At 31.5% G+C, this 57,671-nt stretch carries 55 protein-coding genes (2 of these 55 cut by a window edge); 21 read left to right on the top strand and 34 right to left on the bottom strand.

Annotation, left to right across the window (positions count from 1 at the left end; genetic code table 11):
- The 4 genes from EW093_RS01300 to EW093_RS01310 form a co-directional block, all read right to left on the bottom strand.
- Positions 1-208 carry the 5' portion of an efflux RND transporter periplasmic adaptor subunit gene (locus EW093_RS01300; protein ID WP_187759774.1) on the bottom strand. 1,085 nt of this gene lie to the left of the window's left edge, so 208 of the gene's 1,293 nt are visible here — the first part of the coding sequence; it begins with the start codon at positions 206-208; its stop codon lies beyond the left edge, outside the window.
- 191 nt (positions 209-399) lie between these two features.
- Positions 400-576, bottom strand: a complete 177-nt coding sequence (locus EW093_RS17225) for a hypothetical protein (protein WP_187759775.1) — start codon at positions 574-576, stop codon at positions 400-402.
- The gene (locus EW093_RS01305; protein WP_149566654.1) at positions 548-853 is read right to left on the bottom strand and encodes a hypothetical protein; all 306 of its coding nucleotides are present in this window, start codon (positions 851-853) and stop codon (positions 548-550) included. Before EW093_RS01305 ends, EW093_RS17225 begins: the two co-directional genes overlap by 29 nt.
- A 421-nt stretch (positions 854-1,274) precedes the next feature.
- Positions 1,275-1,592 (bottom strand): AAA family ATPase, encoded by a 318-nt coding sequence (locus EW093_RS01310; RefSeq protein ID WP_149566655.1) that lies wholly within the window; start codon positions 1,590-1,592, stop codon positions 1,275-1,277.
- A gap of 277 nt (positions 1,593-1,869) precedes the next feature.
- On the opposite strand from EW093_RS01310, the gene EW093_RS01315 reads away from it, so the two are divergent.
- From EW093_RS01315 to EW093_RS01335, 5 genes are all read left to right on the top strand, one after another.
- A complete protein-coding gene (locus EW093_RS01315) occupies positions 1,870-2,148 on the top strand; it encodes a helix-turn-helix domain-containing protein (RefSeq protein WP_149566656.1) in 279 nt (92 codons plus the stop codon).
- On the top strand, positions 2,135-3,250 hold the full coding sequence (locus tag EW093_RS01320; RefSeq protein WP_149566657.1) for a type II toxin-antitoxin system HipA family toxin: 1,116 nt from the start codon (positions 2,135-2,137) through the stop codon (positions 3,248-3,250). The genes EW093_RS01315 and EW093_RS01320 overlap by 14 nt, the downstream gene beginning before the upstream one ends.
- 148 nt (positions 3,251-3,398) lie before the next feature.
- Positions 3,399-3,710, top strand: a complete 312-nt coding sequence (locus EW093_RS01325; RefSeq protein ID WP_149566658.1) for a WYL domain-containing protein — start codon at positions 3,399-3,401, stop codon at positions 3,708-3,710.
- A gap of 6 nt (positions 3,711-3,716) precedes the next feature.
- A complete protein-coding gene (locus EW093_RS18005; protein ID WP_149569552.1) occupies positions 3,717-3,950 on the top strand; it encodes a WYL domain-containing protein in 234 nt (77 codons plus the stop codon).
- A gap of 469 nt (positions 3,951-4,419) precedes the next feature.
- Complete coding sequence (locus tag EW093_RS01335; protein ID WP_149566659.1) at positions 4,420-4,683, top strand: type II toxin-antitoxin system Phd/YefM family antitoxin; 264 nt, start codon at positions 4,420-4,422, stop codon at positions 4,681-4,683.
- 19 nt (positions 4,684-4,702) lie between these two features.
- Here the strand turns inward: EW093_RS01335 and EW093_RS18010 are convergent, their stop codons facing one another.
- From EW093_RS18010 to EW093_RS01350, 3 genes are all read right to left on the bottom strand, one after another.
- Positions 4,703-4,798 (bottom strand): nucleotidyltransferase domain-containing protein, encoded by a 96-nt coding sequence (locus EW093_RS18010; RefSeq protein ID WP_149569553.1) that lies wholly within the window; start codon positions 4,796-4,798, stop codon positions 4,703-4,705.
- 425 nt (positions 4,799-5,223) lie between these two features.
- Positions 5,224-5,868 carry a response regulator gene (locus EW093_RS01345; protein WP_149566660.1) on the bottom strand — a complete coding sequence of 215 codons (645 nt, stop codon included), beginning with the start codon at positions 5,866-5,868 and terminating at the stop codon, positions 5,224-5,226.
- Positions 5,865-7,685, bottom strand: coding sequence for a sensor histidine kinase (locus EW093_RS01350; protein ID WP_149566661.1), 1,821 nt, complete (start codon positions 7,683-7,685; stop codon positions 5,865-5,867). Before EW093_RS01350 ends, EW093_RS01345 begins: the two co-directional genes overlap by 4 nt.
- Before the next feature lie 216 nt (positions 7,686-7,901).
- On the opposite strand from EW093_RS01350, the gene EW093_RS01355 reads away from it, so the two are divergent.
- Together EW093_RS01355 and EW093_RS01360 are read left to right on the top strand one after the other, a co-directional pair.
- Positions 7,902-8,441, top strand: a complete 540-nt coding sequence (locus tag EW093_RS01355) for a hypothetical protein (protein WP_149566662.1) — start codon at positions 7,902-7,904, stop codon at positions 8,439-8,441.
- A gap of 9 nt (positions 8,442-8,450) precedes the next feature.
- A complete protein-coding gene (locus EW093_RS01360; protein WP_149566663.1) occupies positions 8,451-10,976 on the top strand; it encodes a fibronectin type III domain-containing protein in 2,526 nt (841 codons plus the stop codon).
- Positions 10,977-11,202: 226 nt separating this feature from the next.
- On the opposite strand, the gene EW093_RS01365 is transcribed toward EW093_RS01360, so the two are convergent.
- The 4 genes from EW093_RS01365 to EW093_RS01380 all read right to left on the bottom strand — a co-directional run bounded on the left by EW093_RS01365 (position 11,203) and on the right by EW093_RS01380 (position 17,993).
- Entirely contained in the window at positions 11,203-14,280 is a 3,078-nt protein-coding gene (locus EW093_RS01365; protein ID WP_149566664.1) for a UvrD-helicase domain-containing protein, read from the bottom strand.
- Positions 14,273-16,612: a PD-(D/E)XK nuclease family protein gene (locus EW093_RS01370; protein WP_149566665.1), complete on the bottom strand. Its 2,340-nt coding sequence runs from the start codon at positions 16,610-16,612 to the stop codon at positions 14,273-14,275. The genes EW093_RS01365 and EW093_RS01370 overlap by 8 nt, the downstream gene beginning before the upstream one ends.
- A gap of 158 nt (positions 16,613-16,770) precedes the next feature.
- Positions 16,771-17,295: an SGNH/GDSL hydrolase family protein gene (locus tag EW093_RS01375; protein ID WP_149566666.1), complete on the bottom strand. Its 525-nt coding sequence runs from the start codon at positions 17,293-17,295 to the stop codon at positions 16,771-16,773.
- Entirely contained in the window at positions 17,295-17,993 is a 699-nt protein-coding gene (locus tag EW093_RS01380; protein ID WP_149566667.1) for a hypothetical protein, read from the bottom strand. The genes EW093_RS01375 and EW093_RS01380 overlap by 1 nt, the downstream gene beginning before the upstream one ends.
- Before the next feature lie 124 nt (positions 17,994-18,117).
- On the opposite strand from EW093_RS01380, the gene EW093_RS01385 reads away from it, so the two are divergent.
- From EW093_RS01385 to EW093_RS01395, 3 genes are all read left to right on the top strand, one after another.
- Positions 18,118-19,101 (top strand): helix-turn-helix transcriptional regulator, encoded by a 984-nt coding sequence (locus EW093_RS01385; protein WP_149566668.1) that lies wholly within the window; start codon positions 18,118-18,120, stop codon positions 19,099-19,101.
- Between the two features lie 470 nt (positions 19,102-19,571).
- Positions 19,572-19,832 carry a type II toxin-antitoxin system Phd/YefM family antitoxin gene (locus EW093_RS01390; RefSeq protein ID WP_149566669.1) on the top strand — a complete coding sequence of 87 codons (261 nt, stop codon included), beginning with the start codon at positions 19,572-19,574 and terminating at the stop codon, positions 19,830-19,832.
- Complete coding sequence (locus EW093_RS01395; protein ID WP_187759776.1) at positions 19,825-20,142, top strand: type II toxin-antitoxin system RelE/ParE family toxin; 318 nt, start codon at positions 19,825-19,827, stop codon at positions 20,140-20,142. The genes EW093_RS01390 and EW093_RS01395 overlap by 8 nt, the downstream gene beginning before the upstream one ends.
- Positions 20,143-20,254: 112 nt before the next feature.
- Here the strand turns inward: EW093_RS01395 and EW093_RS17925 are convergent, their stop codons facing one another.
- Together EW093_RS17925 and EW093_RS01405 are read right to left on the bottom strand one after the other, a co-directional pair.
- On the bottom strand, positions 20,255-20,470 hold the full coding sequence (locus EW093_RS17925; protein ID WP_149569554.1) for a nucleotidyltransferase family protein: 216 nt from the start codon (positions 20,468-20,470) through the stop codon (positions 20,255-20,257).
- A gap of 8 nt (positions 20,471-20,478) precedes the next feature.
- Positions 20,479-20,952, bottom strand: a complete 474-nt coding sequence (locus EW093_RS01405) for an ATP-binding protein (RefSeq protein ID WP_149566671.1) — start codon at positions 20,950-20,952, stop codon at positions 20,479-20,481.
- Between EW093_RS01405 and EW093_RS01410 the strand changes: the two genes are divergently transcribed.
- Positions 20,915-21,259, top strand: a complete 345-nt coding sequence (locus tag EW093_RS01410) for an ATP-binding protein (RefSeq protein ID WP_281283501.1) — start codon at positions 20,915-20,917, stop codon at positions 21,257-21,259. The two genes, EW093_RS01405 and EW093_RS01410, sit on opposite strands and share 38 nt — an antisense overlap.
- 190 nt (positions 21,260-21,449) lie before the next feature.
- Here the strand turns inward: EW093_RS01410 and EW093_RS01415 are convergent, their stop codons facing one another.
- From EW093_RS01415 to EW093_RS01425, 3 genes are read right to left on the bottom strand one after another with little or no spacing between them, the layout of a single operon-like run.
- Complete coding sequence (locus EW093_RS01415; RefSeq protein WP_149566673.1) at positions 21,450-22,424, bottom strand: type II toxin-antitoxin system HipA family toxin; 975 nt, start codon at positions 22,422-22,424, stop codon at positions 21,450-21,452.
- Positions 22,421-22,738 carry a HipA N-terminal domain-containing protein gene (locus tag EW093_RS01420; RefSeq protein WP_223111632.1) on the bottom strand — a complete coding sequence of 106 codons (318 nt, stop codon included), beginning with the start codon at positions 22,736-22,738 and terminating at the stop codon, positions 22,421-22,423. The genes EW093_RS01415 and EW093_RS01420 overlap by 4 nt, the downstream gene beginning before the upstream one ends.
- On the bottom strand, positions 22,726-23,007 hold the full coding sequence (locus EW093_RS01425; protein ID WP_187759778.1) for a helix-turn-helix domain-containing protein: 282 nt from the start codon (positions 23,005-23,007) through the stop codon (positions 22,726-22,728). The genes EW093_RS01420 and EW093_RS01425 overlap by 13 nt, the downstream gene beginning before the upstream one ends.
- A gap of 411 nt (positions 23,008-23,418) precedes the next feature.
- Here EW093_RS01425 and EW093_RS01430 point away from each other — a divergent pair, with 411 nt between their 5' ends.
- Positions 23,419-24,525, top strand: a complete 1,107-nt coding sequence (locus tag EW093_RS01430) for an IS110 family RNA-guided transposase (protein ID WP_149566676.1) — start codon at positions 23,419-23,421, stop codon at positions 24,523-24,525.
- Between the two features lie 363 nt (positions 24,526-24,888).
- Complete coding sequence (locus EW093_RS01435; RefSeq protein ID WP_149566677.1) at positions 24,889-25,599, top strand: class I SAM-dependent methyltransferase; 711 nt, start codon at positions 24,889-24,891, stop codon at positions 25,597-25,599.
- 135 nt (positions 25,600-25,734) lie between these two features.
- On the opposite strand, the gene EW093_RS01440 is transcribed toward EW093_RS01435, so the two are convergent.
- Both EW093_RS01440 and EW093_RS01445 read right to left on the bottom strand, forming a co-directional pair.
- Complete coding sequence (locus EW093_RS01440; RefSeq protein ID WP_149566678.1) at positions 25,735-28,647, bottom strand: DEAD/DEAH box helicase; 2,913 nt, start codon at positions 28,645-28,647, stop codon at positions 25,735-25,737.
- On the bottom strand, positions 28,647-29,039 hold the full coding sequence (locus EW093_RS01445; protein WP_149566679.1) for a (deoxy)nucleoside triphosphate pyrophosphohydrolase: 393 nt from the start codon (positions 29,037-29,039) through the stop codon (positions 28,647-28,649). The genes EW093_RS01440 and EW093_RS01445 overlap by 1 nt, the downstream gene beginning before the upstream one ends.
- 381 nt (positions 29,040-29,420) lie before the next feature.
- Between EW093_RS01445 and EW093_RS01450 the strand changes: the two genes are divergently transcribed.
- From EW093_RS01450 to arsJ, 3 genes are read left to right on the top strand one after another with little or no spacing between them, the layout of a single operon-like run.
- A complete protein-coding gene (locus EW093_RS01450) occupies positions 29,421-30,158 on the top strand; it encodes an arsenate reductase/protein-tyrosine-phosphatase family protein (protein WP_187759779.1) in 738 nt (245 codons plus the stop codon).
- Positions 30,159-30,168: 10 nt separating this feature from the next.
- The gene (locus EW093_RS01455) at positions 30,169-31,170 is read left to right on the top strand and encodes an ArsJ-associated glyceraldehyde-3-phosphate dehydrogenase (RefSeq protein WP_149566681.1); all 1,002 of its coding nucleotides are present in this window, start codon (positions 30,169-30,171) and stop codon (positions 31,168-31,170) included.
- Positions 31,167-32,360, top strand: coding sequence for an organoarsenical effux MFS transporter ArsJ (gene arsJ / locus EW093_RS01460; protein WP_149566682.1), 1,194 nt, complete (start codon positions 31,167-31,169; stop codon positions 32,358-32,360). The genes EW093_RS01455 and arsJ overlap by 4 nt, the downstream gene beginning before the upstream one ends.
- Positions 32,361-32,400: 40 nt before the next feature.
- Here the strand turns inward: arsJ and EW093_RS01465 are convergent, their stop codons facing one another.
- Genes EW093_RS01465 through EW093_RS01475 form a run of 3 tightly spaced genes read right to left on the bottom strand, consistent with a single transcriptional unit; the run spans position 32,401 to position 35,107 of the window.
- On the bottom strand, positions 32,401-33,789 hold the full coding sequence (locus EW093_RS01465) for an HAD-IG family 5'-nucleotidase (RefSeq protein WP_149566683.1): 1,389 nt from the start codon (positions 33,787-33,789) through the stop codon (positions 32,401-32,403).
- Positions 33,790-33,819: 30 nt separating this feature from the next.
- The gene (locus tag EW093_RS01470) at positions 33,820-34,332 is read right to left on the bottom strand and encodes a hypothetical protein (protein WP_149566684.1); all 513 of its coding nucleotides are present in this window, start codon (positions 34,330-34,332) and stop codon (positions 33,820-33,822) included.
- A gap of 37 nt (positions 34,333-34,369) precedes the next feature.
- Positions 34,370-35,107, bottom strand: coding sequence for a hypothetical protein (locus EW093_RS01475; RefSeq protein WP_149566685.1), 738 nt, complete (start codon positions 35,105-35,107; stop codon positions 34,370-34,372).
- 185 nt (positions 35,108-35,292) lie between these two features.
- On the opposite strand from EW093_RS01475, the gene EW093_RS01480 reads away from it, so the two are divergent.
- Entirely contained in the window at positions 35,293-36,522 is a 1,230-nt protein-coding gene (locus EW093_RS01480) for an arginine deiminase (RefSeq protein ID WP_149566686.1), read from the top strand.
- 29 nt (positions 36,523-36,551) lie between these two features.
- Here the strand turns inward: EW093_RS01480 and EW093_RS01485 are convergent, their stop codons facing one another.
- The 8 genes from EW093_RS01485 to EW093_RS01520 all read right to left on the bottom strand — a co-directional run bounded on the left by EW093_RS01485 (position 36,552) and on the right by EW093_RS01520 (position 47,140).
- Positions 36,552-38,138, bottom strand: coding sequence for a hypothetical protein (locus tag EW093_RS01485; protein ID WP_149566687.1), 1,587 nt, complete (start codon positions 38,136-38,138; stop codon positions 36,552-36,554).
- A gap of 136 nt (positions 38,139-38,274) precedes the next feature.
- Positions 38,275-40,800 carry an ATP-dependent helicase HrpB gene (gene hrpB / locus EW093_RS01490; RefSeq protein ID WP_149566688.1) on the bottom strand — a complete coding sequence of 842 codons (2,526 nt, stop codon included), beginning with the start codon at positions 40,798-40,800 and terminating at the stop codon, positions 38,275-38,277.
- Positions 40,781-42,301, bottom strand: a complete 1,521-nt coding sequence (araA, locus tag EW093_RS01495) for an L-arabinose isomerase (RefSeq protein WP_149566689.1) — start codon at positions 42,299-42,301, stop codon at positions 40,781-40,783. The genes hrpB and araA overlap by 20 nt, the downstream gene beginning before the upstream one ends.
- Before the next feature lie 45 nt (positions 42,302-42,346).
- On the bottom strand, positions 42,347-44,725 hold the full coding sequence (locus EW093_RS01500) for a ribulokinase (RefSeq protein WP_149566690.1): 2,379 nt from the start codon (positions 44,723-44,725) through the stop codon (positions 42,347-42,349).
- 86 nt (positions 44,726-44,811) lie between these two features.
- Positions 44,812-45,672 (bottom strand): sugar ABC transporter substrate-binding protein, encoded by an 861-nt coding sequence (locus EW093_RS01505; protein ID WP_149566691.1) that lies wholly within the window; start codon positions 45,670-45,672, stop codon positions 44,812-44,814.
- Positions 45,624-45,815, bottom strand: a complete 192-nt coding sequence (locus tag EW093_RS18015; RefSeq protein WP_149566692.1) for a helix-turn-helix domain-containing protein — start codon at positions 45,813-45,815, stop codon at positions 45,624-45,626. The genes EW093_RS01505 and EW093_RS18015 overlap by 49 nt, the downstream gene beginning before the upstream one ends.
- Positions 45,816-45,915: 100 nt before the next feature.
- On the bottom strand, positions 45,916-46,338 hold the full coding sequence (locus EW093_RS01515; RefSeq protein ID WP_187759781.1) for a DUF3237 family protein: 423 nt from the start codon (positions 46,336-46,338) through the stop codon (positions 45,916-45,918).
- On the bottom strand, positions 46,331-47,140 hold the full coding sequence (locus EW093_RS01520) for an alpha/beta hydrolase (RefSeq protein ID WP_149566694.1): 810 nt from the start codon (positions 47,138-47,140) through the stop codon (positions 46,331-46,333). Before EW093_RS01520 ends, EW093_RS01515 begins: the two co-directional genes overlap by 8 nt.
- 165 nt (positions 47,141-47,305) lie before the next feature.
- Here EW093_RS01520 and EW093_RS01525 point away from each other — a divergent pair, with 165 nt between their 5' ends.
- The 4 genes from EW093_RS01525 to EW093_RS01540 all read left to right on the top strand — a co-directional run bounded on the left by EW093_RS01525 (position 47,306) and on the right by EW093_RS01540 (position 53,073).
- Complete coding sequence (locus EW093_RS01525; RefSeq protein WP_149566695.1) at positions 47,306-48,190, top strand: AraC family transcriptional regulator; 885 nt, start codon at positions 47,306-47,308, stop codon at positions 48,188-48,190.
- A 57-nt stretch (positions 48,191-48,247) separates the two neighbouring features.
- Positions 48,248-49,669 (top strand): family 43 glycosylhydrolase, encoded by a 1,422-nt coding sequence (locus tag EW093_RS01530; RefSeq protein WP_246745060.1) that lies wholly within the window; start codon positions 48,248-48,250, stop codon positions 49,667-49,669.
- 97 nt (positions 49,670-49,766) lie between these two features.
- Positions 49,767-51,482 carry an SGNH/GDSL hydrolase family protein gene (locus EW093_RS01535; protein ID WP_149566696.1) on the top strand — a complete coding sequence of 572 codons (1,716 nt, stop codon included), beginning with the start codon at positions 49,767-49,769 and terminating at the stop codon, positions 51,480-51,482.
- A gap of 25 nt (positions 51,483-51,507) precedes the next feature.
- Positions 51,508-53,073 (top strand): glycoside hydrolase family 43 protein, encoded by a 1,566-nt coding sequence (locus EW093_RS01540; RefSeq protein WP_149566697.1) that lies wholly within the window; start codon positions 51,508-51,510, stop codon positions 53,071-53,073.
- An 8-nt stretch (positions 53,074-53,081) separates the two neighbouring features.
- Here the strand turns inward: EW093_RS01540 and EW093_RS01545 are convergent, their stop codons facing one another.
- The 5 genes from EW093_RS01545 to EW093_RS01565 all read right to left on the bottom strand — a co-directional run.
- Positions 53,082-53,912, bottom strand: a complete 831-nt coding sequence (locus EW093_RS01545) for an AraC family transcriptional regulator (RefSeq protein ID WP_149566698.1) — start codon at positions 53,910-53,912, stop codon at positions 53,082-53,084.
- 101 nt (positions 53,913-54,013) lie between these two features.
- Positions 54,014-55,144 carry a family 8 glycosyl hydrolase gene (locus tag EW093_RS01550; protein WP_149566699.1) on the bottom strand — a complete coding sequence of 377 codons (1,131 nt, stop codon included), beginning with the start codon at positions 55,142-55,144 and terminating at the stop codon, positions 54,014-54,016.
- Between the two features lies 1 nt (position 55,145).
- Positions 55,146-56,036 (bottom strand): carbohydrate ABC transporter permease, encoded by an 891-nt coding sequence (locus EW093_RS01555; RefSeq protein ID WP_149566700.1) that lies wholly within the window; start codon positions 56,034-56,036, stop codon positions 55,146-55,148.
- 13 nt (positions 56,037-56,049) lie between these two features.
- Positions 56,050-57,006: an ABC transporter permease gene (locus tag EW093_RS01560; protein ID WP_149566701.1), complete on the bottom strand. Its 957-nt coding sequence runs from the start codon at positions 57,004-57,006 to the stop codon at positions 56,050-56,052.
- Positions 57,007-57,069: 63 nt separating this feature from the next.
- Positions 57,070-57,671, bottom strand: the 3' portion of a protein-coding gene (locus EW093_RS01565) for a type 2 periplasmic-binding domain-containing protein (protein WP_149566702.1). 1,063 nt of this gene lie beyond the right edge of the window; 602 of the gene's 1,665 nt are visible here — the last part of the coding sequence; its start codon lies beyond the right edge, outside the window — the gene reads right to left on this strand; the stop codon is at positions 57,070-57,072.

Genomic DNA, 57,671 nt, shown 5'->3' on the forward strand with positions numbered 1-57,671 from the left:
TTGAAGTTGTTAATGAACCTTTTGTAACTTTAGTTACTCTGTAGTCTCCAATTGTCTGAATTTTCTGAGTAGTACCTGCCACTATAAAAACAACAATAACTGCCACTATTGCTGCAACTATTCCAAAAGCAATTGCCGCCTGCCTTTTTTTCTTTTTTGAAATTAATGGTGCTGAATCATCAACCTGGATTATTTTTCTTTCAACCATTTCCTTCCTCCATGATGCCACTATAAACCTCTTTGGAAATCCTATGGTTAACACTGTGTAAAAGAATTGTAAACTATGTAAAATAGTATTCAATGTTGAGCAAATCATTTGAAAAGCAATATCACTAGAATTCCTTAGGATAAATAAGGAAAGCAATTCATTTTAAATAGGGATTTTACCTAATAATCTCCCTACTTTCTCACTGCTTCTAAATTACCATTATCATCTAGTTGATATCTAACTAATAAATGCTCCCTTTTTACCCTTGCTAGCTCCCCCATGTAAGCATCTCTTTCTACAAAATAAGGATGATTTACCTTATTTTCCCCAGAAAATTCCTTATCTAGGGGATCTTCGGGGTATACCATTCCCGTATCCCTTAGGGGGGGAACCATTTACAGTAATATTAGACTCAGCTAAATCTAAAAAGGCATTAAAAAGCCTAGATTCTCGGTCTATAAACCTTTTAAAGTTATCAAGATCTTCTAGGGTTGTTACATCATCTAAAAAAATTAAATCTTCAAACCCATAACTACTAGATATTAAATGCCTTCTTTGTCTAAGAAATAAGTACATAAAAATTGTTCTCTCTGTATCTGTTAAACTTTCATCCCTTTCCAAATTACCAATAGTAACCAAATCCATTACCTCATTGAATTCTATAATTCTTGATAATGGCCTATGCTCAACCTCTTTTAGAAAAAATTCCCTTGTTTCCTGGTAAGGGGGCCACCACTAGCCCATTCTACGTATTCACCAGTAGACTTAAACTCCATTACAGGGGTAATTGTTGCTTTTTGGAACCAGGAAAGATTTATTTTTTGTTTATCACCGAATTAGGTAATCTCCAGATTAAAGTCTTTAAAAAATGGCATAACCAAACGAACAGCTTCCAATATTTCGTTATATTCAGCTAAATGATTACTTTTTAAGTAATATAGAAATGGAGCGATATTTGATGCATCTGTCCGTAATTGTTTTTTATCCTGTAATATTTCAAACTGTCTTATTGCTGTCTCCTAGATTCACGCAGCCTGTTGTATCTTGGGAATAGAACATTTCTTCATTAGTTATTTCTAGTAAATTTTTTTAATGTTGGTCGAAAATAGAATTTGTACCCATAATCTCCAAAGTACGTTTCAATAAAAATAGAATTTGTTACTTTAAGACCATTAAAGAGAAGGTCACTAGCCCCTCCATTATTTCTTACATAATCTCCTAGATCATCATTGACTATATTTCTTAGTAACTTAAATAAATTAATAATGTTGCTTTTCCCTGCCCCATTTCCTCCAATAAAAACATTGAGGTTCTTTAGTTTAAAATTTTCCAGATTTCTAATTGATTTAAAACCTTTTATTGTTATTTTATCCAGAGAATTCATTTATCTACCTCCCATCTTTTTGTGGAACTCATATTTAAGTTTGAATTTAGAGATTATATCTAATTCTAAAACTATTGAAGATAGTATAAACTTTTCAAATCATTCTTCAAGCATTACAATAAAATAAAAGAATAGACTCATTACTCAAATTTTGTGGCTTGCAACTACAAAATTGTAATATAGGTACTATTAATTAATTCTAATGTCAAAATTAGGGTTCAAATATTAGTCTTATTTGACTAATAATCAAAAAAAGACTAAAATGTTATTCATGAGCATGATAAATTTATTACAGAAAACTCCTGGTGAGATTAATTCCATTTTAGCCAAAAGAATGGCAAATATAAGAAAAAGAAGGAAAATAACACAAAAACAGCTTAGTTCAAAATCAGGTGTAACTTTAGCATCCCTAAAAAGATTTGAACAAACTGGGGACATATCACTTATATCATTTACCAAAATAGCTATTGCATTAGAACTAGACAAAGAACTTAATACATTATTTACTGCCCCACACTTTAATTCCATACAGGAGATAATTAATGAACAAAACTAGGGTAATAAATGTTTTATATAATAACCAAAATGTTGGAACCATGGCACTTTACAATAAAGCACTTTGTGCATTTGAGTACTCAGATACCTGGTTAGATAATGGTTTCTCTATTAGTCCATTATCCATACCCCTAGAAAAAAAAGTATTTATTCCTAACTACGATCCCTTTAATGGATTATTTGGAGTTTTTTCTGATAGTCTCCCAGATGGATGGGGCCAACTTTTACTTGATAGGTTATTAGTTAAAAAAAAGATAAATCCTAGGGAATTAAATCCCCTAGAGCGACTCTCAATTATTGGATCATCTGGTATGGGAGGCTTAACCTACGTGCCAGAAATAAATATTGAACGCAATACTACAGATTATAATCTTGACCAAATAGCCGAAGAATGTTCAAGAATTCTTAAAAATGAAGATTCAGGGGATCTGGATTCCCTTTTTATACTAGGTGGTTCATCTGGTGGAGCAAGGCCTAAAATGCTAACCACAGTTAATGGGGAGGATTGGATAATAAAATTCCCTAGTTCCCTAGATACAGATAATATAGGAAAAGAAGAATTTGACTACTCTAATTGTGCAATGGAATGTGGAATTGTTGTGGAAGAAACAAAACTATTTCCTTCTAATAAATGCTCTGGTTATTTTGGAACCAAAAGGTTCGATAGAAATACTCATTTCAAACCACATATGATTTCTGTTTCCGGACTATTAGAAGTTACCCACAGGATTCCAAATCTGGACTACAACATACTTATGAAGCTTACCCTACAGTTAACTAAGGACATGTTACAATGTGAACAACTATTTCGTTTAATGTGTTTTAATGTTTTTGCTAATAACCGGGATGATCATTCAAAGAATTTCTCCTTTTTATATAACCATATAACTAAAGCATGGACCTTATCCCCTGCCTACGATTTAACCCATAGTTTTTCCCTAGGGGGAGAACATGCAACAACTATTAACGGTAACGGTAGAGACCCAGGAATAAAGGACATACTAGAGGTTGCAAATATTATAGGGCTAAATAAAACCAAGGCAAAACAAATAGCCCTTGAGATTAAAGATAGTGTCTATACGAACCTAAAAAATTATCTATAGACGACATTAACCCATAATGTCTATTACACAAGACATTTAATAAAACCTGTATATTATTTAAATGCAGTAACAAATAAAGATAAAAATAGTACTGCGAAGCAATACTTCGCACCCCCTTGTTATATTTAATTAAATATAAGGAGCGGTTATGAAACTAAATTACAACGTACCAAAACTATTTGACCTAGACAGAGTTTACACCTACCAGGAACTTGTTAACCAGGTTTTCTACCTAGAAAGTAAATACTGGATACTGAACAAAATTTTTATTGCACCCACCAGGGATGGTGGTTTATATTTCTTCACAACAATTAACGATTACACAGATATAAGAACCTTAGCTGTAGAGCGGATAATTAATCTTAGCATTGGCGACTCTCATTTTGAAACACCTACCGATTTTGATCCTCAAGATTTTCTTGATACAACTTTTAATTTATCTTTTGGAGAACAGGAATAATTTAAAATCCTTTTTGATAAAAGTCAGACTCTTTATATATCAGAAAGGAATTGGGCAAAGGAACAAAAAATAGAAATATTAGATGATGGGAACTTACTTCTTTGGCTACGAACGTCTGGTCGTCATGATATAAAAAGGTGGGTACTAAGTTATGGTGCAGATGCGGAACTCTTAGAGCCAGAGTCCCTAAGAAAAGAAATAGCCGATGAATTAATCACAATGAGTAAAAGATACAATTAACAACTTGATTTCCCATATAGTTCAGTTGCTATAAAATGAAAACAAATATATTTCACCGTAAAATTAAATGTATAATAAAATAGCGTAGTTTAAACTTTTATATTCGTTTTTAGTATGGATTTAAAGTTTAGTTCACATAATAAATGGTGTTAATTTAGCAAATATTGGAAATTTCCCTGGCATTTTTCTTCAGTTCCAAAAAGGTTAATAAAATCAGGCTTGAAAGTCTTGTAGTTTAGTAACATCAGATTTTAAACTTGATATACTTAACTCCTATTCTATTAGAGAAGCTAGAGTATAAGTTTTAGACTCCTTACCAGAACTTTTACTCCAGTAGGTTCTGTTGGGAATTACGAAATAGTTATATTAACTCATTCATTACTACACTACTTTTAAAGAGTTTATGAATGTTGTTATTTTTCTTGTATTGCATCATAATAGTAGCATAATTATGTAATGGAGATGTGAAATGCCACAAATAATACCAATTAAAGATCTTCGGAATACAACAGAAATATCTCGTAAATGTCATGAAACCAATGAACCAATATTTGTAACAAAAAATGGATATGGAGATATGGTTCTAATGAGTATAGCAACATATGAAAGAGATATAGCTAGAACTGAATTATTAAATAAAATTGCTGTAGGTGAAGAAGATCTTAGAAGCGGAAATGTAATAGAAGCTGAATCAGCGTTTAAAGATCTTCAGAAAGTTCCTGCTCAAGAGTGATAAGATCAAATAAATCTAATTATGATGGTCTTGATAAATCAATAAGTATATCAACATCACTATTTATATTTTGTTCTCCTCTTACATAAGATCCAAAGATACCAATTTCACTGATACCTGAATTTAATAATCTTTTTTCTTTTTTTAAGAAGTGTACCTTTTATAATATGTAGTTCAGTCATTAAAACCTTTTACTAATTTTATACTGCTGATAAGTTTATTTAAATAGAAATAATATTAATTTTATACCTCCTAGAATCCGATGCGCAAAAGGCTTTGGAACAAATAAATGAAAAACAGTATGGAATTGAGCTTATTAATCCTGTAAAACTAGGAATTAGTTTCTTTGGAAAAGAAATTGATGTTCTAGTAAAAATATAGTCCTATAGTTTGTTACCTTCAATCCTGAATAATTCTACATATTATTATTTAAAGCCTGTCACAGCCCATAGTCCAATCTTGAATAGCGAATCTTTAACAATTTCCCAGATCCATTTATGCAAATGAAAGTTTTTTTCATGGTATAAAACATTTCTGATCTTATTTATCATATTTTTCTAATATATTATTAGCCCGTGCTACATAAAGAACAGAGATTTTAATTAATTCATTAATACTAGATACTCCTAGCTTCTTTTTAATTTTTTCAATATGAGTTCCTATAGTACTGCTAGAAATAAATAATTCATTACCTATTTCTCTCACAGTCTTTCCTTGACTTAAGTAATGGAATATTTCAGATTCCCTTTTTGACAATTTAGATAGTGGATTATCTTCTACTAACCGTTGCTTTATAGAAGGAGAAACAAAGCTTGTTCCAGAGATTATTGTAGTTAGAGCCGGGATTATTAATTCGCCTACATCATCCTTTAGTAGATATCCCGATGCTCCTAATTCAATACTCTTTCTAAGATAATAAGGATCACAAACCATACTAAGCATTAAGACTTTAGTTTGAATGTTTTTATTAGCTATTAGCTTTAGGATATCTAAACCATCTGGCTGGTTATGGAAAATAAGATCCATTATTATAATATCAGCCTCTGTTGAATCTAATAGTTTTTTTAAATCCCCAGAAGAAGAGGCTTCTCCTACAACAATAAACTGCTTATCCGAGAGTAAAATTGATTTTATTCCCTCTCTTATTAATGGATGATCATCAACTAAAATAATTGAATATGTCATTTAGTCTTGTCCTTCCAAGATAATGAAACCGTATAGCTCTTTATTTTCTTCTCAATTTTAAGGGTTCCATTTAATGTTGTGGCCCTATATTTCATAATCTTCATACCATGTCCTGGAATTATTTTAAAATCATTATCCTCAGTAAAGGAATTAGTAATAGTAACATATAAAAGGTTCTTATCTTTTTTAAGAGAGATTTCAATGTCACCATTATTTGAATGTATTAAAGCGTTTTTCATCGCCTCACTTATTATGTAATAAACGTGAACCTCATCCTCTCTTTTAAGTATAGGGAATTCTGGATCAATAATCAAAACAATACTCTTATTATAAATTGCCTTGAAACGGGTAACAAGCTCTTTTAATGCGCTATTTAGTAAAAAGCCTTCTTTTTCAGGATAATATTCATGAATAAGAAGACGAATTCTTTTGTTAATATCTTTAGATGTCTCATTAATTTTTCTTAATACTTCCAAGTCGCATTTATTTTGCTTTATGTGCCCATTGCTAAGATATTCTAGCCCAAAAGTCAATTGACCTACACCATCATGAAGTTCTCGCCCAATTTCATTACGTTCTTCTTCGCTCAGGGTCAAAATTGTTTTTTGGGCTTCTTTCGCTTCCTTTGAACTTCTCCCAAAATCTGCAGCTAAGAAAAACGTTGCAAATAAACAGTAAATCCAATTAGTATACGGCATTATTTGCCAGTCGTAACGACTTAGAATCATATCTACACAATCCTTAATATTTCCGAACAATAGGAATGATAATCCTATCATGTGTATAATTTCCTGCTTGTCACCTTGGAATAGTTTGTTAATTGAATCAAATATTAGATATAATACAAATAACATCATAATAATATATGGATAAAAGGATAAATAATAAGAGGCAGAAAAAGGTAATATAATAAAAAGAAGTGAGTGAAGAACTAAAAAGGCAGTGAGTATCCAATAAACCAGTATTAAATATTTATTTCGCCCTAAATCTGTCTTCCATATAAAAAAAATACAGGCTAAATAGTAAGCAATAAATTGTAGTTTTTTCACTAGAAGATAGGGTGCACTAGGCCAGATCTCATATATAGAAAAATAACTTCTTACGATATTACCAAATGCCATAAATATTGTGCAAAAACCAAAGAACAGGTATGTCCTCCAGTTTGCAGACTTCATAAAAAAGAGAAGAAACTGAAAAAAACCTAGAAAAATTAGGCTTCCAAACATTAGTAACTCAATGGACCGACTTCTTGATAGATTTGTTTTTATTTTTCCAGTATCACTTATTAAAACTCTTTCCCATAAACCTCCCTTAGGATGAGTACTGTTTTCAACATCATACTCTATAATATTTCTCCCTGGTGTTGGGGCAAACGTAAAAATAGTTTTATGTGCATTTTCTTTGGGGAGAACACCAAAATACTCGTCCCATGAGGCTCCTAAACGTACATTATTAACGGTAAGGATATAGCTTGTTCCTGCACTTGTAGCCATTATCTCGATATATTTAGGGCAGTTTTCTTCTGTAAAAAATAAATTGCAAACATATTTGCCTCTACCTGAACCATCAGAATATATTGAGTTCCATATCCCTGGAACTTTAAGTAAATACTCTTTACCCTTTGAGTCAAAAAATTGCCAATCGCCTTTTAACGATAAGACTTTACCACTATATAATTTATCCCAACTAGATTGCCCCTTATTTACATCAATTGTGTCTATTTTATAAATCTCAGGTATCGACATTAATATTATTAGTAATAAAATTAGTGTAGTATATATTACAGTTTTGTATTTACTATTTTTTAACTCAAGCATGCTTTAAGAATAAATGTTTTATGTTCATGTGTAAATGTAACAAATAAATTTTTAGAACCCATTAAATGGATACCTTATAATACATTGTTTAACTGGGTAAAAATAGAACTCCCTGTAAAAATGGCAAAATCCACTATATATATAGTATTATGCATGCCTTATTATTGCTTATAGTCTGGTTTTTTTGACAACAAAGTAATTTTAGCAGGAGTTTTTATGAAAATAAGTAAGTCTTTTTTAGTATTAGTATACTTTTTATTACTTTCAACCATGGTATTTAGTAATGATTTAGTACAAATAGATTCGGTGGATGTTGCAGCTAGCAACTATTTCCCTTTTGGTACCTATAGTAAATATAAATTAACAGGAGTTGGAGTAGAAGGACAGGTAAACTTTCAAGTAGAGCCAATAAAACCTGTTTGGCTATTTGGAACCTTTGGTTATAGTTATGGAATAACAAAAACAGAGAGAGTAACTAACTTTAACGATATTAAAATACTTATTGGAGGGTCTTACACCTTTAATATCATAGATAAACTAACTATTTCTCCCCAATTAGGTGTAGGTATTATGCTACATATAATAGATCAAATGGGAGTTTACGTCGACCAATTAACTTCTATAGAAGCAAAACTAAATTATGAATTAACAGATAAAATAGGCCTGGTTTTTACCCCATCCTTCCTTTTCTTTCCAGAAAACAATCATTTAGGAATGGAGCTTGGTTACACTATTGGATCTAGGATAAGGTTGTAGGAGATATAAATGAAACTAATAAAAAAAATTGCATTATTAACATTAACAACAGTACTACTTTTAAATTGTAGTAATATGCTTATGGATTTAGAAGAAATTGATGGTACTGCCACTGAAATCTTATCAAGTGGGGATGTTTTAACTTTACCATTAACTAATGGAACAACACCAGAAACCATTGCTGTCAAAGCCTTAGATCAGGATAATGATGGTGGAATAGATGGATTTGATTTAGATAATGATGGAATTATCGATATTTTATTATTTGAACCATCTAGCCAAGGTATTTATCCCGCAGATATAAATGGTGATGGAACAATTGATTGCTATGTTTTATTAGATAATGGTAACGTAGTATTTTCAAGTACATCCACAGGAACAACTAGCGACCTATGGCTATTTAAAAATTCAAGTAATCTAATAACAGGTATAGTTAGTAGCGGAACTTCTTCTACATTAACATCATCATTACCAAGTAAAACAGATTCTGTTTTACTTGGCGGAGAAATTATAACAATTCCAGTAGCTGGTAGTACTACAAATAAAGTTTTTGCCCAAGTGATAGATATAGATGGAGTAGCTCCTATTGATGGTATAGATTTAGATGGAGACACTACGACTATAGAACTAACCCTTGGAACACCAACAGGAGGTTTTTACCCTGCAGATGCAAATGGTGATGGAACCATAGATTTTTATATAACAGTAAATAACGGTGATATTATAATAACAAAAGCAAGTGATGGAACTACTACAGACATAAGTGTATTACTAGATGGTACAACAAAAAAACCTACGAGTTGGGATACAACAGGTAATAGTACAGGGGATATAATAATTCCTAAATCAAATGATGGTGTTTTAACACCAGGTGAAGTTGTTAAGCTACCAACCACTAATGGAGCAACAACTGGAACTACCTATGCTAAAGCTTTAGATTTAGATAAGGATGGAAAAGTTGATGTTTTTGATATTAATGGTGATGGAGCTGGGGATATTCCTTGTGGTTTGCCTACGGGTGGCTATTACCCATCAGACCCTAATTCCGATGAAGTAGTAGATTTTTATGTTTATGTCCCAACTAATGGGGATATTATTTTAACTAAAACAAATACTGGGACAACAAATAATGTAACTGTAGTTGTAGATAATACAGGCGGGCTTGTTGGCTTTGATACTACTGGGGATGGAACTTCTGATATAACAAATCCTACATCGACAGATACAACGGCTCCAGCTAATCCTACTTTAGGTACAATTACAGCAGGTGATACAAGCATAACAATTAACTGGAGTGAGCCTACTGACGCTGACTTTGCTTCAATAGAGTACTCTGGAACTGGAATAACAACAGGAACAGTAGCTAAAGGAACAACTACAAAAGAGATTACTGGTTTAACTAATGGTACAGCATATACAATTACAATTAAATCTGTAGATACAACAGGTAATAAATCAACTGGTGTATCTTATGCATCAACAACACCTGTAGCACCAGTAACCTTTGGGAGTGCTACTCAGGTTATTGGACAAGCTGATTTTACATCAGCAATTAGTGGTACATCAAGTTCTTTAATGCATTACCCTATTGGTTTAGAGGTAATTGATGACAAATTATTTATCGCTGATATGAACAATCATAGAGTGTTAGGCTTCAATAGCATACCTACAACTAATGGTGCTACAGCAGATTTTGTCTTAGGGCAGGCTGATCTTAATAGCCGAGTCAACGGAACAAATGCTACATCATTTTATTCGCCTTATGCTGTAAGCAGTAACAGTTCTAAACTAGCAACTGTGGATTGGGGAAACTGTCGAGTTTTAATATGGGATAGTATTCCAGACACAACACAAAAACCAGCAGATGTTGTTGTTGGACAGTCCAATATGACAAGTTCAGTTTCGGGAACAGCTAGTAATTTAATGAAGTTCCCTAAAGATGTTTATTTAACAAATGATAAGTTACTTGTGGCAGATTCCGGTAATAATAGAGTCTTAATTTGGAACTCTATACCAACAACAGATGGTATAGATGCAGACATCGTCCTTGGGCAACCAGATTTTACTTCGAGTGATCCTTATACAACGTCATCTACTATGAACGATCCAATTTCTGTATGGAGTAACGGAATAAAGGTTATAGTTTCAGATAGAAACAATCATAGATTGTTAATTTGGAACACATTCCCAACTTCTAATGGTCAGGCTGCAGACGTTGTTATTGGTCAAGAAAATTTTGTTACTAATGGCTCAGATACAACCGCATCGACATTTAAATACCCTTTGGGTATTTCTGTCTCAGATTCAGGAAAGCTCTACGTTGCAGATGGTAACAACAATAGAATTTTAATGTTTAATTCTATTCCTACTGTAAATGGGGCTTCAGCAGATGATGTTATTGGTCAAACCGATTTTAGTTCTTCCAATTATGGAACCACAAGTTCAAAATTTTATGATCCTAGAGATGTAGTTGTAAATAATGGTATATGGGTTGCCGATATGCAGAATAACCGAATATTAAGATTCGATGAATAAAAAATAACAATACTTTATATAGCTACGGGAAACCGTAGCTATATAAAATATGCTTTTTTAATATTTTCTAAATCTATTTTTGAACATTCTAAGTTCATATAATTACTCCTAAGTTTTTAATTTTTCTTATCCCAACAGTGGCTTTTTTAAGATGTAGTAACGACTTCTTCCATTTATTCCACCTTTGTTATTTTTTTTAAAAATTAATTTTACTTATTGAATCTCATTATAACCATAATAATTTTCGATCCAATACATTTAAGTTATTTGACTCTAATACATCTAGATAGAAGTCTAACTGTTTATTATATTTCTCTATCTTTTCTGGGGTTGGTTTTCCTGTTTTAAAGTCGATGATTACCCAGCCATTTCCAGTTTCATCATAGTATATAAGGTCTATAAAACCTCTTTTATTATCCTGGTTAAACTCTAATTCAAATCTATGTTCAGCACCTGAATTCAGCTTTGAATATACAAAACTCTCATAAAATTTATTCATACTTGTTATTATTTTATCTCTATCCTCTTGTTTAAAAATAGCTTCTCTTTTGAAAATAGAGTCTTTATTCTCATTAAATTTTTTCCAGTACTTCTCTATAATTTTATGGGTTTTCTCACCTAATAATGCAGCACTAATTTCACTGGTTTGGGTACTGTCAGAAGTTGCAGATATTATGTCTCTAGATGTAAAAGATAAAGTCTTTAGATTATAAGCTATGTACTCTGGAAGAACTCGATTAACTAAATTTCTCTCATCTGAAGATAGATGAATACATACATTTGGGTCTTGTTCGTATAGATCCATTAAATAAATATTCAGTCCCTCTGTTATCATTTCTAAATAACTATTCTTTATAGCTGCTATAGATTCATCTTTTTTAATTTTTAAAGAACCAGAAATAACTACATCATGTTGGGCCCTTGTTAATGCAACGTATAAGAGACGTTTCTTCTCTGCTAAATGCTTTAAAACGTCTACTTGTTTCAAGATTCTATGACTAAGGGGATTGTAATCTCCTATTTTAAAGCCTACTAACTCTCTGTTTTCATTATTTATTGCGTAATTATTGTATTTTAGGCTCTCAGAAGTAACCTGAGTTGTTAAGCCCTTTTCACTATTGCCTAATAAAACTAGAGGATAAGCAAGCCCCTTAGTTGAGTGAATTGTACAAATCTCAATAGATTTAGCGCCATCAGAAATATAAAACTCTTCATCTTCCTTTGAGTTAGAAAAATAGATTGCAGACTCAATGCTATTAAGAAAGTCAGAAAAACTACCGGTTTCTGACTCTTCAAAGTCCATACAGATATTCAGAAACTTGTTAATATTAGAAACCCTTTGACTAATATCATCAAAATGGGCATAAACACTATAAAGATTAGAGTCCTCCACAATATATTTAACCAAAGTAGATAGCGTACTAGTTTTATAGAGATTTATATACTCCTCTAGTACAGGGGGTATAGTTTTAGATTCTATAAACTCTTTAATCTCTCTATCTTTAAATCTCAAAATATTTGACCGTAGAGCTCCAACAATATAATATCGATCTTTTTTAGATAGATATTCTTTTTTCTTTGAGTATATATGTATTGCTTTTAAAACATTAAAAATGTCGTTAATCTCTTTAGTCTGATAAAAATCCTCAGTCGCTGAAACCTTAGAATCTATTCCCAATTTTTTTAAACTCTTTTTAAGCTCTACCATTTTACTACTACTATCAAAAAGGATAGCAATAGCTTGTTTGTTCTCATTAATAAGATTCGAGATATGAGTGTAATCACTGTTTCTGTAATGAACTATGTCATAAATAAAATATGAGATCCTATCAATTTCTGACTCTTCTGAATCTGATGAGATTAAGAATTTAAAACTTCCTCTGTTTTCTCTTTCACTTTTTCCAACATGTAAGTCCTGGGCTGTCGCTTCATAATCTTCTGCCCCCTGAAGGATTTCTCTGAAAATTTTATTTACAGAGTTTAAAACAACACCGTCACTTCTATAGTTATTACTCATATCCTCTATAGATTGAAAAAGACTCTTATCCTGGACAGCTTTATTGAAAACTTCTAGTTGGGCTCCTTGAAAGGAGTAAATTGATTGTTTGCTATCCCCTACTACAAATAGATTAGTATCCCTATTCATTGCTCTTTTTATAATTGAAAACTGTACCTCGTTTGTATCCTGAAACTCATCAACCATAATGTATTTATAATCAGTAGAACACTTATCGATTATCTGGGAGGTTTTTGTAATAATAATATCAAAATCTATTTTACCAAGCTCAATAAGTTTTAAATCATAATCATTTTTTATCTCTGCCAAAATTGATTTAATTAGTTTAATTACATCAAAAAATAGATCCTCTTTAACTTGATCAATTTCACTATAATATTGTAGGTATTTATTATCTAATTTATTTTTAATATCATTCAAAATAGGATATTTTTTTTCACCTAATGTCGGAGCTTTAGCAATATCTACATCACTCCATTTTTTTGCATCAAATCTTTTAAAGTTATCTATATATTGATTAAACCAATTCTCTCTAATCGTATCTTCTTTTATATCATCATATACGTCGTATAATTCAGGTAACGGAAAAAGTTTTTCTATAATTTTCTTAAAATCATTTATTGAATTACCACTATCAAAAGATTTAAAACTATTTCTGAATCCTAGATCAAAAACATATTTTTTTATCAAATTGGAGAAAAAATATAAGGGTAAATAATTTGTAATATTTTCTATCTCGCCAGTGTTAGATTCAAAGACATTAAATATGATAGAATCTAACTCTTTATTTTTTATTTCATCATCAATAATATCAAGTTTAGAATCAATTCTTGCTATATCTGCATTAGATTTTATAATATCTAAACAAAAAGAATGAATTGTAGATATCTTTGCTTTACTAATATCGATTAGAGCCTTATTTAAAATATTTGAAACAAATTCTTTCTCATTTCTATCAATATTATCATTGGCTTCTTTTATGGAATTATAATCACCATCTTCAGAATCTAATTCATTGAAAGTTATTATCTTCTCTATTAGTCCAAAGATCCTGGATTTCATCTCTAGAGCTGCAGCTTCAGTATAGGTGATAGTTACAATTTGACTAACAAAGGCTGCCTTTGTCTTTATAAAGTAACTACTTTGAGTGGAGTAATCTTCTCTAAAATAATCAAAACCTAATAATGCATTTATATACCTTCTACTAAGTGTATATGTTTTTCCACTTCCTGCACCTGCACTAATAGCAAAGCTTTTTTGTATACTAAACTTATTTATACTACTCATCAGATACCTCTAATTCTTTATCTAAAATATTTTGGTGGCATATATTTTTAATATCACACCATTTACACTGTTTCTCATTAGAGTTATTAAATACGAAGTTACCACTATTTATAGAATCCCTCGTTTTAAATATTAGATCTTTGATATTCGATATATATGTTTCATCAAATAAAACTGATGATTTTACTTCATCTGTAGACATTTGGGCAAAGTGATAATATGGATTATTCCCTTTAAAACTAAGAAGTGAAGAGAAGAAGTTTTTATCTTCTGATTCAATCTGTGTGGCATACAAAAGGTATAATCCTAGTTGAATATCTTTAAGCTCTTTAATCTCTTGGGTTTTATCAGTATCAATTTTTGAGTTACATTTTTTAGATTTGTAATCTAATATATTTACTTGCTCTTCCAAAGAGTCATATCTATCAATAAAACCTTTTATAAAATGGTTGTTATCATCAGCATCTGGTGGATTATATGGTTTTAGTTCATGATCTAACTTGAATTCTTTCTCAAATTCACTAGACCGGAAATAGTTTAATTCGACTGCATTTTCTATATAATAATCTACAAACTTTGCCAATAAACCAGGTTCTCTGTCATCATTTAGACCAGCCTGTAAATTAGAAAGAAACAGTTTATGATAAATATTCTCTTCTCCACGATTTTCTGCTACTTTTTGGATATCATACGCTTCAACAGATTTATTTTGCATTAAATCATATAGAAATCCTTGATCTATTGTGTCATTTTCTAAATTCTTTACATCTTTACTAAATAGTTCAAAACAGAGGTGCATTAAACTTCCCTCTTCTAAAACATCAAACCCATCTTTCTCAGCTCTAGGAGCTTCTACTCTTATTTTATTTAAGTATAAGTATTGTAAGGGACAAGTAGTATATCTATTTATTTGAGAGGCAGAAAGATGCCTTGCATCAAATCCTTTGACATTTAAACCATCATATTCTGTGATTTTATCTATCGAGATACTTTGTAGATATTCTGTATAGCTTTCTTGTTTTATAGCTTTACCATCTAATGCCAAATCTGATTTACTTTTTATTCCAGAAACATCAATTTTGTTACTATTACTATTTTCTTTATCTATAACAATTGAAGGTGCTAACTCTTTTTTTCCACTGTAACTTGCTGTTACAAGATATAAATTGTCACATATACTCTTAAGATACATATATAGCTCTTTAGAACTTTGATAATAATCGTTTAAATAGAAAAGATTGATATCCTGGTCATATGTATATAGGAAATTATCTGAAGGTTGTGGTGGAAAACTGTTAATATCAGCACCTATAAAAATAATATGTTTATACATCTTACTTAGCCCAACAAGTTGATTTGCTTCTGTAATCTCTATTCCTACTTTACTATCATGAATCTGAGTCTCTTTTAATATCGCCTCTCTCTTCTGTTCAGTAAACTTAAGACCTAATGTTTTAAATATATTTTCATAATCCCCTATTCTATTTTTAGCTATATTATATGCTGTTCTAACCTCAGTACTATTTTTATTACAAAAGTTGTTTAATGGTGTTCCTATAGATGAAAAACCCTTCATGTTAAAATCTGGCATATAAATTTTGAAAAGTTTTGAATACTTCTTAATATCAGTTGTTACATATATAATTTCATTATCTGAAGCACCTTCTTCCATTAACTTCCTTGCTATTTTAATTGATGTTTTAACTTCATCAGTAGAATCAAAGACCTTTACTTCTGGAAAAATAATCTGAGGATTATTTGGGTTTTCCTCTATCTTCTCAATTCGATTAAAATCTCTATTTAGTTTTTGAAGAATTGACTCTTGTTTTTTTGATTTAATGAAACTTAATTTATTAAGAGTGAATGAATCAATAAATAGATCATCATATTTATTAAAATTTTCCTTGGAGTAATGTGTTTCAAAATAATCTTCAATATCAGAGATATCACCAAGCTTATGCCTATTTTTATATTCTACATACTCCGTATAAATTTTTTCTATAGCTATTAGCTTTTCACCTGATATTATTGATTTAAATTGAACTTCATTTCTACTACATTTTGTAAGAAAATCAAATATAGTGTCTATAGAGTTACTATCATCATTTAAATAATTGAAATATATAATATCGTTATCTTTTATTATTTTATGGATGATGCTGGAACTTGTAACTTTATCGATAATAATTTTATCAGATTCATTATCGTAAAACTCTTTTATTAGGTTATCTAAGGTTATGACTTTATCAAAAACTCCAGTTAGTTCACTTTTTTGTAATTCTCTTTTTCTCTGATTACTATATGTTATATATAAACTGTTTTTTAAATTCATTTAATTCCCTATAGTTAAAAGTCTATTTTTATAAAAAGATCGAAAAGTTTTGCAATGCCTAGAGGAAGGGTTTTAATTCTCCCAGCCTTATCATGATATTTTATCATAAAGGCATTAGAAAGAAGTTCCATAGTTACTCCTTCTTCAAATATATTATCTTATTTGAAATTCCCTGTATATAATTTTAATTCTTTTACATATTTATCTTTACTGATTATACCAGCTATAGCCTGAGCTATTTTATGTCCCCCATACTCAGATGGTTCTATTGGGGATACTGTGGAAAAATCTTTCTCTTCAGTGGTTTTAAATATATCTTCTACAATAAGAACATCTGAATCATCTTCTGGATTGTTACATTTTATAATTTCCCTCAGTTGTAATGCATCATTTCCACCAATACTAATAAAAACATGTTCAGAGTACTCACTAGTAGTTTCCTTTGTACTATTTGTTGGGATTCCTCTAAGTCCGTCCTCGATGTCATCTCTATAAGGGTCTAATAAACTATTAAAATCAATTTGGTTTTCTAAATCTTTGCTTTTAGCTCCATCTTTTGCTATTAGATTTACAACATCTTCTTCGTTTAAATATTTAGCTAATAGATCCTTAACACTCCAGTCCTCAATAACATATCTTCCATTATCAAATATGGAATCTCCTAATAATATTACTTCTTTCATTATTTCTTTTCCTTTTCATATGATTCAATTTTCTTATTAAATCTCTCTTCCATCTCATCAGGAATTATCCCTCGAATAGGCAGTAATTTGTACTGATGAGGATGAGAATGCTCCCAATATTCTTCATCTGGCCATATAACACAGTAAACATTTTCGATACCATAAGTATATGCTTCTTCCATATAACTTTTAAATGATTCTTCAAGTATTTCTTCTGGTAAACATCGGTGTTTACTTCTTAAATAATTTTCATGTTTTAAAAATTGTTCTTTCGACCACGGTGTTCCGGTTACTATAACAGCATACAGAGTATTACAGTAAATAAATTCGACAATATCCCCTGCACTGTATTTAGTTGGTAGATCAATCCCTCTAAAGGGTGTTTTGCTAGGAATCAAACATCCATCATGATAATTACCTAAAGAGTTATATATTCTTGTAGTATCACTACCACGATAAATAACATCTAAAGCTATCTCAGTTATTTCAAAATGAGATATATAGGTCTGTTCTTCTTCATCATCTTCTTCTATCTCATAATAATCTTTATAATCAGAAATATTTCTAAAATTATTAATTATATCCTCAGCTTTTTTTAATGATGTATAATAACCTACTCTTTCTTCCCTAAGCTCCATAGGATAAACTAATTCACCTTCATATGTGTAAAATTTTAATAAAAATATAGCTTGTTCCATAATGTACTCCTGCTTTTAATGAGTTAAGTCTATAAGCTTCGAATGACAAAAAGTGTCATAGTAAATAAAATTGCAAAAAAATTATAAATTAGTTACACTTTCTAAAAAGTTCCATGGAGTTATCTTGAAAAAAATAAGAGATTTTTTTGAAACAATTACAATTCTTTCTAGACCACAAGGGGTTACTTATAGCGAACTAGCCGAATTACTTGGTTGTAGTCACAGAACAGCAGTAAGAGAGATTGAATATATTTATACTATTTTTGACCTTGAAGAGTCATTAAGTAATACTGGAAGAGAAAAGAGATTTTATCTATCTGAAGAAAATGTTAAAAATTTTACAACAGTAAAAATGCCAAACTTAAACCTTTCTGCAGCAGAAACAACAGCACTAATACTACTATGGGGTAAATCTAAATGGCTTCAAGATTCTACCTATCAAGAACATTTACGAAGAGCATTTAATAAAATATTTACAATTGATGATTATAAATTAGATCAATTTAAAAATCTATCTAACATCATGTTACTAGGTGAGTCTCATAATAAAAACTATGCAAATAAAGAATTAATTATTGATGATCTGATTCATGCCATGGTACAAAAAAGAAGATGTGATATAACATATCACTCCTACCATAACGATACTAGAAAAAGTTACTGTATTAATCCCCTACATCTTTTTCAAAGGGATGGTGGTTTATATTTCTTCACAACAATTAACGATTACACAGATATAAGAACCTTAGCCGTAGAGCGGATAATTAATCTTAGCATTGGGGAGTCTCATTTTGAAACACCTACCGATTTTGAACCTCAAGATTTTCTTGATACAACTTTTAATTTATCTTTTGGAAAACAGGAAGAATTTAAGATTCTTTTTGATAAAAGTCAGACTCTTTATATATCAGAAAGGAATTGGGCAAAGGAACAAAAAATCGAAATATTAGATAATGGAAATATTATTCTTTGGTTACGAACCTCTGGCCGGCATGATATAAAAAGGTGGGTACTAAGTTATGGTGCAGATGCGGAACTCTTAGAGCCAGAGTCCCTAAGAAAAGAAATAGCCGATGAACTAATCACAATGAGTAAAAGATACAATTAACAACTTGATTTCCCATATAGTTCAGTTGCTATAAAATGAAAACAAATATATTTCACCGTAAAATTAAATGTATAATAAAATAGCGTAGTTTAAACTTATATATTCGTTTTTAGTATGGATTTAAAGTCTAGTTCACATAAGAAATGGTGTTAATTTAATAAATATTGGAAATTTTCCTGGCATTTTTCTTGTGTTCCAAAAAGGTTTAATAAAATCAGGCTTGAAAGTCTTGTAGTTTAGTAACATCAGATTTTAAACTTGATATACTTAACTCCTATTCTATTAGAGAAGCTAGAGTATAAGTTTTAGACTCCTTACCAGAACTTTTACTCCAGTAGGTTCTGTTGGGAATTACTAAATAGTTATATTAACTCATTCATAACTACACTCCTTTTAAAGAGCTTATGAATGTTGTTATTTTTCTTGTATTGCATCATAATAGTAGCATAATTATGTAATGGAGATGTGAAATGCCACAAATAATACCAATTAAAGATCTTCGGAATACAACAGAAATATCTCGTAAATGTCATGAAACCAATGAACCAATATTTGTAACAAAAAATGGATATGGAGATATGGTTCTAATGAGTATAGCAACATATGAAAGAGATATAGCTAGAACTGAATTATTAAATAAAATTGCTGTAGGTGAAGAAGATCTTAGAAGCGGAAATGTAATAGAAGCTGAATCAGCATTTAAAGATCTTAGGAATGAGTTTTTTGACTAACCTATATAAGATAAACCTAACCCAGAAAGCATATGGAGATCTTAAAGATATTTATAGATATATTAAAGAAGAGCTACATAATAAAAACTCTGCTTTAAAAGTTATAGATGAAATTGAGAATCGAATATTGCTATTAAAGGATTATCCTAAAACAGGAGTGTTTGTTAAAGATGAAGTTCTAGTTAAAAGAGGATATAGAAAGCTTCTTGTTAATAACTATATAGCGCTTTATCTAATAGACGAAGACAGAAAGGTTGTTAATATTATTAGAGTTGTGTATGGAAAAAGAGACTATCTAGAATTAGTGTAGTGCACAATTTTTTATGACTATAACCATAAAAACTCATGTCTCTGATCGTAATTTCATTATTGCACGAGTATGCAACCAAATATCCTGGTCAGACTCTGCCTGAGATCCTTTTTCACAGGTACTGAACCTCAGATATAATAGGTTTTAATGTTGATTTTAGAACAAGGTCTACTTTAGTATCAAAATCTTCAGAAAGTTCCTGCTCAAGAGTGATAAGATCAAATAAATCTAATTGTGATGGTCTTGATAAATCAATAAGTATATCAACATCACTATTTATATTTTGTTCTCCTCTTACATAAGATCCAAAGATACCAATTTCACTGATACCTGAATTTAATAATCTTTTTTTCGTCTTAAAGAGTCACCTTTTAGCTCAATTCTATAAGATCCATATACAATCCTATCCATAATTGCATCAGCTATTGTGGAATCACCAATTAACCCATGCCATGACTTTACAGGTAGTTGAGATAAGAATATTGTTGATTTTAAACCATGTCTGTCTTCAAGAATATCTAACAGAGCTAGACGATTATCATTGCTAAATGTACTTAGCCCAAAGTCCTCTAATATTAATACATCTGCTTTAACTATTTTCATTAACATTTTGTGGTAATGACCTTCACGTTTTGCCTCTTTTAGATCAGCAAATAATCGACTCGTTAATTTGTACATGACTTTATAGCCAAGATCACAAGCTTGGCGGCCCAACGCACTACCTATAAAGCTTTTTCCTTTATGTAAAACTTTACATAAAGGAAAAACCTGTATTTTTAGAATGGCTGTAGACTCTTTAAATCCTGGAATGTTTAAGTCATTCTACATATGCCATACTTCTGTTGGAATTCAAGAATTTTATACACACTTATGTAATATTTTTGGTTTACAACCCGCAGGAAGAAGAGCTGCGATGTTTAAAAGTATCCATGAGTATATCTTAAATATGCATAGGACTACGAATATTCACCCTATTCTAGTTATAGATGAAGCGGATAAACTAAGTACAGAGATATTACAGGAGTTAAGACTAATTGCAAATTTCAATTATGACTCTGTAAACATTGTGGTAAGGATAGTATGTGTAGCAAAACCAAAGGTACTGAACCTCAGATAATATAGATTCATTTATAATAGGTTTTAATGTTGATTTTAGAACAAGGTCTACTTTAGTATCAAGATCTTCAGAAAGTTCCTGCTCAAGAGTGATCATTAGTTGTCATAATAGAAACTCCACCTTAACGATGGCTTACAGGGGAATAGAAGAGTTTTTTTAGCAATACCCTATAAGCTCAACATTTTTATTCTTATGTAATGATACTTATAGCTTTTAATCTATCAATAATTAAGTTTTTTGCTTTAAGTTTCATTTCTTTAGGCATAAAGCTATGATTTATTATCTCTATTATTCCATTTTTATTATTAATGAAGTTTTCTAATATTTTTTTAATAACTGGCTTACGTATCCCAACAAGTTCACCTAATAAATAAAAATCTGAACCAGTATAAAATCCATATTTATTAAACGAATCAGAATATATACCATCATCTTCCGCTTTTGTTAAATCGAGGGCAAGCACTCCAATTGTAGAAGGATTAGGAAATGCATGAACTAAAAGCTGATCATAATTAGGTGTCAATCCATCATAAAAAGCTGTTTTATTGTCTTTATATTTTATTAGGCTAATATTTTTTAAATGCATATCATCATTTCCAATAAGATAAGCAAATACTATTCTATTAAATAACTCTTTAACAACTGAAAGCTTACCTCCACACATTTTACGAACAAGAATTAAGGCTTCTTCGTAGCTTTTATTATATTTATTTTGACTTTTTATATTAAATGCTTGGGCTAAATCTTCTTGATGTATTTTTTCACCATTATTTCTATCATATCTTTTTGTTATATAGACTTCTTCTTCATCCAAAAATTGTATATTTGCAGAAAGAGCAGTATCTATTCCTAAAAATCTACTTAAAGACATTGCACATTGTTCATTTTCTGCAGCATATGGAAAAGATTCTGGAGATGGCTTTAAAATATATTCACCTCCAATAGTAACAATTTCAAATTCATTATCGCTATTTAAAATTAATGATAGTTTTTGCTGTACCCCAGATATAGACATCCCATTAGTAAACTTTATACCTTTAGTAAAAAATTCTTTTCTTGAAAAATTCAATTTATATATAGGTCTAAATTTTCCAAAAAAATCTTTTTCAATTTTTCTAATCTTTGTCTCTTTATCAATATTTTCTAGAGTTAATCTACAGATCATACTTTATCCTTTATAATTGTAATTGCTCCAATTAAATCTTTTCCATTATTTAATAAAATTCCAAATTTATCTTCTTTATCGATGTGTTGCATATTACTTTGTAAATCCAATAACCATCCTTCACTCACTAGATTTTCAAAAAAAGGAAATAGATCAATGCTGTAATATTTTGATTTTGAAAAAGGAAAATTATATCCTATTGGAGCTCCAAATATAATGTAATCGCTATCATAAGTAAAACAGAATCCTTCTTTTGTATTTATTAGAGTACCAGCAAGGTAATTATTAAAATATACATACCCTATTCGATCCATAATTTTAATCCTAATGTATCAAGAAGCTGTGTCAAAATTTTATAGTTTAGATTTATATCTCCTGATTCAATTTTCACTAAACTTGCATAAGAAATCCCTGATAAATCGCTAAGTCCTTGAAGAGTAAGATTTTGATTTTTTCGTTCTTTTCGAACAACGTCTGCGAGTTCAGTTATAGGCTTTATTCTTTTTAAGGAGTTATATTTTAATAATTCCTCTTCCATTTCCTGAAATTTTATTTTTATACTATTTAATTCTTGATCTATCATACAAAATTCCTTCATTATAATATAATCTTAAATTATGCTTTATTCTATACTATTTATTTGAAAATTATTAAATTATCTATTTATTGACATAATTATATGTATTTAACAATATTTAATACTTATTTCAATTACTAAATCTATTTTTTTATATAAAACCTAGAATAAATATAACGATGCTATGATAGAAAGTGTAATCATTTGCGACTGGTGTTATAATGAAGTTAGTACTTCTTAAAAGAGGGACGGCCGATGGCTGTAAATCGACTGGGACCTTTGGATCCCGTTATAACGAATAGCAGTCATCAGTCGCATTAACATTGTGAGGATGATCAATATTTATCATACCCCGTATAGACGCATGATTATTATACTCCTCTTCTTTTAGGAAAGAAAGTTAACAGGAGGGATGATATGGAATTTATGGGAATTGACCTTCATACAAACTGCTTTAACTGTTGCATACTAGACGAAGGGACAAGTAAAAAGGTTGTAAGTTACTCTATTGACGATGAATCTTTGGAGAAATTTTACAAGACATTAACACCTGACACATATGTAATTGTAGAATCAACAACAAATGCTTTTAAGTTTACAGAACTAATTAGGGACAAAGTTAAAGATGTAAATATTTCTAATACTTATGCCATGAAACTGATTAGTTTTACAAATAAGAAAACTGATAAAGTTGATGCAGAAAAGTTAGCTAGAGTCTTAAAAATGCAAATATTAAGCGGAGAGGAGCAGATTAAAAGAGTAGAACTACCACCTCCAATTATCCAAGATTTAAGAGCGTTATTTTCTACTTACAAACTACTTGGAAAGCAAAGGACTCAGCTAAAAAACAGAATACATTCTTTATTAAAACAGAACCTTTACCCTTTTAATAAAGTAATGATCTTTAATAATAAAATGAGAGATAAAATATTAAATATTTCTGATTCCAGAGAATTAAAATTTCAACTAATGATTTTGTTTAAAGAACTGGATAATTTAGATGAAACTATTATTTTACTTAAAAAGGAAATCGAAATAGTTGGAGCTCCATACATGAAAGAAATAGATTTATTAACTTCTATGCAAGGGATCAGTGTATTTACAGCTATAGCTATAATTTCCGATATAATTGATGTTAATAGATTTCCTAATTCCAAGAAATTTTCATCATATTTAAGGTCAGCTCCAAAGGTTGAAAGTTCTAATGATAAAACTCTAATAAAGAGTACGAATAAACAAGGACGTAAATTAACAATTGCCCTACTATACCAATCATTAAATCATTTTATTGATTCTAATAGAGCTGTAGAAAATTGGTATTACAAATTAAGTAAATACAAAAAAGTGGGTAAAGTTAGAATGGGAACTTGCAGAAGATTTATTACAGTCATATATCAAATACTTAAAAAAGAAGAATATTATTGGTTCATGGACTCTAAAAACCATGATAGAAAAATGCATGATTATGAGGTTTTATTAAGAAAAAATAGGATAAATATTAGCAAATGGAAGGAGGTTTCTTGACTTTCATCATAGACGTCGATTTGAATTGCGAAATCGAGCCCGTAGGGCGTAGGAATTGGGACAAAAAGTTCGTCATTTCCAGTGATTTAATACTAAATAAGGACTCCGAGGTTTTCTACTATAATTAATATTAGATAACAAATATAAGGAGGAATCATATGAGATTCTATACCGAACAATATCAGTTATACCACCATTGTAGATGATGACTGGAGATAAAATTAATTAGTGAATTGAGGAAGCCTATAGTCAATATTACACAAATCCTATAAGTTTTCATCAAAAAATAGTAACATATATCACAGACACACCTCTGCAATAAAAAGTATTGTAGAGGTATTCTTTTATTACTAAGGGGATTGTATGTTTTATAAATCAATATCAAAAGTTTATGATGATATTTTTCCACAAAATAAGTCGCAACTAGATTTTATAAATAATCTGAAACCAATTGCAAAAGCTGAAGTTATTCTAGACATTGGATGTGCAACTGGAAATTTAACAGATCTTATTTCAAAATGCACAAATAATGTAATAGGAATGGATCTTGATTCAGACCTACTAAAAGTTGCAAAAAGCAAGTATAACAACCTTAGTTTTATTGAAGGAAACATGATGGATATTGACAAGATATTCACACACGAATATTTTGACAGAATCATTTCTTTTGGTAATACATTAGTACATCTACCCAACAGGAATAATGTTAAGTCTTTCTTCCACAGAGTTTATAATACTTTAAAAAAAGATGGATTATTTATAGTTCAGATAATAAATTATAATAGAATTATTAAAAATGGAATAAATGAACTTCCTATAATTGATAATGACTCAATAACCTTTATTAGAGATTATATAATTCACAATGGTTGGATAGATTTTAATACAAAACTAAAAATTAAGGGAAATGGAGAAATATTAGAGAACTCAATTCCACTACTTCCATTAACGGAAGAAGAAATAAGAAATTTGATAGAAATAACAGGTTTCAGAAATCTTAAGTTTTATGGAAATCTAAAAGGTGCTTCTTTAACAGATAATTCAATACCTTTGTTATTCAGTTGTATTAAGTAACTATTAACTACAGAGAAAAAAGGGATATCTTCACATCCACCAATAGATTGTGGGTGCTGTATAATCCATTTAAATATCGAGTTATATATGAAGATAATATATTACTCACTTATCTTTTAACCAATAACTTCTTAATTATCTATCATGAGTCAGATAATCATATAAAGAGTGTTCTACAGGATGGCTTATCTGAAAGTTCACTTTAACTATTGATACGTTGTTACCTTTATCATCTTTAATTGTAGTCTCTGTAAAAGTGGAATCAATTGGAGTTAAATCTCCCATGTAGTAGAAGTCTTTACCTTCATCGTTACTTTTTTTAATAAATAGAGGGACTCGTAGACCATTTTTATAGTTTTGTAGAGTAGTCATACAAGGACTATTTAGGGTTCGTCTATTTTTTGACATCCATGTAAACTCATGTCTATTTACAAACTCATCAACATATTTTGTACTACTAGATATATCCTCATCCTTATGATAGTTAACAAAGATTGGAAAATTTGATTTATCACTACTAACTATGTACCCACCAACATTCTGGGCAACAGGATTTTGGTCCCAGTTCAGGACTCTAAAGACATCTTTTCTTGAGTATTTTTTGTATAGGATAAAACCATCTTTTATTATTGATTTATTAAAATCTTGGGTAAAGTTATATATAGAGTAATTTATTGAGTCCTTTAGAAACGATTTGAATGTTTCACTTTGTAAAGCCTCTATTAAAGTAGTATCTTTTGAAATTAGCTCATTATCTATTTTCACTATTTTGAAGCCTGTTTTCTCAAATAGTGAGATTCTACTCTTATTAACAGTAGTCATGCTAAACAACATATTAAGATTATGGATAGCAGAGATTATACTATCTTTAGTTGAATTGTAACCAAATTCATATTTAATTACTGATTGTACCTTGTTTATTGTTACCCTATCGTTATCTAATAACAGTTTTAAGATTAAAGTCTCTTCGACCCTTACACTGTTATTAATCTCCACTGAAAAGAACTCTAATAGAGTAATATGGTCTGGATTAAGATTTTCTATTGGTTCCTTAATATCTTTTAAAAAATTGTAGTAAGATTTCGAATAATCTACATAAAGAATAGGATCTCTAGAACCGTGTTCTATAAAATCCATCATTAAAGGTATAAAACCTACTTTATGCTTTAAAAGTTTGTAGTCCTGTATAAGATCTTTCTTTAACTGCATATTTGCTTTATCTATGGATTTAAAAATTCTATCCTTAGATATTTTATCAAAGTTAACTGTAGAGGCCCCTGGTATACCCTCATTCCCCTTTGAGATGAGTCTTCTTATTCTGTCTTTGTTATAAGATGTATCACCAAAAAGTGCTACTGGTACTAGATAATTACTACTATAATTACCAATAAAATCTATAACGGTTAGATAATCTTTACCATCGACCTTTCTTAAACCACGACCTAATTGCTGGACAAAAACTATAGCTGACTGGGTGGGTCGTAACATAATAACTGTATTAAGCTTTGGAATATCTATACCTTCATTAAATATATCTACAGTAAATATCAGGTCTATCTTTTCTAGGTACTCCTCTGACTCTAATTTCTCAATTGCATTCTCTCTCTCTGATTCCGAGTTTTTACCACTTAGAGCGATGGTTTTAAAACCTCTATTATTAAACTCTTCAGATAGGCTTATACACTCATCTATTCTTGAACAGAAAACTAGCCCTCTTAACTCTCCACTATCTGTACCATAAAAGTTGAGTTTATCTATAATTCTAGCAACTCTCTCCTCTGAAACTAAATGTCTAAAATAGTCTGAATCTTTCTCTACTCCATCAATAGTTAAATCTGATACACCAAAGTAGTGAAATGGAGATAACATATCCTCATCTAAAGCTCTATGTAACCTTATCTCCCCTGCTATGTTGTGATCAAATAGGTCGAAGATATCTAATCCATCAGTTCTCTCAGGAGTTGCAGTCATACCTAATAGAAACTTAGGAGTAAAGTAGTTTAAAATATTGCTATAACTATTTGCACCCGCCCTATGTGACTCATCAATAATTATATAATCAAAATACTCTTTACCAAAAATTGACATATAGTTAGGCTTTGACACTGTCTGAACAGTAGAGAATACAAAGTCAACATTACTATCTTTCTCTACTCCCGAAAATATACCCATGGATCTACTACTACCAAAGATCTTTTTAAAGCTTTCCATCGCCTTTTTTGCAATGTTTAATCTATGAACAACAAAGAGTACCCTCTTAGCATTGAACCTTTTAACATCAAATGCTGAAAGGTAAGTTTTACCAGTTCCTGTAGCCGATATAAGTAGAGCTTTAGTTATACTCTTTTTCCGTAAATCCTTAATATTATCTAAAACTTCTAACTGCATAGTATTGGGTTTAAGTTTCTTCTCTGGAACTATGCTTAATTTTTGTTGTTCAAACCTGGTTTTTACAGCACTTTTATAGATATTCTCATAATGTGCTATATAGGCTGGAGAAACTTTATGGGCATTGTCAAACTCTGTTTTAAATTCATTGTAAGTCTTTTTATATATACTACTATTAGGGGTAGCTGATACTTTTAAGTTCCACTCTTTATTGGTACTTAGAGCTGTCTGTGTAAAGTTACTACTACCAATTATTATATTAAAATGGTTATCTCTTTTAAAAAGGTAACCCTTAGAGTGGAAATCCTCATCAATGACAATTCTTAGATCAATATTTTTAAACTTGAGTAAGGTCTTTAATGCTTCTGGTTGGGTAAAGTTAAGGTACTGAGAGACAAGAACCTTCCCCTGAATCCCCCTCTGTTCTAACTCTTCTAATGTATTCATAACAGTAGCAATACCGCTTTTAGTTGCAAATGCTACTGAAAACCAAAACTCCTGACACAGATCTAACTCATGTTTTATTGTTGATAATACTTTTTTACCACTACTTTTATCATTAAATAGGAGTTGTGGTTGATATTCTGCTCTAGATTCATAGAGTTCATCTAGATATCCTGTTGTTAAACTATTTTTAAATTCTTTGTTAAATTCTTCCATTACTTCTCCATTAGTTTTTCAACTATTGGGATATCGGCAGCTGCCCAATCTAGAGTATCTAACTCTTCTTTTTTAAGCCATTTATAATCTATATGTTCTGTTAATTCAAAGTTGTAATCATTCGCATCACAGATAAAACTATACATAGTCATTTTGAAATCTGGATACTCATGGTTTACTGTTACAGACTCCTCTATTACATTGATATCTATTTTTAACTCTTCTAATATCTCTCTTTTTATTGCATCTATTTTAGGCTCTTCGTGCTCTATTTTACCACCAGGGAACTCAAACTTCTCTGATATATAATTGTATTTATTCCATGGTCTCTGTACACAGAGATACTTATCATCTTTTACGATTATTGCAGCTACTACTTCGATATGTTTCATACATTTATCTTATATAAAATAAGTAATTGGGACCAGGAGTTTTTTATGGTTATTTCTTTGATGCCTTATTATAAAACAAAATAAAGCGAAGCTTTACACAGAGCGTTAGGGATACGTAAGGTGGCTTTAGCCAAACCTAGGTTCGAAGCGAAGCGTAGCCTGAAGAAGCCCGACCTGGGTTCCCCCAGGTAACGCCCAATAATAACCCTTCAACCCTCTCTAAAAATATCTTATCTCTATACCTTAATTTCTACCTATGAACTGTATAGAGTTTTAATTATATTTTATTGGGATGAGAATTTTGCTGATAATATCATACAGTAACGTAAATTCTTGACAACGACATAGAAATACGTCACAATAAATCATATGTTAGATTTTATGAATGATGAAATTAATTTAGCTAATGTTGGAAAACTCTTAAGCCACCCTGCTAGAATAAGAATTTTAAAACTTCTATCTACACAAGGTGCATTAACATCAAATAAGATTGTTGATCAGATACCATTAGCTAGAACAACTGTTCTGCAGCATATATCAGTTCTAACAAAGGATAATTGGGTCGAAACAGAAAGTGATGGAACTACTATTACTTACCTACTAAATAATCAATTAATAAAAAGTCTTTTACCAAACGTAGAAACTCTTCTTAAACAATGTGGAAAAAAACAGGGAAAGTTAAAAAATCCAATTAAAATACTATTTTTATGTACGGGAAATAGTTGTAGAAGTCAGATGGCAGAAGGTTTTATAAATAAACAGTCAGAAACATACAATGTTAAATCTTTTAGTGCAGGTACTGTTCCTAGTAAAGAGATACACCCCCTTGCAATATCAGTAATGAAAGAAAAAGGTATAGATATATCAAAACAGTATCCTAAATCAATTAAAGAGTATGTGGGAGACGATGCTATAGACATTGTTATATTTGTATGTGATAAAGCAGAAAAAGAGTGCCCTTACCTATTCCCTTTTTCTAAGAGTAAAATATTTATGCCATTTAAAGATCCTGTCTCTTTTAAAGGGACAAAAGAGGATACAGTTGAAGTTTTTAGAGATGTTAGAGATCAGATAGAGATTAAATTACAAAAACTACTGGAAGAGTTTCCAGAATTATAGGAGATATTACATGACAAAGAGAGTACTAATTAACGGTTTTGGAAGAATGGGTCGACTCTTTTTTAGAGCAGCATTTGATAGAAGTGAGTTCGAAATAATTGCAATAAATGAGTTAAAGGGTGGTCCTAAAACTGCAGCTCATCTACTAGAGTTTGATTCTATACATGGGACTTGGAAAAGAGATATAAAGTTTAATGATACTGAAATTTTAGTAGATGGGAAAAGCATTAAATTTAGTAATGCAAAATCTCCTATTGATATAGATGTTAAAGATATTGATATTGTAGTTGAGTGTAGTGGAGTGTTTAAAGATGAAGAGTCTCTTAAACCCTACTACGATAACGGAGTTAATACTGTATTAGTATCTGCACCTGTTAAAGGTAGAGCATTAAATGTTGTATATGGAATAAATGATAATCTGTATAATCCGACAGAACATAATTTAGTAACCTCTGCATCCTGTACAACAAACTGCTTAGCTCCTGTTGTTAAAGTTATAAACGAAAAACTTGGAATCAAACATGGTTCAATGACTACAATACATGACATTACTAATACACAAACTATAATTGATGCACCACATAAGGACCTAAGAAGAGCAAGGGCTTGTAGCCAATCACTAATTCCAACTACTACTGGTTCCGCTACTGCAATAACAATGATATACCCAGAATTAAAAGGTAAATTAAATGGGCTTGCTGTACGGGTACCACTACTTAATGCATCGTTAACAGACTGCGTTTTTGAAGTAAATAGAGAGACAAGTAAAGAAGAGGTAAACTCTCTATTAAAAGAGGCTTCAGAGTCTTATTTAGAAGGAATACTTGGTTATGAAGAGAGACCTTTAGTATCAGTAGATTATAAAGATGACATTAGATCTTCGATTATAGATGGACTATCAACAATAGTAATTAACAAAACCCAGGTTAAAATATTAGCGTGGTATGATAACGAAATTGGTTATGTTAATAGAATGGCTGATTTTTGCTCTAAGATAGCGAGATCAATATGAAAAAGTTAGGGTCTTACATAGTAGTAACTGGGGCTTACTGGGCATTTATGCTTACAGATGGTGCCCTTAGAATGTTAGTACTGTTATACTTTCATAACCTAGGATACTCCCCTGTTACCTTAGCATTTTTATTTCTTTTCTATGAGGTATTTGGAGTAATAACGAACCTTTTTGGTGGGTGGTTAGCACAATTTAAGGGTTTAAAATTCACTCTAATTTTAGGACTAGCTATTCAACCTATAGCCCTAGTTACACTCTCTTTTATGAATAGTAACTGGAATCCTGCTTTTGCGATCCCTTTTGTGATGATAGTACAGGCAATATCTGGAATATCAAAAGATTTAACCAAGATGAGTTCTAAAACATCTATTAAATTTCTAGTGCCTAAAGATGAGAGTTCAAAGCTGTTTAAAATGGTTTCGATTCTAACAGGATCAAAAAATGCAATAAAAGGATTTGGTTTTTTTGTTGGAGGTATACTTTTACAAGCAGTTGGTTTTAAGTACGGACTTTGGATTTTAAGTGCTTTAATTATAATTGTATTAATTCTATCCCTTTTCCTTTTACCACAAAATATAGGAGAAACAAAAAGTAAAATATGTTTTAAGAAGCTTTTTGATATAAGTAGACCTCTTAAGTTACTATCTGGTGCTAGAGTATTTTTATTTGCTTCTAGGGATATATGGTTTGTAGTAGCCCTACCAGTATTTTTCTCGACCTACTTTAAGTGGAGTCATTCTCAGGTAGGTGCATTTATGGCTAGCTGGGTTATAGGGTATGGATTAGTTCAGGGGTTAGCCCCCACAATTCTAAGGTACTGGACTAAGGATGAAGCTCCTAACAGTAGAGTCGCTAAAACCATCTCTCTATTACTAGCTATAGTTATGGTTCTTATTATTTTACTTTTTGAACTGAATTTCTATATCAAACTTACAATAACAATAGGTTTAATTATCTTTGGTTTTGTTTTTGCCTTAAACTCTTCGGTACACTCATTCCTTGTTCTTGATTATTCTCATGGTGATAAGGCTGCTGCTAATGTAGGGTTTTATTATATGGCAAATGCTTTTGGAAGACTTATAGGAACACTATTATCTGGACTTTTGTTTCAGTTTGGAGGGATTTTATGGGCATTAATAGGTTCAGGAACATTCCTAGTAACCAGTTATATAACAACTAGAAGATTATGATACTAAACCTCGTGGATCTAAACTTGATCCACGAGATTATTTAGCACTTTTTCAATATGTCTGTAAATGCGATCTCTTCATGGGGCATTGTTCTATGATATGGTCTAAAATAAATTTTAGGGGAGTATTTAAATAGATCAGAAACTTTAGTCATATAAATACAAGCGTATTTTTCAACTAATTCTGCATATCGACTTTCATCATAACCTGCTCTTAGAATCTCTCCCCAGTAAGGATTAAAAAAAGTTTTATACTTTTGCAAATTATCAGAGATCTTTATATTTAAAGCATCCATCTTTTCAAAATGTTTATTGATCTGGGAATAATTAACTTTTTTTCCTTCATATCGCATTGTATCCAGTTTATTAATCTCTACCTCTAGTTTTTGCTTCTCTCCCATTAGATCTTCAATTTTTTTCTGAACAGGAGCAGCTTCTTTTAAACTATTTATTTCAGATTCAAGATCACCTAAAACCAGAGCGGTTCGCCAGTTACATCTCTTTTTTATTGAGACAACATCTCCGTAGATATGATCCCCAAGATAGAGTATTTCACTACCAGAATAACCTAAATCCTTCTGGAGTTTTCCAAACCACCCGCCTTGAAATATACCTTTATCAACTCTACCTTCATGATTACTCATTAAACCAGTTTGGGGATCAATCTTTAAAAAACGTGACTGCTGTTTGAAAAAACGAGGTTTATCTGCATAGGTTATTACTAACTCAAATACATCCTGCCATTTTTTATGATTCTGAAGATATGGATTTATTGCATAGTCTAAAAGTTTCTTAGTATACCCATAATCAGAGTTTGTAATAATCATTAGCTTCTTACCATAATCTATATATCTTTCAAGCATTCTAGTGACATCGGGATCTTTAATTACATATTTATTAAAATTATTTGTAATAATAGATTTTAAGCTATCATCTTGATGTAGAATATCAATTGCGTTGTTAATATCATCTGCAATCTGTTTATAGGATGGAAGTTCTACCCCTTCACTTTTTAACTGGACAAGTTGGGAGAATAGAACTCCATTTGATATTGCAAAACTAGTATCAAGACTTTTAAAATCAGGTGACCTTAAATCTATTGCCATATCCTGGTAAATATCTTTTTGTTTTTTAAAGTCCAAAAGATTAAGGCCATGATATGCTATTTTAACCTTTCCATGCCGGCTAACCTGTAATAGATTTCCATTTCTCACATCTGTAACAAGCCCAACAATCGCTCTTTTAAAGTCAAATTTTAGATTAATTAGTTTTTTAGGATAATCAAAAGATTCAACAAGTTTTCTTGATGCTAAGTTATGGGTTAACTCTTCAAACTTTTCTGTATTATACCGAACTAATGTATAGTCCATATCGAAACCAATTAATTTTATATGTTTCATATTAAGTACACGATTTATAAATATAGACATTTTGCTTATTTTACCTTTATTCCTTTGCAGTTATATATTTCTGCTATCATACGCCCAATGAAGAAGTGCCTGTCTCTGCTTTTTTCGACATGATAAATCTCTTGGTTCACAATTTTTTTTAATAGCTCCTATATGACGCCTAAAAGCTTTCCACCTCTTAATCTGCCTAGAATCCTCTTCAGGAAGCCTTCTACCATAATAGTATCTACAGTACCATTGGAACCATCCTCTTGGATCAGCTGGATGTAACCACCCCTTTAATTCCCATGTTTTTAAAGGTTGTGATGCATCAACTTGAAAATAGTTTAAGGATATATCCTTTTTACCACTGGAAAGTTTAGCATTTTCATACCATGAAGATGGAAACTCATCAGTACAATCATTTAAGTATTTACCCCCAAAAACACCTAATTCCAGCATCTGTTTAGGGGTTAACTCAGGTTTAAACTCTTCATCAAAGTTTGAATTTATTGGTTCTGTTAAGTAATAATATCCTTTTTGCATAGAATCGTTAATTTCTATTTTTTTTCTTTCACAACTCATCTCTTTTTTCTCTTAAATCCATATTACAGTTTTTATATTAAAAACTTAGGGTAACACCTGCTGTTATATAGTGGAACATAGAAAATGTATAAACATTTCCACCTCCATCAGAACCACCTTCAAGAAGTCTGTAACCGATTCTATATTTAACATTATTATTAGAACTATACATAACGGCTAAATTTATATCTTCAGCTCTACCAAATGGCGTTACTAAAGCATCCCCATCTAACAAGATTCCAAAGTTATCATAAAAGAACCACTCTGTTCTAAAATTAATTAATGGAACAACTCCAAGATCCTCTCTGTGTGCATAACCCGTGTCATCCATTAATGCTATATCTGCACTTCTTAATTTAGCTGTAATACCTATACCAGCTAATAGATCATCTTTTTTAATAAAATCCCAGCGGTAGGTTATTCTATAGGAATCGAACCTATATCTAGAAGTTAAATTAGATCCACTTAGAAAAGTTTTATCCTGAAAAATTACATTATTATCTATAGTTCCATTACCTTCAACTGTTAATGGGGCAGCTAGAATAGATAGTGTATGGTGCTGTTTAAATGTGTACCCTATTCTTAAACGTGTTACAAATACCGGGCCTGACGGAGTCTCTGCTGCTAAAGAGAAAGCTGTTCCACCCTCAGCTGGGATTTTAACATTGTTATAACCTGTTATTGCTAATCCACTCTCTACATCAACAAATGCTTGAGCATTTATTAAAAATGGAATAAAAACAAAAACAAGTAGATAGATTATATTTTTTTTCATAACTAACTCCATAAACTTTATTTTAGTTTCTTAGAGTTTCATATACAAGAAGAATAAAGTTAATTTCTTTCATCTAGTTGATATAATCAGTTTGGCTACTATTGTGGGAATGATTTGATATTTCCTTGATTACTAACCTATGGAAGTATAATATTACTATATAAATATTCAAAAGGATTAACGTAATGTCTTTCTATAATGTAAAATCTGAAGTTGGAAAACTTGAGGCTGTACTTCTGCATAGACCAGGAAAAGAGCTAGAAAAACTAACACCCCAGTATCTAGAAGAGCTTCTTTTTGATGATATCCCGTGGTTGGGGAAAATGCAGGAGGAGCACGATTCATTCGCTGATGCTCTAAGAAATAGAGGATGTAAAGTTTACTATTATGATCAAATGCTTGAAGAGATCTTAAATGAAAACCATGTCAAAAATGAAATAATCTCTGAAATAATTGGTTTCTCTGGAATATCAAAACTAAAAGAGAAGGATGTTATTACCGAATATTTAAAATCAAGGGATTCAAAAGAACTTACAGAGATTCTTATTTCAGGTCTTCATAAAAATGTAATAAACTATCAAAAATCTAATAGGAGCCTATCCTATTACATTAAAGATGATTATCCATATTATATTAACCCAATACCTAACCTCTATTTCACTAGGGATCCAGGAACGGTTATAGGAAATGGGGTTTCAATAAACTCTATGAAGACACATGCCAGAAATAGAGAGACAATGACTCTATCATATATAAATAAATATCACAGGGATATAAAAGCCTCTACCCCTCCCTTGTGGTATAATTACCATAATACCGATTCAATAGAGGGTGGAGACATTCTAGTTTTAAGTGAGAAAGCAATAGCTGTAGGATGTAGTGCACGAACTTCACCAGAAGCAATAGAAGTACTGGCTGAAAACTTATTTAAGGTCGAGTCTGGAATACGAGAAGTTCTTGTAATTGAGATACCTGTAAAAAGAGCATATATGCACCTGGACACTGTTTTTACAATGCTTGATATTAATAAGTTCACGATTTTCCCGGAAATAAAAGATGAATTAAAAATATTTAAGATAACCCCTGCCCTTAAGGGAATAGGCTTATTAAAAATTACACCAAAAGATAGTTTAAGAACAGCATTAAATGAAGCTTTGGACAGAGATGATGTCCAAATACTACATAGTGGTGGGCATGATAAAATAACTGCAGCAAGGGAACAGTGGAACGATAGTACAAATACACTTGCTGTAGCACCTGGAACTGTTGTTACATACAGAAGAAATAAAGCTTCCAATGAAACCCTTAGAAACAATGGAATTGAGGTTATTGAAATAGAGGGATCAGAACTGGTTCGAGGCCGGGGTGGCCCACGATGTATGAGCATGCCTCTAAGGAGAGCTTCTATAATATAATTTAACCAGGGTTAAAACCCTGGTTATATTTATCTTCTTATATATTCTGATACTTCAAGTATATCGGAATCGGACTCCTCATATTTTATTTCAACATAATCATTTGGTTCTGTTAGTATTATATCCTTTGAAATCTGAGAAGTTAGGGTAAAAGTTCTATTTTTAACTCCCTGAAGAGTAAAATAGTAAAAAGAGTCTCCTTTAAAAATATCAGAGTTTATTCTCTCAATAACTCCATTAATTGCCTTAATATTTAAACTTTCCCTAATATCTGCCCCGGAAAGTGTTCTTTTTAAAGCAGATTTATAGTTTCTTAGGGCCTCTTCTGTAGTCTCTCCAATTCCTAAAACTGTATAATCTTCAACGGATATCATAGATATCATTTTAATTAGACCAGCATTATCTTTTAAAGAAAGAACATAAGTAGGTCTCCCAACTATATTGTACATTATTGGAAATGTTGCATAATAACCCTTCTCTTGAACTTTACCCTCAGCGGAACCCATTGCAGCAGTCTCTGTTGCACCTGATTGTTTATAATATTTAAACTCCTTGGTTCTTGAATTAACCAGTATAAATCCAATTGTAGAATCATCAGCACCTACTGATGTAACACCAGAGTACCAGTAACTAACACCATCCTTTCCATAGACTAAGGAGATTCCAGGTGTTAACCTTTGTACTCCCTCTTCAGCAAGAATAGAGTTCCAAAACCCTTTTTTAAACTTACCCCAATTATTAACTTGATCAATAACAAACTCTTCTGGTTGAATCCTATCAACCCATTTAGGTGTTTTATCAACTGTATAAGAGGATAAAGTTCCATTTTGAGCATCTATTAAAATAGTTTTTTCTACATCCTTACCACTATAACCAATAACTTTTTTATACTGAGATATAACCCAATATGGTTTACCATCATCATCAATTTCAAATGTGTAGTCGGTAAAGCCTTTATTTATAAAACCATTAAAATAAATATGACGTTTAAGGTCCTGGGAGAAATAAGCATCTGGTTGATACTTTATAAAACCCTTATCCTGAACTAGCCTTACATCCTGGGGATTAGTAGCAGAGACCATAATATAACCTTTTGATCCCTCTTTGTTACTTAACCACTTAAAAAATGATCTATGTAGTAACGGTGCAACCCAATATAATTCTCCCCTATATGTCTGAATATTAAAGTTTCCTACATAAGAACTAGAGCCAAGGGCAGGGTCTTGCCCTATTGTTTTGTCTCCAAGTTTAGAGGCCATATCTTGATCTACTAGTCTAATTTTATCAACATCAACAGGGGAGATGTCTTCTATAAATAAGCTCTCTTCGACCTCTCCAATAATATTCATATACCTGTCTGATCTACCAATTGCAGGTGTTGTAAATAGAGGGACTATTGTTAAAAAAACAAGGCCTAAAGCGGTAATTATTAGCCCGGGGATATTGGGGATTCCATTTTTATTAGATTCTACTATTAGAATTGTAATACCGATTAGTGTTACAAAGAATGGAAGTCCATAGAACATAATATTTAATACAGGAAGTGATAGGTAATAAATAGCTGCAAATAATACTATTAAACAACTATAGATTATAAAATTAAATTTTTTTTTCATAAGATACTCCTTAATCATTTTTAACTAATTATTTTCCTTTTTTTACATCATTTTACTCTAAAGTTATAGAGTATATAGAATTTTAAACTAATGCAACAAATTCAAATTATTTGATTTAAGGGCACTAGAAGGACTTTTAATGTCGCTGTTTTTTGCCTTTCCCCTTAACCCTATTAGTTGGAGTTGCTTGATATGGGTTATCTGGCCAGTGATGTTTAGGATACCTACCTTTTAAATCCTTTTTAACATCTATGTAGGTATTATCCCAGAAACTCTTTAAGTCTTTAGTTATCTGTATAGGCCTGGAGGCTGGAGAGAGAAGATGAATAGTTATAGGAACCTGGTTATTGTACACTACAGGAGTAACAGTTAGCCCAAATAGTTCCTGAAGTCGAACCTTTAATATAACCTCCCCTGTAGAATAATCTAAAGGAATGTTAGAACCACTTGGAACAACAATATGGGTAGGAGCCAGTTCATCTATTAGTTTAAGTCTATCCCACCCCAATAATCCTTTAAGAGCCGATAAAAGATCGATCCCTCCACTAGTAATAAATGGTTTAAGCCAGTTTAAGTCCGCTATCAATGCTGTGGAACTAAAGTCTGGGAATTTATCCTTATCTATACGATTAAGAAAATTAACCCTATCTACAAAGCTGTTACACTTTTTATCCCAGTTAAGAGTAGATAATCCATTTTTAGATAGGTAAGATATAAGTAAAGACTGGTATAAATCGGTAGGGATTTTATTTAGAGTCTCACTTTTTAATACAATGGCACCTAACTTGTACTCCTTATGCAACCTAAACATAGAACGGTTTTTATCATAAATAAGTTCCGAAGACCATTCCATAGTGGTTTTAAACCTATCATAGAGATCCGAGGTCGTTATCTCATGGGCTAAATAAACCTTGTTAATTCGGTTTGTTCCCCCCGAGTTAAGTACAATAATATATGGACAGTTATATAGGGTATCATGATCTAGTAAGGAGACTTCGACACCATTAATAGTTATAAATCTACCCTCCCCTATACTCTTAGCAACTCTATCTGGATATGCATACATAAGAAGTTTACCTAAAGATGAAGTATTAAAAGAAACGGTGTTACCAGAGTGCATAGAGTTAGCATAATCCTTAACTCTTTTTAGGCCATACTTATTAATAGTCCCAGGGTATACTGACCTGTTTAGGCAAGCCTCTAAGCGATAGAAGATATCACTCTGAGATAGTCTGTTAGGGTAATTAATAAAATCCTTTTCAGATAAAATAGCTGCTACAAAGGTGGCCGTGTGTAACATATCTACTTTTTTAGCTTCGTAAACCATAGAACCAAGCCTTGGATGAACAGGTAGAGAACGTACAGTCCGTCCTTTCGCTGTTATTCCACTATCATTTATACAACCAAGGCTTACAAGAAGATCTAATGCATTATTAAATAGTGAGACATTAGGAGGTGTAAGCCAGTTTAAACTTGATAGATCAACATATCCCCATGCTGCAAGATTTAATACCGTTGGTGTAAGATCTTCCCTAAGAATACCTGGTTCTATAACCTTCTGGAGTTTTTTATGACTATCCCACAGTCTGATACAAACTCCTGGTTTGGTTCTTCCTGCCCTCCCTGCTCTTTGGTCAGCAGAAGCCTGTGATACAAATATAGTCTCTAAACTCTCCATACCATTTTTAGAGTTAAATGTAGGTCGACGGATTAACCCTGAATCAATTACAATATTTACACCATCTATTGTTATAGATGACTCAGCAATAGAGGTTGATAAAACAACCTTTCTAGTGGAATCACTAGGGGCAATTGCCAACTCCTGGTCTTCCCTGCTTAAACCACTATAAAGTGGTAATACTAAAATATCAGATGGTAACTTATTAGAAAGTAACGTTAATACTCTTTTAATCTCACCAACTCCTGGAAGGAAAACTAAAATGCTACCTTGGTAATTATTTATTACATCAATAACACTGTTAACTACTGCCAAGAGTAGATCTGAGTAGAATGAGTAGGATAGAAGATCAGAATTAGTTCCTGGCTCATAGAGAATATCAACAGGATAAGATCTACCTTCACTCTCAATTATTGGTGCATTATCTAAATATAATGAGATTTGTGATGTATCTATAGTTGCAGACATAATAATTAGTTTAAGATCATCCCGTACTACTTCTTGGCACTCTTTTAACAAAGATAAAGAGAGGTCTAAATCAACAGATCTCTCATGAAATTCATCAAATATAACACATGCTGTATCTAATAGTTCAGGGTCAGATAATAACTTGTTTACAAAAACACCCTCTGTAACTACTTCAACAATTGTAGATTCAGAGACTTTTGTATCCAAATGGACTCTATAACCAACACTCTGCCCAATACTCTCCCCTAGGGTTTTAGCCATCCAATTGGCGACACTTCTAGCTGCTATACGTCTTGGTTCAACTAGAATAATTTTTCGATCTTTAATCCAATCCTCCCCTAGAAGTTCCAAGGGTACAACACTGCTTTTACCGGCTCCTGTAGCTGCTTTAATAACACAGGAGGAAGAAGTGTTTAGGGCTAATTTTATATTTGTTATAACACTGTATATAGGTAGATATTCTACACTATTTAAGGGTGATTTTACGTTTGAATAATTAATTTCTACCTCCAGCAAATCCTTTCATACTATAGTATAAATCATTCCACTGTAACTCTTTATTAAGACCTATAAAGTTCGTATTAGTATCTATAACTACAGTTTCGATGTCAACCATCCCAGCATAATCCCTTAACATCTCCGTTGTTACATCCTTACTATAACTAGTGTGGTGTGCACCACCTGCTAAAATCCATGACTTTGCTGCTGTTTTAAAGTCTGGAAGAGGTTTCCAAACAACCCTTGCTACAGGCAGTTTAGGAAGATCATTAATTTCATCCATTGTATCTATTTCGTTTATTAACAGTCTGAATCTGTTACCCATATCCATTATAGAAGCGTTTAATGAAGGACCACCTTCACCATTAAAAACCATTCTTACTGGCTGATCTTTACCACCAATACCTAAGTGATGAACTTCAAGTTTTACAGGGTTTTTCCCTGCAATAGATGGACAAACCTCTAACATATGAGCACCTAAAACACTTGAATCTCCATCTGTTAAGTCATAAGTATAATCTTCCATGAATGTAGTACCACCAGGCATACCACGTCCCATGATCTTCATAGTTCTTACAAGTGCTGCTGTTTTCCAGTCCCCTTCTCCGGCAAATCCAAATCCCTTCTCCATAAGTCTTTGACATGCTAGACCTGGAAGCTGACATAGACCATGTAAATCTTCGAAGGTTGTAGTAAAAGCACAAAAACCTCCATCAACCAGAAACTTTTCCATAGCTATTTCTAGTTTCGCAGCATCTTTTAGTGATTGAAACATATCTCCACCAACTTTTAATGTCTCATCTACTAGATATTTTTCGTTGTACTCATTAACAACAGCATTAACTTCCGCATCTGTAACTTTATCTAATAGAGCAACAAGATCTCCTACTCCATAACCATGAACATTATATCCGAATGTTATTTGTGCTGATATTTTATCACCTTCTGTAACAGCAACATTTCTCATGTTATCACCAAATCTACATATTTTAGCACCTTTCATTTTATGATGAGCTACTGCAGCTCTTATCCAAACATTAATTTCGGAAAGAACTTCTTTATCCTGATAAAAACCTACAACAATCTTTCTGTTTAATTTTAACCTGCTATTAATATAACCATGCTCCCTACCACCATGGGCAGACTGGTTAAGGTTCATAAAATCCATATCAATATCATTCCACGGTATATTCTTATTAAACTGAGTATGCAGGTGTAAAATAGGCTTAGTTACTGTTTTTAATCCGCTAATCCACATTTTTGATGGAGAGAATGTATGCATCCAAAGCATAATACCTCCACACTCTTTACTACTATTAGCTGCAATAAAGAAATTTGTAACTTCCTCTTCTGTAGTAACTATTCCTTTATACTCAATATCAGCTGGAATTATCTGTTGTGTTCCAAGGTAGTCTGCAATAATCTTGGTATGCTCCTTAACCTGTTTTATTGTATCGTCACCATATAAGTGTTGTGACCCAGAAATCATCCAAATTTTCGTATCTTTATATATTTTCATTCCTATCTCCTTTTGCGTTATCGAACACGTATGTGCTAAAAAAATCTACTGTCCGTAATATGAATTTTTCCCATGCTTACGTTGGTAATGTTTATTTATCAAAGTCTGTTTAATTGGTTTAGCATCTTGATTTGCTGCTTCTGTAATAGTAGCCATCTTACATAACTCTTCTAGTACTGCAGCGTTATACACAGCCATTTCGGGGGTTTTCCCCCAAGTAAATGGGCCATGACATGCAACAAGAACCATATTTACCTCTTTAGGGTTTAAGTTCTTCGCTTTGAAAATATCTAGGATCTGGTAACCAGTTTCTTCTTCGTAGTTCCCATTTATTTTATCATCATTCATGACTTCAGTAACTGGAATATTCTCAGAAATATGGTCAGCATGTGTTGTTCCATATATTGGAACATCTCTACAAGCTTGAGCCCATGCTACAGAGTGTGTTGCATGGGTATGAACAATTCCCCCTAATTCAGGGAAGGCCTTATAGAGTACTGCATGGGTCATTGTATCAGATGATGGATTCAAATTTCCTTCAACCTTATTACCATCTAAATCAACTATTACCATATCCTCTGGCTTTAAAGCGTTATAAGGTACTCCACTTGGTTTAATTGCAAAGACACCACGATCTCTATCTAAAGCACTTACATTTCCAAAGGTATAGATTGCAAGATTCCTATTTGGAATCTCCATATTAGCATCGTAACACCGTTGTTTAAGCTCTTTATATTCATCATAAACAGCAGCAGTTTTAATCTTAGACTCCACGAAAGAACCAAATGAGAGATATTCTTTATATAATCTCTCGTAAATATCTACATTTTCTTTATTAGGAGAATATTTAAGGTCGTATCCTGGATTCATCTTCTCCTGAGCTTCACCAACTGTTTTGTATATACCCGCGGCAACAGCTGCAAACATACAGGAACCTAATGCACAAGCTTGATCGGATACACTTACAATAATCTCTTTATTTAAAACATCAGCAAGGGTTTGCATAACTAGTGGTGATTTTCTTGAAATCCCTCCAATTGCAATAACTCTTTTTATATCTATACCTTGCTGTGCAAATCTATCCTGAATAGCTCTTGCTCCAAATGCTGTAGCATCGACTAAGGCTTTAAACATATCATAAACTGTTGTTCCAATTTTTAAACCGGTAAAACCACCTGTTAATAATTGGTTTGCATCAGGTGTTCTTCTACCATTAATCCAGTCTAATGCTAATACATGATTTTCTGTTGGAAGTTTAGATGCCATTTTAGATAAAGTAGGAATTAACTTATTATCTAACTCTCTAAGTAGCCTAGTCTTTTTATCCTGTGATAATAGAGAACTACCATTTATGATCTCTATTGATGGCTCTAATACAACACTTTTAAACCATGCATAAACATCTCCAAATGCCGATTGCCCAGCTTCAAGACCAATCATATCAGGAATTACAGAACCATCGACCTGACCACATATTCCTTTAATGACCTTATCTCCGAAATCCTCTTTAGGTGCAAGAACAATATCACATGTACTTGTTCCTATAACTTTTACCATATCAAAAGCATTAATTCCTCCACCAACGGCTCCAAAGTGACAATCAAATGCAGATCCACCAATTACAACATCTGTAGAAAGACCTAGTGTTTCTGCCCACTCTTTTGTTAAAGTCCCTACAGGTTGTTCTGCTGTTACGGTGTCACCTCCCATTCTTCCCCTTAAACCAGTTAATAGTGGATCAAGGTCTCTAAAAAACTCCTCCGAAGGTAGACCTTCAAACTCTTTGTTCCACATACCTTTATGACCTGCTGCACATCTAAACCTCTTCATTGTTAATGGTTCTGTATTCCCTGTAAGAAGTGCAGGTATCCAATCCGTATGTTCAACCCATGAGTAAGCAGCGTCCCTAACCTTCTTATCAACTCTTAATGTTCTTAGAATTTTTGCCCATAACCACTCTGAAGAGTAGATCCCACCAACGTACTTTGTATAATCTGGAACTTTACCACTATGAGCCAATGCATTAATCTCTTCTGCTTCTTTTATAGCAGTATGATCCTTCCATAAAATAAACATAGCATTAGGGTTCTCCTCGAACTCTGGTAATAGAGCTAGAGGAGTACCGTTTTGGTCTAAAGCACATGGAGTAGAACCAGTGGTATCCAGAGCAATTGCTTTTACATTATTTGCAACATCATCTCCAGCCTTTTCTATTACTTCTCTGATTGTTGCTATTAGACCTTCTATATAATCCTTTGGATGCTGTCTAAACTGACTCTCGGAAGGAACACAGTATAACTGCTTCTGCCATCTTGAATAATTAAAAACAGATTCAGATAGCTGCTTTCCATCTTTAGTATCCACTAGAATAGCACGAACAGAGTCACTACCGTAGTCTAGACCTATTACATACGAATTATCCATATAAACTCCTATTGTTAATATGCGTTAACGATAACGCATATTAATCCTAAAAATTGCATATGTCAAATATAGATGTGTTAAAATTTTTAAAATGTATATAAATTTTCTTTTGTAATGATATTCATAGGAATAATTATATTAGAATTAACCTCTTTTTTTAGTATTAATGTATCATAGAGGGTTCTAACACCTAAACGTCCCTGCTCTTTAGGTTCCTGTGTAATTATAAAATCTATTGTACCATCTTCTATATAATGAATATTCTGTGGGATTATATCATATCCAATAAGAGGAATACTGGAATCAATTAATGGTGCTATGGTGTAAACAAGGGAGTTTACCACAAAAATACCATCAAACTTAGTTATATTTTTTTTAAGGAAGTTTTTTACCTCATCTCTATCTACTAACATTTTAAAAGTAGTAATATTGATTCTTGGCTTATATATTTTTATTGATTCAATAAATCCTGCTATTCTTTCATCTAGATGACTACTCCCACTATAAGGATGTATAATAAGGATGTTAGCACTACTATTACTACCCACTAATAACGCCATTAGTTTAGCGGATAACATACCACTTTTCCTGGAGTCCTGTCCAATATATGTTAGCTTGTTTTTAATTTCTGGTATATCTGAGTCGATAAACAGATATGGTTTTTTACAATCGGTTAGATATTCTTTAATCTGGGACTGTCTTACAGGAGTAATAAGAAGTCCTATAGAGTCATCATTAATAGCTTTATCAAAAGCTTCTTTACAAGATTCACTAGAAAATCTATCAAAGTGATATATATTCACGGATGTACCAAGACTCTTTAATTCATCCCTAGACTCTTTAATCCCTTGGATTACAAGAGACCAGTAACCATCATCCTGGTTCTCTTCAGGGATAATTACAGAAAATGAGTGCTTGGATGATTTTTTAAGTCCTCTAGCATGCATGTTAGGGAATATCCCATCTCCGATACCAAGATTTGGACCTTCTTAGCAGTTTCTGCTGAGAATCGTCCCCTATTATGTAAAATTCTGTCAACAGTACCTACTGAAACTCCTGCAGCATCTGCTATCTCTTTAATAGTAGCCATAAATTATCCCACTTATATAATTTAGTTATGATAACACAAATATAGGATTCAGTAAGATAAAAAGGATTATTTATAGTCTTAATACTATTTTATTTGTTTATTATTTATATTGTGTAGAAAAGATAAGGACCTCTACCCCATTTTTATGGGGTATAACATGACTCTCAAGGGAGGCTGATTCAAGCCACTTTAGGTTTGTACTATCTGTTAAAATCTTAGGTGTAGCATAAAATATATTATCCCCTTCTTTAACAATACCATTATTCTCTATAAATATTTTACAATTTTGATCCATAAAATCCTTACCAGAAAGAATATACCTTGCGGACAAAGAGAGCATTTTATCACTTATCTGTTTTTGGGTATCCACAGCTCCTGGTAAAATAGAGCCATTAAAAAACTCACCACTTGCAGTTCCATCAAAGGATATCATTACAACTTGGGAGTTATTACTTTCAACTTTCTCTATATTAGTGATATTGACATCTATCTTAATAACTTCTTGCCAATTTGCATTATCCATATATTCCATTAATATATAGATTTAACAAAGAAATATAAACCATTAGACCAGACATTAAAATCATGTCCCCAGGGATCTCTTTAAATGTATGTTTTACACCATTATTCTCAAAGGCCATATGATACTTAAAAGGTTCATCTCTTACAACAGGATCAGCATCCCCGTGAATTATTATAATTAATGTATCTTTAAACTCATCCTTTAAAACAAAACCTTCCTGGTTTAAAAGACCATTTTCTGTAACATTATTATTAGAATATTCTAGTAAACCGAATGCAGGGCTAAATGCACCTATGTAACCAAATATACTCTGTAGGGTAATACCAATATATATAGACTCCCGGCCACCCATACTAAGTCCAGCTATAGCTGTGTTTTCTCTACCTTCTAAAATATTATAGTTAGTTTTTATATATGGTATTAGATCTTTTTGTAGATCATTTATAAAGTTATCAAATGCATCAAAATGTCCTTTGGTAAAAATATCAGAAGGATTACCTGAATCATTTTTTCTTGCTCGAACATTTGGAATTACAGTAATCATTGGTTTAACATCACCACTATTAATTATATTTCCAATAACCTCTACAGGTTTACCACCAAGCCATTCATTTTCATCCCCACCGATCCCATGAAGAAGATAAAGTACAGGGTATTTTGTATTAGGATCATAATTAGGAGGTAATATTACGTTTGCTTCTCTAACATTACCAACAACAGTAGAGTTATATTTTATTTTAATTAACTCTCCATAAGTAACATTACTATTTCTAGATTTAAAGTTTGTAGGTATACTATTCATATCCAATAATTCCTCTTATTTTAATAGCATAATTATTAAAATACATATTTCTTGACAGCTATAATTATGTCTTATACTATCAAAATATCATAATATAAACCTGTTTAAAAGATAATATTCCATCACAATATTGTCTTATCTAAACATTATTAAAGGGATTTAAAAGTGTTGATTCATCAATTAGAATATTTTGAGAATATTAAATTTAATAACTCTGATTTCCCATTTATACTTTTTACATCATTTGGATTAACTACTCATCCCCACTGGCATATAAACTCTGAATTAATGTATGTTGAAAAAGGAGAACTTACACTTTATATAAATGGTGAACCTAAAAAATGTTCAAAAGGTGATATCTTTTATCTACCACAAAATTATTTACATAGTGTTGTAACAAATTGTAGCTGTAAATATTATGTTCTTGTACTAGGTAAAGATCTATTATTAAGTGAAAAGGATGATCCAATACTAACACCAATTAAGTCTATAATCTCTGGAGAAATAAAGACAAAACCTATTCAAATACAACCCGGAAACAGACAACACACACTGTTGTTACCAATAATAGAGAGTATAATTACTGAGGACACAACAGCAAAATCTTTTTACAAAATTATGATAAAAACTTATGTAATACAGCTTTTCTCTCTACTATTACGTTATAATTCAGACATACAGGATAGTAATTTACAACCTATTAGTTCCAGGCTTCTAGATATAAAAAGAACATTAGATTACGTAACAAATAACTATATGAATAAAATTACTATAGAGAGTATTAGTAAAAACTTTGGACTAAGTGAACAACACTTCTCCCGTCTATTTAAACAATTTACTGGTAAAACATTTATAGAACACTTAACCCATTACCGTCTTGAGCAAGGAAAAAACCTTCTATTAAATACTGATCTACCTGTTTCAAGAATCCCGGAATTAACCGGATTTTGTAACCCCTGTTACTTTTCCAGGGTTTATAAAAACCATTATGGCATTTCCCCAACAGAAACCAGAAAAAAGTTAATGAAACAACAATCAATTAATATTTAACAAAATTTAGCAATATTTACTAAGACATAAAATTTTTCTTATTTTATCATTACCCCTATGATGAATAATTTAAAACAAGGATTAAACCCCTATCTTCCATCCTGGGAATATATACCAGATGGTGAACCATATCTGTTTGAAGATAGAATTTATGTGTATGGATCCCATGATCGTTTTAACGGACATGGGTATTGTCTAAATGATTATGTATGCTGGTCAGCACCTGTAAACGAACCACAAAATTGGAGATACGAAGGTATAATATATAAAAAAACTGATGATCCGGCAAACCCAGATGCATCAATGTGTCTGTATGCTCCAGATGTTACAGTTGGACCAGATGGTAAATATTATCTATTTTATGTTTTAGATAAACTACCAATTGTTTCTGTTGCAGTTTGTGATAAACCAGCAGGTAAATACAAGTTTCACGGTTATGTACACTACTTAGATGGAACAAAACTTGGAGAAAAAGATGGTGATGAACCACAATTTGATCCTGGTGTTTTAACTGAAGGGAATACAACATACCTATATACCGGCTTCTGCTCAAGGGCAGATAAATCAAGAAGTGGTGCTATGGGAATGGCTCTGGATTCAGATATGTTAACTATAATTGAAGAACCTAAAATAGTTGTTCCTAGCCAACCATATAGCGAAGGCTCAGGGTTTGAAGGGCATGAATACTTTGAAGCAGCATCTATCAGAAAAATAGGTGATACTTACTATTTTGTATACTCCTCAATAGTAATGCATGAACTCTGTTATGCTACAAGTAAAAACCCCCTTAAAGGTTTTGAATATCAGGGAGTTATTGTAAGTAATAATGACCTACATATTGATACATATAAAAAAGCAGAAACTCCAGCATATTACGGAGGAAACAACCATGGTAGTATAGTGGAAATGAACAACAGTTGGTATGTCTTTTACCATAGACACACAAATGGTAGTAACTTCTGTAGACAAGGTTGTATCGAAAAAATCGAAGTAGATAAAAATGGTAAAATAGCACAAGTGGAGATGACTTCTTGTGGTATTAATGGTGGACCTTTAGTAGGTAAAGGTGAATATCCAACATATATTGCTTGTAATTTATTCTGCGATAAAGAAGCTATATATGCTCCTTTTAACGCTTATATGGATAATAGATACCCAATAATTACTCAAGATGGTAAAGATGGGGATGAAGAGATAGGTTATATTGGTAACATGATGAAATCAGCAACAGCTGGTTTTAAATATTTTAACTATAAAGATGTTAAAAAAATAACACTTAAGGTTAGAGGTTATTGTCAAGGTAATTTTGAGATTAGAACTGAAATTAATGGACCTGTTCTTGCTACTATTAATGTGGATTTTACAAATGTTTGGAAAGAGTATACAACAGATATAAATATACCAAATGGAGTACATCCTCTATATATTACTTATGCAGGAGATGGTATTGCAAACCTTGCTTCATTCATTCTGGAATAGCAATATAAATGTATAAAAAAGCAATAATTGGAAAGTAAAACAGAGGTAAACTCATTATTATTTAACCTGAATTAATCAATAAATTGGGGTAATAATAATGAGTGGACCAAAAGCACCTAAAGATCCAGAAAAGTTACGTCCTTATTTTTATATTATGAGGGACAAAGAGATTTTTGGTTCTAAACAAAAAAATGGAAGCGGAATTCAATTTATATATGAGAACGATGGCAGACTGATAAATAGTGCTAAAATAGTTGGAAATATAGAAAATAACGATATATTAGAAAAATTTAAAACAGTAGATGGTTTTAGAGACGTTGTTCACAGTATAGGAATATCTATTGAACAAAATAACAGTGAAGAACATATTGAATTTATTTTTCAAATGTACGGTAAAAAAGATATTTATGGTGGTGGAACTATTTTAAGTACTATTTGTAGAACTAATGGAGCAGAGTCAAGAATCGTATTATCTGATATAAAATGGATGGAAGATGATTTTGAGCCTGGGCAGATAAAATTTATATTTAAAAAACATGAAAATATTGCTAAAGCAACAGTAAGACTATTCCTAAATGATGGGTACACCGCACCTAAAGTTCAAGAAGAGAACGATATTGATTTTGAATCTAAAAATTACAAAAAAATGATAGAAAGATCACTAGTTTCAATGGGTAATCCATCAAGATTAATTGATGTTATAAATAGAGCTAAAGCGGGTGAAGATGTTACAGTTTCTTATATCGGAGGTTCTATTACACAGGGAGCTGGAGCTATTCCTATTAACAGTTCCTGTTACCCTTATCAGTCCTATTTGGGTTTTAAAACTAGGTTTGGAAAAAATGATAATGTTAAATATATTAAAGCAGGAGTTGGTGGTACACCTTCTGAGTTAGGAATGATAAGATTCGATAGGGATGTTATACGGGATAAACAATTTCCAGATATTGTTGTAGTTGAGTTTGCAGTGAATGATTACGGAGATGAAACAAAAGGTGATTGTTATGAGAGTCTTGTTCGTAAGATTTTAATGTTACCCAATAATCCTGCTGTGATTTTACTATTTTCAGTTTTTGCAAATGATGAAAATCTACAAACACGTTTAGCTCCAGTTGGTGAGCTTTATAACCTACCAATGGTAAGTATTTTAGACGCAGTAACACCTCAGTTTAAGTTAACTGAAAAAGACGGTAGAGTTTTAAACAAAAATCAATTCTTTTATGATATTTATCACCCACAGAATATAGGGCATAAAATAATGTCTGATTGTATTATAAACCTATTTGATAAAATTAATAATTTAAATGAATCAAATAAAACTAAAACAGCAGATAATACATTAGAATTATTAAAACAGGATCCTGCTATAGGAAAAACCTTTGAGAATGTAAAACTTCTTGATCGAAAAAACAGTTATATTAAATCTAATATTACCTATGGTGGATTTTCAGGTACAGATAAAGTTTTACAATCTGTTGAGATGGATGATAAATTAGAACCTGTTCCTCAATTTCCTTATAACTGGATGTATGAAGGTGATAAAAACAAGTCATCATTTAAAATGACAATCAGTTGTAAAGCTCTTTTATTAGTATTTAAAGACTCTGGAGAGACAGATGTTGCTAAAGCTAAAGTTTTTGTTAACGATAACTATATACTTACAGCAGATCCCCATGAGAACGGATGGGTTCACTGTAACCCAATAATAATAATAAATGAAAAAACAAGTAAAGAATATAATGTCGAAATATGTATTGTAGATGGTGATGAAGATAAAAAGTTTACAATACTTGGTTTTGGTTATGTTGAATAAAATAAATAAAACTAGGAGTTAAGCAGTGGTATCAGTAAAAAATCCCATATTAAGAGGATTCTATCCCGATCCTTCAATTTGTAGAGTAGGAAAAGATTTTTATTTAGTAAATTCAAGTTTCGTATATTTCCCAGGAGTTCCTATATTCCATAGTAGGGATCTTGCTCACTGGGAGCAGATAGGAAATATTTTAGATAGGGAAGAACAGTGTCCCTTTGAAGGAAGCGAAATCTCCAAAGGTATTTTTGCACCAACAATAAGATACCATAATGGTCTGTTTTACATGATTACTACAAATGTAAGTTTTGGTGGAAACTTTATTGTAACAGCAGAAAAACCAGAAGGTCCATGGTCAGACCCATATTATCTTGGAGCTGAAGCCCAGGGAATTGATCCTAGCCTATTTTTTGATGATGATGGGAAATGTTATTATGTAGGAACAAGACCAAACCCAGAAGGAGTCCGGTATAATGGTGACTGGGAAATATGGATTCAGGAACTAGATATAGCAAATATGAAACTAGTAGGTAAAAGTATGGCTATATGGAAAGGTGCAGTAAAAGATGTAATCTGGCCTGAAGGACCACATATCTATAAAATTAATGGGTACTATTATCTTCTTCATGCTGAAGGTGGAACAGGTCCTGAACATGCAATAAGTATAGCAAGAAGTAAAGAGCTCTTTAAATGGTTTGAAGGAAGTCCAAGAAACCCAATATTTAGTCACAGAAACCTTGGTGTTGATTATCCTGTTATTTATGTTGGACATGGTGATTTTGTTGAAGATGGAGAAGGTAACTGGTATATTGTTATGTTAGCATCAAGACCTTGTAAAAAACATAGTAGTATGGGACGAGAAACATTTCTTGCAAAAGTTACTTGGGAAAATGAGTGGCCAGTAATTAATCCTGGAATCGGTAAACTGGAAGACAAAGTAACATTACCATTTGAAGAGAGAAGATTTGGAAATGAGTTTAGCAATCATGACCATTTTAACTTTTGGGGTGATAAACTCGATGATAGATTACTCGGTATAATAAAAAGATCAGAGGATATCTATTCTTTATCAGCTAAAGAAGGTTTTTTACGACTTTTTACACGAAAAGAGGTTATTTCGAATAAAGAGAATGCTTCATATTTAGGTATAAGACAAAAAAACTATAAGTTTGATGTAAAAACAGGTATGTGTTTTACTCCACAAACAGAAAATGAAACAGCAGGTCTTGTATTATATCAAAACCACAGTAACAACCTAAGAATGGAAGTTTTAAAATCTGGTGATAAAAACATGTTTCGAATTACTGAACATATTAAAGATATTGATAATTTTATTGCTGAGTCAGAAATTTCAATTAAAGAGAATAGTATAATTGAGATATTTCTTAGAGCCTCTGATCAAAATGCTGAAATATGGATTAAAGAAAAGGATGAAATGATACTTATCAAAAACAATATATCATTATTACCTTATACAACAGAACAAGCTGGAGGATTTGTGGGATGTACAATTGGAATGTATACATCTAGTAATGGTACAAATAGTACAAATTACGCAGATTTTTCATGGTTCTCATACGATGGTAATGATTAATTAAGTAATTAAGATATGTGCGCCTTTTTATATTCCCTAGGTGTACATCTTTTTTCTTGTTTAAAAATTCTTATAAAAGTTGATAAACTATTAAAACCAGAAGATAGAGCTATTTCAGTAATTGTATTTTCTTCATTTTCAAATAAGGATACTGCATAATTAATTCTAGTTTGATTTAAATATTTATGAAAAGTTATATTGTTAAATTGTTTAAATAGCCTAGAAAAATGAAACTTACTAATTCCAGCAACTTTTGAAATATCATCTAGTGTTAAATTTTCAGTACAATTTTTATTAATATAGTCACATACTTCAGCAAATTTTTTTGTATAATTATATTTTTCTGGAGTATAGATTTTTAAGGTTTCTTTATTTTGATTGTTTTTAACATGAATAAAAATATCTAATAATAGGGAGTATGTACTTATCTGAGCCAAAGTTTTATCAAATTTATATTCTGAATTAATCTGTAATACCTTTCTATTAAGATCATTATACATTATAGGATTACTATCAGGGCTAATAGTTAAAAATGGTGTTATATTATCTAAAATTCCATTAAATGCTGAACTATTTTCTAAACCTGACAAATCAGCTTTTACAATAAAAGTATCATCAGATGTTAAGTTTTTTGTAGAGTGTATAACTCCAGGAGAAATAAGCATAACATCTCCTTTTCTTAATATAGTTTCTCCTCCATTTATACGTATAACAAAAGGTTCTCCTATTGTTATGATTATTTTTATTAAATTATCACAATGTGGGGTGAATTTTTCATTAATTTCATTTTGATACGCTTTTGAATAAGTATATGTTGTTGAATAAGCTAAAGAATTCATATGTTTTCCTCATTTAAGTAATTAATTTTCATAAAATAAAGACTTTTAATAATTTGAGGTCTCTATTTTATGAAAGGTTAGTTTTAAATATTATTTAACGATTACCAGATTCTATACCTACCACTTAAAGCAAGCATTGCAAACATGTATAAACAGTTATCATAATAACGTCTCTCCCCTTTTCTTAAGGGTGTGTCCCAAAACTCTTTAACACATTGTAGAGCGTAGTCTCCATTAGATGCTAAAGAAGCCTGAGCATTTGTTGCAACTATGGCAACAGGATGCAGTGCACTTACATCTAAAATTTGACCATCAACTGTATATACACCACGGTTACAATCACCAACAGTTTTACAGAAAAAAACTTGTAAATTATTAGCCGTCTTTTGATGCCATTCACCATCGACTAAGTCATTTTTACACCACTGATAGTCGAGGCCAATGTTACCTATAGTCCTATATGCATCACTATAGTACCAATCATGTCTGCCAAAAATCTCTTGATCTCCATAATATGGTTCGCCTTCAAAAGTACTATATTCAGGATTAAGTCCAGTTACAGGATGACAAGCTTTTTTAAGATATTCTCTACTAGCTTTAGCAGCTTTTTTCCAAAAGGAACAATCTTCTTTATTAGCCCATTTTGAAAATAGTTCATAAAAGTGTGGTAGATGATAAGATGGGTCTGTAAAATCACACTCTGTAATAAAACGAATTAAGTAGTTATTTTCATCCCACATTGATCGACCATTTCCTGTTTCGCCTTTATGCACACAGGTATGTAGTAAATCTTTTGCTTCTTTAGAATAGTTGTAAATACCTTCGCCATCACCCCACCGATGTGAGGCAAAGAACAGTGCCATTGCAAAAAATTCCTCACCATCTGGTGCTGGACCATAAGCATTTTTACTTCCATCTGTTCCAACAGACCATGCAAAGTATCCACTATTTACACCTTCGGACATATACATATATTTTTTTGTCCATGTCCATAATGCATCAAATTCTTTTTTTCGATCCATTTGTACTGTCATCATCATTCCATATGACATACCTTCAGATCGAACATCGTTATTACCTGTATCTTCTATATAACCCATAGTTTCATCCACCATGGAAAAAAAAGAATCAGCTCCATAAAATATCATTTCAAAAGTATCATTAACTCTTTTATCTATCTCTTCTTCTGAATATCCTGCTTCTTTAAATACATTTCTATACTCTTTTACCATATTACTCTTTAACTCCACCAAGTGTTAAACCAGTTACAAAGTAACGTTGAAGAAATGGGTAAACACAAATAATAGGAAGCATAGTAATCATAGTTGCTGCAGCTCTAACTGAAGTAGGTGTAACTGAACCTGAATTATTTTTCATTGATTCTATAGATGTACTTTGGTTAGTAACTGAAGATAAAAGTTTCATAAGTTCATATTGTAAAGTTGTAAGGTCATGACTCATTCTATTAAAAAGCATTGCATCAAACCATGAGTTCCACTGTCCTACAGCAACAAAAAGTGCTATTGTAGCAAATACAGGGGTACATAGTGGCGCAATTATACGTAAGAATATTGTTGTATATCCAGCACCATCTAATTGTGCAGACTCTTCTAAACTATCAGGTATACCATTCATATATGTTCTAATAACAAGCATGTTAAAAGCGCTTAACATTCCAGGAATTACATATACGCCAAAACTATTTGTTAAACCTAGACCTTTGTACAAAAGAAATGTTGGTATTAAACCACCATTTACATACATTGTAACAACCCAAAAAATAGATAGTTGTTTCTTTAATAAAAATCCTTTTCTACTAACAATAAATGCAAGAATAGCATTTGATACCACCGATAAAAGAGTACCAAGAACTGTTCTAGATACGGTTATATACGCTCCTGTAATTAAGTTCTGTTTCTGTAATACAGTAATATAGTTTTTAAGAGAAAATCTTCTTGGGAACAGATAGATTCCTCCACGTAATGCATCTGTACCATCATTTAATGATATTGCCAACGTATTAATTATAGGGTATAGAGTGATAACAACAAAACTAATCATAAAGAGCCCATTAAAGGTTCTAAATAACATATCAGCAGTTGATGTTTTTTTTAAATTTATCATAATTGATATCTCCTTAGAACAAACTTTCTTGATCATTATGTTTTGCTATTTTATTAACTATAATGATTAAAATTATACTTACTAGACTTTTAAAGATTCCTGCAGCTGTACCTAGGGCATAATCACCCTGACTAATACCCCATTTTAGAACATAGATATCAATAGTTTGAGATACACTTTGAATCAACCCATTACCTAATAAATATTGGATCTCAAATCCAGCATTTAATATGTTTCCTACATTAATTAAAAGTAGAATGATTATTGTTGGTCTTATACCTGGTAGAGTAACATGCTTAATTCTAGTCCATCTTCCTGCACCATCAATCATAGCTGCTTCATATAAATTAGGGTCAATAGCAGTTATTGCTGCTAAATAAATAATTGCATTCCATCCAGTCTCCTTCCAAACATTTGCAAATGCAACTATTGGCCAGAAATATACACGATGTGCAAAAAAGTTAATTGGTGAATCTATTATATTAAACTTAACAAGTAACTCGTTTATAATTCCACTTCCTGACAATGCATCATGTAGTATTCCTGTTACGATAATCCATGAAAGGAAATGGGGTAAATATGAAATGGTTTGTACAAGTTTCTTATAGCCCTTAAACATCATCTCATTAAGTAATATTGCAAAGACAATAGCCATAAAAAAGGTTGAAACAAGGTTTAAAATTCCCATTGCAAGAGTATTTCTAATAACACGTATAAATGTTTGATCCGAAAATAACATCTTAAACTTTTTTAGACCTATAAAAGATGAATGGAAAATACCGTCTTTAGGTTTATAATCTTCAAACGCTGTAAGCCAACCTACTAGTGGTAAATAATAAAATATTACTCCATATATAACTATAATTGCGGTCCATATTAAAAGTATTCTCTGCCGCTTTATATCATTCCAGGGTATATTAAATTTCGGCTGTATAGTATTCCCACTATTTTTAACATTAGTTAAAAACATTTAATCGCTCCTTAACAAGGCTGAAATTAATCAGCCTCTTTCTTTAGATTTGAATCTTAAAGATTATTGAAATTTCTTAGCTTCTTCTACTCTTCTAAGTACTTCCACTTGTAGTTCATTAATGAATGCTTCAGGATTAGCTGCTTCATATACATTCATATACTCGTCCCATGCTGTGTCAAAGTTTTTAGCCATTACAACTCTTGGAAGATACTCATGTTTAATTTCTGTAATCTTAGTATTAGCAAAACCACCTTCTGTTCCTGTTGTTAACGTTCCCGCAAAAGACCATACAGGATACCAAGGACCTGGAGGTTCAGATACTCCGATCATATCTATATAAGTTTCTGCATCATATGCAGCTAAAGTTTCTTTTAAGTTATCGCTTAAACCATCATAGAACTCACTACCTTGACCTTCAGGTTTATTAGCATTGATTCCATCATCACTAGTTCCGTTGTATTGAGGAAAGTATGAATACGTACATGTATGAGCTGCTTTATATGAAGTATCTGTTCCTTTATCTCTCATCTCTTGAGTTCTTCTATATTCACCCTTATCATCTACAAAGTAGTTTTCACCCTCTATTCCCCAGAATCTTAAGTCATGTATCTCTTGAGTTAATAGAGCATCAATAAAAGACAGTGCTGCTTCAATATCATCAC

The organism is Thiospirochaeta perfilievii, from assembly GCF_008329945.1.
Taxonomy (GTDB): Bacteria; Spirochaetota; Spirochaetia; order DSM-2461; family DSM-2461; genus Thiospirochaeta; species Thiospirochaeta perfilievii.

What these genes read in the sequence shown, in the direction of transcription:
- EW093_RS17225 (WP_187759775.1), bottom strand. Translation starts at nt 576, where the DNA reads ATGGTATACCCCGAAGATCCCCTAGATAAGGAATTTTCTGGGGAAAAT.
- EW093_RS01305 (WP_149566654.1), bottom strand. Translation starts at nt 853, where the DNA reads ATGGATTTGGTTACTATTGGTAATTTGGAAAGGGATGAAAGTTTAACA.
- EW093_RS01310 (WP_149566655.1), bottom strand. Translation starts at nt 1,592, where the DNA reads ATGAATTCTCTGGATAAAATAACAATAAAAGGTTTTAAATCAATTAGA.
- EW093_RS01315 (WP_149566656.1), top strand. Translation starts at nt 1,870, where the DNA reads ATGATAAATTTATTACAGAAAACTCCTGGTGAGATTAATTCCATTTTA.
- EW093_RS01320 (WP_149566657.1), top strand. Translation starts at nt 2,135, where the DNA reads ATGAACAAAACTAGGGTAATAAATGTTTTATATAATAACCAAAATGTT.
- EW093_RS01325 (WP_149566658.1), top strand. Translation starts at nt 3,399, where the DNA reads ATGAAACTAAATTACAACGTACCAAAACTATTTGACCTAGACAGAGTT.
- EW093_RS01335 (WP_149566659.1), top strand. Translation starts at nt 4,420, where the DNA reads ATGCCACAAATAATACCAATTAAAGATCTTCGGAATACAACAGAAATA.
- EW093_RS01345 (WP_149566660.1), bottom strand. Translation starts at nt 5,868, where the DNA reads ATGACATATTCAATTATTTTAGTTGATGATCATCCATTAATAAGAGAG.
- EW093_RS01350 (WP_149566661.1), bottom strand. Translation starts at nt 7,685, where the DNA reads ATGCTTGAGTTAAAAAATAGTAAATACAAAACTGTAATATATACTACA.
- EW093_RS01355 (WP_149566662.1), top strand. Translation starts at nt 7,902, where the DNA reads ATGAAAATAAGTAAGTCTTTTTTAGTATTAGTATACTTTTTATTACTT.
- EW093_RS01360 (WP_149566663.1), top strand. Translation starts at nt 8,451, where the DNA reads ATGAAACTAATAAAAAAAATTGCATTATTAACATTAACAACAGTACTA.
- EW093_RS01365 (WP_149566664.1), bottom strand. Translation starts at nt 14,280, where the DNA reads ATGAGTAGTATAAATAAGTTTAGTATACAAAAAAGCTTTGCTATTAGT.
- EW093_RS01370 (WP_149566665.1), bottom strand. Translation starts at nt 16,612, where the DNA reads ATGAATTTAAAAAACAGTTTATATATAACATATAGTAATCAGAGAAAA.
- EW093_RS01375 (WP_149566666.1), bottom strand. Translation starts at nt 17,295, where the DNA reads ATGAAAGAAGTAATATTATTAGGAGATTCCATATTTGATAATGGAAGA.
- EW093_RS01380 (WP_149566667.1), bottom strand. Translation starts at nt 17,993, where the DNA reads ATGGAACAAGCTATATTTTTATTAAAATTTTACACATATGAAGGTGAA.
- EW093_RS01390 (WP_149566669.1), top strand. Translation starts at nt 19,572, where the DNA reads ATGCCACAAATAATACCAATTAAAGATCTTCGGAATACAACAGAAATA.
- EW093_RS01415 (WP_149566673.1), bottom strand. Translation starts at nt 22,424, where the DNA reads ATGATCTGTAGATTAACTCTAGAAAATATTGATAAAGAGACAAAGATT.
- EW093_RS01420 (WP_223111632.1), bottom strand. Translation starts at nt 22,738, where the DNA reads ATGGATCGAATAGGGTATGTATATTTTAATAATTACCTTGCTGGTACT.
- EW093_RS01425 (WP_187759778.1), bottom strand. Translation starts at nt 23,007, where the DNA reads ATGATAGATCAAGAATTAAATAGTATAAAAATAAAATTTCAGGAAATG.
- EW093_RS01430 (WP_149566676.1), top strand. Translation starts at nt 23,419, where the DNA reads ATGGAATTTATGGGAATTGACCTTCATACAAACTGCTTTAACTGTTGC.
- EW093_RS01435 (WP_149566677.1), top strand. Translation starts at nt 24,889, where the DNA reads ATGTTTTATAAATCAATATCAAAAGTTTATGATGATATTTTTCCACAA.
- EW093_RS01440 (WP_149566678.1), bottom strand. Translation starts at nt 28,647, where the DNA reads ATGGAAGAATTTAACAAAGAATTTAAAAATAGTTTAACAACAGGATAT.
- EW093_RS01445 (WP_149566679.1), bottom strand. Translation starts at nt 29,039, where the DNA reads ATGAAACATATCGAAGTAGTAGCTGCAATAATCGTAAAAGATGATAAG.
- EW093_RS01450 (WP_187759779.1), top strand. Translation starts at nt 29,421, where the DNA reads ATGAATGATGAAATTAATTTAGCTAATGTTGGAAAACTCTTAAGCCAC.
- EW093_RS01455 (WP_149566681.1), top strand. Translation starts at nt 30,169, where the DNA reads ATGACAAAGAGAGTACTAATTAACGGTTTTGGAAGAATGGGTCGACTC.
- arsJ (WP_149566682.1), top strand. Translation starts at nt 31,167, where the DNA reads ATGAAAAAGTTAGGGTCTTACATAGTAGTAACTGGGGCTTACTGGGCA.
- EW093_RS01465 (WP_149566683.1), bottom strand. Translation starts at nt 33,789, where the DNA reads ATGTCTATATTTATAAATCGTGTACTTAATATGAAACATATAAAATTA.
- EW093_RS01470 (WP_149566684.1), bottom strand. Translation starts at nt 34,332, where the DNA reads ATGAGTTGTGAAAGAAAAAAAATAGAAATTAACGATTCTATGCAAAAA.
- EW093_RS01475 (WP_149566685.1), bottom strand. Translation starts at nt 35,107, where the DNA reads ATGAAAAAAAATATAATCTATCTACTTGTTTTTGTTTTTATTCCATTT.
- EW093_RS01480 (WP_149566686.1), top strand. Translation starts at nt 35,293, where the DNA reads ATGTCTTTCTATAATGTAAAATCTGAAGTTGGAAAACTTGAGGCTGTA.
- EW093_RS01485 (WP_149566687.1), bottom strand. Translation starts at nt 38,138, where the DNA reads ATGAAAAAAAAATTTAATTTTATAATCTATAGTTGTTTAATAGTATTA.
- araA (WP_149566689.1), bottom strand. Translation starts at nt 42,301, where the DNA reads ATGAAAATATATAAAGATACGAAAATTTGGATGATTTCTGGGTCACAA.
- EW093_RS01500 (WP_149566690.1), bottom strand. Translation starts at nt 44,725, where the DNA reads ATGGATAATTCGTATGTAATAGGTCTAGACTACGGTAGTGACTCTGTT.
- EW093_RS01505 (WP_149566691.1), bottom strand. Translation starts at nt 45,672, where the DNA reads ATGCATGCTAGAGGACTTAAAAAATCATCCAAGCACTCATTTTCTGTA.
- EW093_RS18015 (WP_149566692.1), bottom strand. Translation starts at nt 45,815, where the DNA reads ATGGCTACTATTAAAGAGATAGCAGATGCTGCAGGAGTTTCAGTAGGT.
- EW093_RS01515 (WP_187759781.1), bottom strand. Translation starts at nt 46,338, where the DNA reads ATGGATAATGCAAATTGGCAAGAAGTTATTAAGATAGATGTCAATATC.
- EW093_RS01520 (WP_149566694.1), bottom strand. Translation starts at nt 47,140, where the DNA reads ATGAATAGTATACCTACAAACTTTAAATCTAGAAATAGTAATGTTACT.
- EW093_RS01530 (WP_246745060.1), top strand. Translation starts at nt 48,248, where the DNA reads ATGATGAATAATTTAAAACAAGGATTAAACCCCTATCTTCCATCCTGG.
- EW093_RS01535 (WP_149566696.1), top strand. Translation starts at nt 49,767, where the DNA reads ATGAGTGGACCAAAAGCACCTAAAGATCCAGAAAAGTTACGTCCTTAT.
- EW093_RS01545 (WP_149566698.1), bottom strand. Translation starts at nt 53,912, where the DNA reads ATGAATTCTTTAGCTTATTCAACAACATATACTTATTCAAAAGCGTAT.
- EW093_RS01550 (WP_149566699.1), bottom strand. Translation starts at nt 55,144, where the DNA reads ATGGTAAAAGAGTATAGAAATGTATTTAAAGAAGCAGGATATTCAGAA.
- EW093_RS01555 (WP_149566700.1), bottom strand. Translation starts at nt 56,036, where the DNA reads ATGATAAATTTAAAAAAAACATCAACTGCTGATATGTTATTTAGAACC.
- EW093_RS01560 (WP_149566701.1), bottom strand. Translation starts at nt 57,006, where the DNA reads ATGTTTTTAACTAATGTTAAAAATAGTGGGAATACTATACAGCCGAAA.